Source organism: Enterococcus pseudoavium NBRC 100491, assembly GCF_001544295.1.
GTDB classification, from domain to species: Bacteria; Bacillota; Bacilli; order Lactobacillales; family Enterococcaceae; genus Enterococcus_A; species Enterococcus_A pseudoavium.
Window position 1 is genome coordinate 57,672 of the sequence record NZ_BCQF01000006.1, and the last position, 53,570, is coordinate 111,241.

Annotated in this window: 48 protein-coding genes, 1 tRNA gene and 1 riboswitch (1 of these 50 only partly in view); of the genes, 7 read left to right on the top strand and 42 right to left on the bottom strand. The window is 39.4% G+C overall.

What is annotated here, in order from left to right:
- The 4 genes from EP1_RS04500 to EP1_RS04515 all read right to left on the bottom strand — a co-directional run.
- Positions 1-1,277 carry the 5' end (the start) of a DUF4430 domain-containing protein gene (locus EP1_RS04500; protein ID WP_067624144.1) on the bottom strand. 3,682 nt of this gene lie to the left of the window's left edge, so only the first 1,277 of its 4,959 coding nucleotides appear in the window; the start codon lies at positions 1,275-1,277; its stop codon lies off the left edge, out of view.
- A 95-nt stretch (positions 1,278-1,372) separates the two neighbouring features.
- A riboswitch (cobalamin riboswitch) is annotated at positions 1,373-1,551 on the bottom strand.
- On the bottom strand, positions 1,550-1,897 hold the full coding sequence (eutS, locus tag EP1_RS04505) for an ethanolamine utilization microcompartment protein EutS (RefSeq protein WP_067624146.1): 348 nt from the start codon (positions 1,895-1,897) through the stop codon (positions 1,550-1,552). It overlaps the preceding riboswitch by 2 nt.
- 4 nt (positions 1,898-1,901) lie before the next feature.
- Positions 1,902-2,336, bottom strand: coding sequence for a EutP/PduV family microcompartment system protein (locus EP1_RS04510; protein WP_067624150.1), 435 nt, complete (start codon positions 2,334-2,336; stop codon positions 1,902-1,904).
- A 276-nt stretch (positions 2,337-2,612) separates the two neighbouring features.
- Complete coding sequence (locus EP1_RS04515; protein ID WP_067624154.1) at positions 2,613-3,104, bottom strand: pyridoxamine 5'-phosphate oxidase family protein; 492 nt, start codon at positions 3,102-3,104, stop codon at positions 2,613-2,615.
- A 211-nt stretch (positions 3,105-3,315) separates the two neighbouring features.
- On the opposite strand from EP1_RS04515, the gene EP1_RS04520 reads away from it, so the two are divergent.
- On the top strand, positions 3,316-4,047 hold the full coding sequence (locus tag EP1_RS04520; RefSeq protein ID WP_083507489.1) for an HAD family hydrolase: 732 nt from the start codon (positions 3,316-3,318) through the stop codon (positions 4,045-4,047).
- A 44-nt stretch (positions 4,048-4,091) separates the two neighbouring features.
- On the opposite strand, the gene EP1_RS04525 is transcribed toward EP1_RS04520, so the two are convergent.
- Genes EP1_RS04525 through EP1_RS04540 form a run of 4 tightly spaced genes read right to left on the bottom strand, consistent with a single transcriptional unit; the run spans position 4,092 to position 6,776 of the window.
- Positions 4,092-4,778 carry a beta/alpha barrel domain-containing protein gene (locus EP1_RS04525; protein ID WP_067624160.1) on the bottom strand — a complete coding sequence of 229 codons (687 nt, stop codon included), beginning with the start codon at positions 4,776-4,778 and terminating at the stop codon, positions 4,092-4,094.
- A 40-nt stretch (positions 4,779-4,818) separates the two neighbouring features.
- Positions 4,819-5,433, bottom strand: a complete 615-nt coding sequence (locus EP1_RS04530; protein WP_067624164.1) for a glycoside hydrolase family 73 protein — start codon at positions 5,431-5,433, stop codon at positions 4,819-4,821.
- Positions 5,434-5,442: 9 nt separating this feature from the next.
- On the bottom strand, positions 5,443-6,225 hold the full coding sequence (locus EP1_RS04535; protein WP_067624166.1) for a M15 family metallopeptidase: 783 nt from the start codon (positions 6,223-6,225) through the stop codon (positions 5,443-5,445).
- A gap of 17 nt (positions 6,226-6,242) precedes the next feature.
- Positions 6,243-6,776, bottom strand: coding sequence for a hypothetical protein (locus EP1_RS04540; RefSeq protein ID WP_067624168.1), 534 nt, complete (start codon positions 6,774-6,776; stop codon positions 6,243-6,245).
- Between the two features lie 168 nt (positions 6,777-6,944).
- On the opposite strand from EP1_RS04540, the gene EP1_RS04545 reads away from it, so the two are divergent.
- Together EP1_RS04545 and EP1_RS04550 are read left to right on the top strand one after the other, a co-directional pair.
- A complete protein-coding gene (locus EP1_RS04545) occupies positions 6,945-7,904 on the top strand; it encodes a Gfo/Idh/MocA family protein (RefSeq protein WP_067624171.1) in 960 nt (319 codons plus the stop codon).
- Between the two features lie 96 nt (positions 7,905-8,000).
- Entirely contained in the window at positions 8,001-8,594 is a 594-nt protein-coding gene (locus tag EP1_RS04550) for an FUSC family protein (RefSeq protein WP_067624174.1), read from the top strand.
- 32 nt (positions 8,595-8,626) lie between these two features.
- Here EP1_RS04550 and EP1_RS04555 read toward each other — a convergent pair whose 3' ends face one another.
- The 12 genes from EP1_RS04555 to glgB all read right to left on the bottom strand — a co-directional run bounded on the left by EP1_RS04555 (position 8,627) and on the right by glgB (position 22,935).
- Entirely contained in the window at positions 8,627-9,328 is a 702-nt protein-coding gene (locus tag EP1_RS04555; protein WP_067624177.1) for an ABC transporter ATP-binding protein, read from the bottom strand.
- 205 nt (positions 9,329-9,533) lie between these two features.
- Positions 9,534-10,679 carry an N-acetylglucosamine-6-phosphate deacetylase gene (gene nagA / locus EP1_RS04560; protein WP_067624180.1) on the bottom strand — a complete coding sequence of 382 codons (1,146 nt, stop codon included), beginning with the start codon at positions 10,677-10,679 and terminating at the stop codon, positions 9,534-9,536.
- Between the two features lie 78 nt (positions 10,680-10,757).
- Complete coding sequence (locus EP1_RS04565; RefSeq protein ID WP_067624183.1) at positions 10,758-11,582, bottom strand: helix-turn-helix domain-containing protein; 825 nt, start codon at positions 11,580-11,582, stop codon at positions 10,758-10,760.
- A gap of 241 nt (positions 11,583-11,823) precedes the next feature.
- A tRNA-Leu gene (locus EP1_RS04570) sits at positions 11,824-11,905 on the bottom strand.
- A 45-nt stretch (positions 11,906-11,950) separates the two neighbouring features.
- Positions 11,951-12,136, bottom strand: coding sequence for a protein YkzS (ykzS, locus tag EP1_RS04575; protein ID WP_067624186.1), 186 nt, complete (start codon positions 12,134-12,136; stop codon positions 11,951-11,953).
- A 58-nt stretch (positions 12,137-12,194) separates the two neighbouring features.
- Positions 12,195-12,794 carry a hypothetical protein gene (locus EP1_RS04580; protein ID WP_067624189.1) on the bottom strand — a complete coding sequence of 200 codons (600 nt, stop codon included), beginning with the start codon at positions 12,792-12,794 and terminating at the stop codon, positions 12,195-12,197.
- Positions 12,795-12,890: 96 nt separating this feature from the next.
- Positions 12,891-14,723 carry a glycoside hydrolase family 13 protein gene (locus tag EP1_RS04585; RefSeq protein ID WP_067624192.1) on the bottom strand — a complete coding sequence of 611 codons (1,833 nt, stop codon included), beginning with the start codon at positions 14,721-14,723 and terminating at the stop codon, positions 12,891-12,893.
- A complete protein-coding gene (locus EP1_RS04590) occupies positions 14,704-17,142 on the bottom strand; it encodes a glycogen/starch/alpha-glucan phosphorylase (RefSeq protein ID WP_083507490.1) in 2,439 nt (812 codons plus the stop codon). Before EP1_RS04590 ends, EP1_RS04585 begins: the two co-directional genes overlap by 20 nt.
- A 142-nt stretch (positions 17,143-17,284) precedes the next feature.
- The gene (gene glgA, locus EP1_RS04595) at positions 17,285-18,712 is read right to left on the bottom strand and encodes a glycogen synthase GlgA (protein WP_067624198.1); all 1,428 of its coding nucleotides are present in this window, start codon (positions 18,710-18,712) and stop codon (positions 17,285-17,287) included.
- 2 nt (positions 18,713-18,714) lie between these two features.
- Positions 18,715-19,863, bottom strand: coding sequence for a glucose-1-phosphate adenylyltransferase subunit GlgD (gene glgD, locus EP1_RS04600; RefSeq protein ID WP_067624200.1), 1,149 nt, complete (start codon positions 19,861-19,863; stop codon positions 18,715-18,717).
- Complete coding sequence (locus EP1_RS04605; RefSeq protein ID WP_067624269.1) at positions 19,850-20,995, bottom strand: glucose-1-phosphate adenylyltransferase; 1,146 nt, start codon at positions 20,993-20,995, stop codon at positions 19,850-19,852. Before EP1_RS04605 ends, glgD begins: the two co-directional genes overlap by 14 nt.
- A gap of 38 nt (positions 20,996-21,033) precedes the next feature.
- Entirely contained in the window at positions 21,034-22,935 is a 1,902-nt protein-coding gene (glgB, locus tag EP1_RS04610; protein WP_157065574.1) for a 1,4-alpha-glucan branching protein GlgB, read from the bottom strand.
- A gap of 422 nt (positions 22,936-23,357) precedes the next feature.
- Here glgB and EP1_RS04615 point away from each other — a divergent pair, with 422 nt between their 5' ends.
- Positions 23,358-23,903, top strand: coding sequence for a DUF2179 domain-containing protein (locus tag EP1_RS04615; protein ID WP_067624202.1), 546 nt, complete (start codon positions 23,358-23,360; stop codon positions 23,901-23,903).
- Positions 23,904-23,913: 10 nt separating this feature from the next.
- Here EP1_RS04615 and EP1_RS04620 read toward each other — a convergent pair whose 3' ends face one another.
- The 8 genes from EP1_RS04620 to EP1_RS04655 form a co-directional block, all read right to left on the bottom strand.
- The gene (locus EP1_RS04620; RefSeq protein WP_067624204.1) at positions 23,914-24,777 is read right to left on the bottom strand and encodes an alpha/beta hydrolase; all 864 of its coding nucleotides are present in this window, start codon (positions 24,775-24,777) and stop codon (positions 23,914-23,916) included.
- Between the two features lie 4 nt (positions 24,778-24,781).
- A complete protein-coding gene (locus EP1_RS04625; RefSeq protein ID WP_067624206.1) occupies positions 24,782-25,579 on the bottom strand; it encodes a DUF1803 domain-containing protein in 798 nt (265 codons plus the stop codon).
- 133 nt (positions 25,580-25,712) lie between these two features.
- Positions 25,713-26,642 (bottom strand): manganese-dependent inorganic pyrophosphatase, encoded by a 930-nt coding sequence (locus EP1_RS04630; protein ID WP_067624207.1) that lies wholly within the window; start codon positions 26,640-26,642, stop codon positions 25,713-25,715.
- Between the two features lie 248 nt (positions 26,643-26,890).
- The gene (gene pflA, locus EP1_RS04635) at positions 26,891-27,676 is read right to left on the bottom strand and encodes a pyruvate formate-lyase-activating protein (protein ID WP_067624213.1); all 786 of its coding nucleotides are present in this window, start codon (positions 27,674-27,676) and stop codon (positions 26,891-26,893) included.
- A 164-nt stretch (positions 27,677-27,840) separates the two neighbouring features.
- Entirely contained in the window at positions 27,841-30,132 is a 2,292-nt protein-coding gene (gene pflB / locus EP1_RS04640) for a formate C-acetyltransferase (protein WP_067624215.1), read from the bottom strand.
- Between the two features lie 286 nt (positions 30,133-30,418).
- Positions 30,419-32,866 (bottom strand): DNA topoisomerase IV subunit A, encoded by a 2,448-nt coding sequence (gene parC, locus EP1_RS04645; protein ID WP_067624217.1) that lies wholly within the window; start codon positions 32,864-32,866, stop codon positions 30,419-30,421.
- A gap of 14 nt (positions 32,867-32,880) precedes the next feature.
- Entirely contained in the window at positions 32,881-34,914 is a 2,034-nt protein-coding gene (gene parE / locus EP1_RS04650) for a DNA topoisomerase IV subunit B (RefSeq protein WP_067624219.1), read from the bottom strand.
- 272 nt (positions 34,915-35,186) lie between these two features.
- On the bottom strand, positions 35,187-35,609 hold the full coding sequence (locus tag EP1_RS04655) for a CoA-binding protein (RefSeq protein ID WP_067624224.1): 423 nt from the start codon (positions 35,607-35,609) through the stop codon (positions 35,187-35,189).
- A 123-nt stretch (positions 35,610-35,732) separates the two neighbouring features.
- Here EP1_RS04655 and plsY point away from each other — a divergent pair, with 123 nt between their 5' ends.
- Positions 35,733-36,365: a glycerol-3-phosphate 1-O-acyltransferase PlsY gene (gene plsY / locus EP1_RS04660; protein WP_067624226.1), complete on the top strand. Its 633-nt coding sequence runs from the start codon at positions 35,733-35,735 to the stop codon at positions 36,363-36,365.
- The gene (locus EP1_RS04665; RefSeq protein WP_067624230.1) at positions 36,362-36,976 is read left to right on the top strand and encodes an NUDIX hydrolase N-terminal domain-containing protein; all 615 of its coding nucleotides are present in this window, start codon (positions 36,362-36,364) and stop codon (positions 36,974-36,976) included. The genes plsY and EP1_RS04665 overlap by 4 nt, the downstream gene beginning before the upstream one ends.
- A gap of 40 nt (positions 36,977-37,016) precedes the next feature.
- Here the strand turns inward: EP1_RS04665 and EP1_RS04670 are convergent, their stop codons facing one another.
- The 14 genes from EP1_RS04670 to EP1_RS04740 form a co-directional block, all read right to left on the bottom strand.
- On the bottom strand, positions 37,017-37,886 hold the full coding sequence (locus EP1_RS04670) for an aldose 1-epimerase family protein (protein WP_067624237.1): 870 nt from the start codon (positions 37,884-37,886) through the stop codon (positions 37,017-37,019).
- Positions 37,887-38,000: 114 nt separating this feature from the next.
- The gene (codY, locus tag EP1_RS04675; RefSeq protein WP_067624241.1) at positions 38,001-38,789 is read right to left on the bottom strand and encodes a GTP-sensing pleiotropic transcriptional regulator CodY; all 789 of its coding nucleotides are present in this window, start codon (positions 38,787-38,789) and stop codon (positions 38,001-38,003) included.
- A gap of 18 nt (positions 38,790-38,807) precedes the next feature.
- Positions 38,808-40,199: an ATP-dependent protease ATPase subunit HslU gene (gene hslU / locus EP1_RS04680; protein ID WP_067624243.1), complete on the bottom strand. Its 1,392-nt coding sequence runs from the start codon at positions 40,197-40,199 to the stop codon at positions 38,808-38,810.
- A gap of 85 nt (positions 40,200-40,284) precedes the next feature.
- Positions 40,285-40,830: an ATP-dependent protease subunit HslV gene (hslV, locus tag EP1_RS04685; protein WP_067624246.1), complete on the bottom strand. Its 546-nt coding sequence runs from the start codon at positions 40,828-40,830 to the stop codon at positions 40,285-40,287.
- Between the two features lie 50 nt (positions 40,831-40,880).
- Positions 40,881-41,780 (bottom strand): tyrosine recombinase XerC, encoded by a 900-nt coding sequence (xerC, locus tag EP1_RS04690; RefSeq protein WP_083507491.1) that lies wholly within the window; start codon positions 41,778-41,780, stop codon positions 40,881-40,883.
- A 201-nt stretch (positions 41,781-41,981) separates the two neighbouring features.
- Complete coding sequence (gene trmFO, locus EP1_RS04695) at positions 41,982-43,280, bottom strand: FADH(2)-oxidizing methylenetetrahydrofolate--tRNA-(uracil(54)-C(5))-methyltransferase TrmFO (RefSeq protein WP_067624249.1); 1,299 nt, start codon at positions 43,278-43,280, stop codon at positions 41,982-41,984.
- A gap of 23 nt (positions 43,281-43,303) precedes the next feature.
- Positions 43,304-45,382 carry a type I DNA topoisomerase gene (gene topA, locus EP1_RS04700; RefSeq protein WP_067624251.1) on the bottom strand — a complete coding sequence of 693 codons (2,079 nt, stop codon included), beginning with the start codon at positions 45,380-45,382 and terminating at the stop codon, positions 43,304-43,306.
- A 100-nt stretch (positions 45,383-45,482) separates the two neighbouring features.
- The gene (gene dprA / locus EP1_RS04705; protein WP_067624253.1) at positions 45,483-46,337 is read right to left on the bottom strand and encodes a DNA-processing protein DprA; all 855 of its coding nucleotides are present in this window, start codon (positions 46,335-46,337) and stop codon (positions 45,483-45,485) included.
- A 59-nt stretch (positions 46,338-46,396) separates the two neighbouring features.
- Complete coding sequence (gene rnhB, locus EP1_RS04710; RefSeq protein WP_067624256.1) at positions 46,397-47,161, bottom strand: ribonuclease HII; 765 nt, start codon at positions 47,159-47,161, stop codon at positions 46,397-46,399.
- Positions 47,161-48,009 (bottom strand): ribosome biogenesis GTPase YlqF, encoded by an 849-nt coding sequence (gene ylqF / locus EP1_RS04715; protein WP_067624259.1) that lies wholly within the window; start codon positions 48,007-48,009, stop codon positions 47,161-47,163. Before ylqF ends, rnhB begins: the two co-directional genes overlap by 1 nt.
- Positions 48,010-48,104: 95 nt before the next feature.
- Positions 48,105-49,628, bottom strand: coding sequence for a site-specific integrase (locus tag EP1_RS04720; protein ID WP_067624262.1), 1,524 nt, complete (start codon positions 49,626-49,628; stop codon positions 48,105-48,107).
- A 729-nt stretch (positions 49,629-50,357) separates the two neighbouring features.
- Positions 50,358-50,603: a helix-turn-helix domain-containing protein gene (locus tag EP1_RS04730; RefSeq protein WP_010826047.1), complete on the bottom strand. Its 246-nt coding sequence runs from the start codon at positions 50,601-50,603 to the stop codon at positions 50,358-50,360.
- Complete coding sequence (locus EP1_RS04735; protein WP_010826048.1) at positions 50,596-51,018, bottom strand: RNA polymerase sigma factor; 423 nt, start codon at positions 51,016-51,018, stop codon at positions 50,596-50,598. The genes EP1_RS04730 and EP1_RS04735 overlap by 8 nt, the downstream gene beginning before the upstream one ends.
- Positions 51,019-51,230: 212 nt before the next feature.
- Complete coding sequence (locus EP1_RS04740) at positions 51,231-51,812, bottom strand: hypothetical protein (RefSeq protein WP_010826049.1); 582 nt, start codon at positions 51,810-51,812, stop codon at positions 51,231-51,233.
- Positions 51,813-51,935: 123 nt separating this feature from the next.
- On the opposite strand from EP1_RS04740, the gene EP1_RS04745 reads away from it, so the two are divergent.
- The gene (locus EP1_RS04745) at positions 51,936-53,123 is read left to right on the top strand and encodes an IS256-like element IS16 family transposase (protein ID WP_067624265.1); all 1,188 of its coding nucleotides are present in this window, start codon (positions 51,936-51,938) and stop codon (positions 53,121-53,123) included.
- Positions 53,124-53,570: the final 447 nt, after the last annotated feature.

Sequence of the window (53,570 nt, forward strand, 5' to 3'; positions counted from 1 at the left end):
GCTTGGCGCAAAGGTGGAACTTTCCCCATACTTATAAACCCTAATTTATCTGGATCGGGTAAACTGGCTAACTGTTCTTCAAAACTGGCTACTTGGGTGAGTTCCTCAATCAGAGAGACTACTTCTTGCAATTTGTTTTGTAATTCTGCAGATACCTTTTGCTGTTCAGCAACCGATAAAGCTTCAAATGCTGATTTTGCTGCTAAAACAGACTCTTTGTCTGTTAATTCTAGTTGTTCCTTATTTGGTAGTTTGCTGATTTGCTCACTGACTTTTGTTACTGCATCAGAAACAGCGCTAGGATTATTTACTGCATTTAGCGCTTGGTCGATTTCAGACTGTGAAGCTGTCAGATTAGCTAATTCTTCCATCGCATTTTGATAAGCTGCTTGGTAATTACTCCCTTGGGCTTGCCAAGCGTTCTTGTCTTGATTAATTTCGGCGATTTTTTTGGTTAAAGCCGTTTTATCAGCCACTTCTAGTGCAGAGCCACCAGTCGAATTTCCTAGATCAGCTCCTAAACCAGCAACTGTATATTGAATTCGGAAAACATCCCCATCTGCTGGTATTTTATCACTCATACCCACACCTGGAAAAACATTATTTACAGAATACATCCAGCCAGCTGTTTGTGAATAATCAAATTCGGCTAAATTATCATCTGAATTATTTTTCAGTGATAAATTATTCTCTGAGGCAATTTTTTTCACTGCTGCCGGAATTGCTGGTTGACCATTGTCTCCATGATCGATTCCGGATAAATAAAATTGTTTATCTAGTGATCCAGTATGCTGATAAGTCATCCCTGCTGATTTAAATGCCTCGTCTAAAAGCGTGGCATAATTGATTTCCGTATTAACCTGTAACTGAACAGGTTCAACGATATATCCTTCCCCTAACGTAAACCGTTCAACGGAAAGTGTAATCGTCTTTTCCTCTGCTACTTTTTCTGAACTAGCCTGTGTTGTAGCATTTTCCGTTAGTAAAGCTTGAATTTTTTTGGCACCTTGCTGCAATACACTACTATTTTTTACTTGAGCCTTTTCCTCATCCGATAATTGATTATAACTTTGAATCAATTGATCTACTTTTGATTGATCGGCGATTGTCAATGTCTCTAACTTAATCTCCGCAATTTGATCATTTAGATTTACGACTTTCTCAGAAGGAGCACTGACCTGAATCGTACTACTTTCGGCCAAGACCGTTACCTCAGTTGTGAGTACAGTCGGGCTCAGTATCATCAATGCTGCCAACAATTTCATTACTTTTTTCATTTTCTTACCTCCAAAATCTTTATAGAAAAAAAGACACTCAAAAAGAGTGTCTGCTATCCCCAACTATTATGAGAACTGAACGTCACACCCTGATATTGTTCAGAATCAATGAATAAGGTATCCTGACTCCGCTTCATTCTCTATCTGCTCTTCCCAAGTCAAAAACTTAGTGAGTCAACTCAGATATCGTCCACGTTACAGTAGATAGGGGCTGTTGAAGAATTGCACTTCATTCCCTTTCTCCATTGATTAGTATTCAATTATGTTTGATTTTAGGTGCGAGTAATACCACAGATTACCGTGAAATTGAGGACCTTTTCCAATCCTCTAAGTGCCGCGTTCAAACCTTCTTCGACTGAGCCAACATCTCCAGTAATCACAACGGAACCAGAAAAGCGATCAATAAAACCTATTTCAACATTGCCGCTTTTGGTTGCAATATCCACAGCAATGATCGCCGCCTCACTGGGCGTGATCGTCATGATCCCCAAAGCATCGCCTTGATTGTCCTGCAAGCCTAATTTAGTGTACAGGTTGTGATCAGGACTAGCAATGACATGCGCCATCGTGACTTGTTTTCCTGGAACATATTCTTGAATCATCCGTTTTGTTTCTTCCATCGTTCTACTCCCCTTCTAAAAAACTTCGTAATTCTTCTAATCCAGCCTGATTGACAGACGAAGCATAAAAGATTTTTTCTGCTCCAGCTGCTTCTAATTGCTGACGGATCTGTTCGATTTGCTCATCATTTTGTGCCAAATCCGTCTTACTAACAATCCCTACGACTTGTTTCGGAAACATTGATGCAAACCCTGGTGAAAAAACTTGTTCAAGTTCTGTAACACTTTGAACGATACAAACCACCTCAGCATCTGCCGCTGAGACAGAAAGCGCACTATAATACTGACGATGCAAAATAAATTCTCCAGGTGTATCAATCATATCTGGATAATAAGAAACCGCTTGAGTTTTGTTATAACTCAATGCTTCTCCCTTCAACGCTTGACATAAAGTTGTTTTTCCACATCCTACGGCGCCCATCAAGATAATTTTTCTCATCTATTCCCCTCCAAGCTAACGAAACAAGGATCGCCTCTTCTTAACTTTTCAAATCATAGCATTTTTTTGCAAAAATATTACCTACTCCAACGAAGTCACCTAAATCCTATTAAAATTTCACCGGAAACCATGATGATTCAATCAGCTAAACAATATTGCTCTTCTTTAATATCCGGAATAGTAGCACTATTAAGTTAAAAAAGTACAATTCTGCTTTAAATAGTTTATAAAAAAAGAAGTGTGACAAAAAATCTTGTCACACTTCTTTGAGCTAATTTACGACTTATCCGGATGAATATTCTCTTTCATAGTGTATGAATCCACAACAATCTTAATGATTCCCGTCCGCTTCAGCATCTGCTCAGGAATCTCATCAAAAGCTCGCCCTGTTGCCGCATGTTCCATCAATAAATGTAGCGCCTGCCGCTTTTCGGCTAAATCTTCAACGACTTCAGCTCGTCCAAAGCCAATCAAGCTCCGATAAGCATAAGAATAAGAGGCCGCATTCTTATTTCCTAGAATCAATTGGTGATTGCCATCCATTTCTACCGCAACTTTAGGATCGTTTTGAATCATCGTTAGTTTCTTTCCTTCATTGGCTCCATGGATGAACAGGGTTAGTCGTTCTTCTAACCACTCATAGCCAAAGTTCACTGGAACAACGTAAGGATATTCTTCCCCATTTATCGCGATTCGCAAAACTTGTGACGCTTCGACGAATTCTTTGATTGTAATCAGATCCGTTACTTGTCTTTTTTTTCTACGCATATTTTTTCCACCTACTAAATATTTTACTCTAATCATAATAGATTAGAATTTAAAAAGAAATCTTTTTTTTAGTCAAATAAACTGAAAATTGATAGACTGCGGTCTCGCTTTTTTAGTAGGAAAAACCTTTTTATATCAAGACATTTCCTCTTTTTTTACTACTCTATTTGTACTAAACTATCTTTTGTAATTAACTGAAAACTTGCTGAAAATGAAAGGCGTGTCAATTTTGATTGAAACTGTAGTTTTTGATATTGATGATACTATTTACGATCAACAAGAACCATTTCGTAAAGCGGTCCAAAAGTTATTTCCACTAGTCAGTGAAGAGGATATGTTGCCTCTTTATACCCGGTTCCGAGTGCACAGTGATGCCAACTTTAATAAAGTCATCACTCAAGAATGGACGTTAGAATACATGCGTACTCACCGGATCAGTCAGTCTCTAATCGATTTAGATTATCCTGCGATTACTTCCGACCAAGCTTTAATTTTCCAAGAGGTTTATGAGGCTGAACTTGATGCCATCACAATGCATCAAGAAGTCGAAAAAACGTTAGACTATCTAAAAGCCAAAAAAGTTCCAGTCAGTATTATAACGAACGGTCCCACTGACCATCAGTACAAAAAAATCTTACAGTTGGGGCTATTAAATTGGGTTGATGAAGATAACATCATTATCTCGCAAGCTACCGGTTATGAAAAACCCGATATCGAGATCTTCGACTTGGGTAAAAAACAATTTTCCTTGAATCCTGAAAATTCTTTATATGTCGGTGATAACTTCAATAATGATGTCGTTGGTTCAAAGCGCGCAGGATGGCAAGCTCTTTGGTTGAACCACCGGAATCGGCAACTTCCTGAAGGTACAACTAAAATTCAAGATATCGAACTGACTTCTTTCGATCAATTATTACCAACTTTCCAACATATTTTTGCCTAACAAAAAAGAGAGTGTGACAAAAAAATTTGTCACACTCTCTTTTCTTATTGATGATCCTCATCATATTCTTTTTTTCGATATTTTTCCATTTTTTTACTGAACAGCGCTCCATTTGATGGCGGGGTATAAGTAATCGCGTTCGCTCCTGCATCAATTGTTGCTTCAATTGTCTCGTCATCTGGACCACCAGTAGCAATAATCGGCAATTCTGGATAACGTTCCCGGAAGTATTTGACCGTTTCCACGGTGTCTTTTCCCGCACTGATGTTAATGATCGCAACACCGGCGGCCAACTTTTCTTCGATTTTAGAATATTTTGATGTAACGGTCGCAATGACCGGTATATCCACGACATCATAAACTGCTTGGATCGTTTCTACGGGAGTGGGACCATTTACCACAACCGCCAAACTGCCTTGAGCTTCCGCAAACATTCCCATATAAGCTGAACGCTTTCCGTTCGTTAATCCTCCAGCTACCCCAGAGAACACCGGAATATCTGCCGCTTCAATGATACTTTTAGTAATCGCTGGATGTGGCGTGAAAGGATAGACTGCAATTACTGCATCGGCATCAGTATTTCGAATAATCGCAATATCGGTAGTAAAGATTATCGAACGAAATTTTTTTCCAAAAATAACGATACCTGAAGCTTTTTTGATTACTTTAGGAACCCGCACGATATCTTGTCGCAGTTCTGTCATAATTTCGGGTATATTGTTTTCTACCATTTAATCATCTCCCTTAATAAAATCATCTAAGTTAATTTTACTATGAGTGATCGTATTGCTCCAGATTATACGTTTCAATCACAGCGATAATCTTATTCGCATAATCAGGATCGGTAGCATATCCCGCCGTTTGCAGTGCTTGAGCTGCTTGACGATAATCAGTTGCAGTCAAGACCCCCACATACAACTGTGGGTTCCAATTGGTCCCATTTACAAACAACATAGTGTGATCGTCCAAGGATTCTTCCCAAGAACCATAAACCTTGAAATCACCTTTGATGGTCACCCACTGTTCGTTGATATATTCTTTCGTTTCAAGACTGATTTTTGCTTGGCCTCCGGATGCTTTGATGCCGAAAAGATTTTTGTATTGACTAGCTAACTGGGATTGTCCCCAATTTGATTCTAGGATTGCCTGACCTAAAATAATACTCGGTAAGACACCATAACCCTGCTGCAATTCTTTTGCGTGAGGAGCCAGCTGATCAATAAAGGCCTGATGAGACAGTGTCTCAGTAGTCTCCTCTTTTTCAACTCCAAAATCCGATAGTGTATGTAAAGAAAAAACGAAAGCGACCCCAATCACTAAGATCCCAGCAAAAATAAGCGGGATCGAAGTTTGAGACTTCCGTTTTTTATAAGTTTTCTTAGGCATGGTGCCTCCTTACTTAGCTGACAATTGTTTCAAGAATTCTTCGAGCGTTAATTCATGTTTGGTAATATACTCGGCATTCGCTTTGCCAACGTACCGAATATGCCATGGTTCGTAAGTAATTCCGGTAATGTCTTGGCGATCTTTAGGATAGCGAATGATAAAACCGTATTTTGGGGCGTTTTCAGCGATCCATTGAGCACCCGGCTGATCACCGTAGGCAGCGTCTAATACTTGAGTTGAGTACGAATTGTACCAATCCTGATCCACGATATCAACAGCCAGTCCCGTGTGATGCTCACTATAACCTGGCTCAGTGATTGTTTCTTTAGTCTTAGCGATTGCCTCTTCTTCCGTCATTCCATTTCCATTCATCAATCCGCTGACGTTCGTATCGAATACCTCATTTTGTGATTCAACGGAACGAAAAGCTGAAATGATTACTAACGGAAAACCCGCTTTTGTAGCAGCTTCCGAAAAGGCTTCATAGTCTTGGGCGATTCGGCTATCAACCTGATGACTATTATCAGACAAGGTCGTTAATTGGCTCTCAGTAACTTCTTTTTCTATCTCATTTTTAGGTCCGACTAAGACAAGATTCCAATCACTTGTCTTAGCATCAGGTAAAGCCTTTTGGACCGCAGTTTGTTTTTTAGTAGCCGCCTTTTTTTCAAAGGAATAAGTCGTCGCAGTCGTCTTTTTAGCCCCTGATTCCACAGGAGAGCTATAAAAAAGCGAATACGCCGTCATTCCGAACATAATAATCACCGAAAGTAGTCCGACTGTTCTTTTCAATTTAAAAAATCCTCTCATTAATCGTCTAATGACGTATAGGTTTCCGTTAAGTTCTCATTGACCCAATCCAACAATGCCGTCTTTTTGTGGGTACTAGCAATTTGATTTTGAATGTGGGCTGGTAAGCGAAAACTTAGTATATCACTATATCCCCAGTTATCATAATCGATTGTTACCCGCAAGTCGATAAAATCTGTATTTTCTTCTTCGTTTTTATTTTTAAAAGGAATCATTTCGACTTTAGCTAAGCCGTTAGCAATCCATTTTTGGGCAACGATCGTCTTCATCTCACGATATTCGGCCACCGCTGTTGGACGTTTTTCCGGAAACAAAAAGGTTTGGCGAATAACTTTTTGACTCAACATCCATTCGTAATCACTAAACAGATTTTTAATTTTTTGATTGACTTCTGGTGATAGATTGTTTTGACCGGCTTTCCATTGCTGCCATTGAACCTCATTGACGCCTAAATAATCTTGGTAAAAATCTTGTTCTGTATGAAATTGTTCAAAAATTGCACTCATTACTAAATCTAAATAAATTTTATTCACGAAAAATCCCTCCTATACTATTCTACTGATTTTTAAGAAAAAAAACACCTCTTTAGCAAATGGATTGAAATATTTTAATATTTACTGCTATACTTTTAAAAAAAGGTCGCACTTTTTTTGTTCTTTTTACACACTTTCAGAAATTGCGTGACAATTAGGAGGAGCATTATGACCAACCTACAATGGGGTATCATTGGTCTGGGCGAGATCGCCCATGATTTTGCAGCAACCTTTAACCAAACAAGCAGTAGTCTAACTGCTTGTGCTTCGCGAACACTAGCAAAAGCAGAAAAATTTGCAAAACAATATGATTTACCAAAGGCATACGGTAGCTATGAAGAACTGCTTGCCGATGAGGCGATTTCCATCATTTACATTGCCGTCCCAAATCGTCAGCACCATCAGCATATTATTAAAGCGTTAAATGCCGGCAAACACGTTTTGTGTGAAAAAGCCATTACGATGAATTTAGCGGAGTTGCAAGAAGCCATCGAATTAGCGGAAGAAAAACATTTGATCCTGGCGGAGGCCATGACCATTTTCAATATGCCTCTCTACCAAGAACTTCACTCCTTAATTGATAGTGGACGGCTTGGAAAGCTAAAAATGATTCTGGCACCCTTTGGCAGTTACAAAGATCCAGACCCGACCAACCGCTTTTTCAATCCTGAATTAGCTGGCGGTGCTTTATTGGATATTGGAACCTACGCGGTGTCTTTCGCCCGTTGGTTTTTGACCGAACAACCGGAAGTAGTAGCTTCAACGATGATCCCCTTCTCTACTGGAGTCGATGAGCAATCTGTCACGATTTTACAAAATGCGAACAATGAGTTAGCGACGGTCAGCCTGTCATTCCAAGCAAAAATGCCCAAAAAAGGCATCGTGGCTTTTGAAAATGGTTATCTGACGATCAATGACTATCCCCGTGCCGATGTCGCTGAATTGTTCTTTAACGACGGAACGAAAGAAGTCATTGAATCCGGCTTTACCGCCAATGCTATGAACTACGAGATTGAAAATATGGTACAAATGATTAAAGGTGAACGGCCGAACCACTCGCTTTTCTTTACCAAGGAAGTCATTGCGCTCCTAGACCAGATGCAACAAAAATGGCAACTTCAAAAATAAAAATTTTTTCAAAAGGCATCCCTCAAGCGATGCCTTTTGTTTTTTTGTCAAAATTCCGCTAAACTATTAGATAGAAAGAAAAGGAAGTGGGAGAAAATGCAAATTGGTCGATTTCGTTTAGGGATGCGAACAATGAAAACCGCACTGGCGGTCCTGCTGTGTATTCTATTATTCCATGTGACCGATCGTGGTTCGCCATTGATTGCTGCTCTAGCTGCTGTTTTTTCACTAAGACAAGATTTGAATACGAGTATCTCCTTCGGTCGCTCCAGAGTCTTGGGCAACTCCCTCGGTGGTTTACTAGCTTTGATTTTCTACTATATCCAAGCTTTTTTTGAAAATGATTTTTTAGTCGAATTATTCATTTTGCCTCTGTTTGTCATCTTGGTCATCGTTCTATCAGATGGTCTCAATAATAACTCCGGGATCATTTCAGCAATAGCCACCATGCTTTTGATCGCCTTGAGTATTCCCCAAGGTGAATCGTTTATCTATGCTCTCAATCGGGTATTAGATACATTTATTGGTACGATCATTGGTATTTCTTTAAATGGTGTCATTTCGCCCCAAACCGATGAAAAGGAAAAACAAATTAAAGAGGATCTTGTTGAGCTACGAAAAAAAGAAGCGGACCTGAATAAAATGCTCTACGAGGTCCGAAAACAAATTAAGGATCAGTCTCATAAATAAATGAGATCGATCCTTAATTTATTTAGAGCATTTTACCATTCAATATCTTCAATTGATTGTGGATCACTATTTAATTCCTCACTACGAACTTGAGCATCATTAATTCGAATCACCCGATCAGCCATCGGAGCCAACGCCGAATTATGAGTGATGATGACAACGGTCGTTCCATTTTCACGGGCCGTTTCCTGTAAGATCTGTAGAATTTGCTTGCCGGTTTCAAAATCTAAAGCGCCGGTTGGTTCATCACATAATAGCAATTTAGGGCGCTTGGCCAAAGCCCGGGCAATCGTGACCCGTTGCTGTTCTCCACCAGATAATTGTGCTGGAAAATTGTCCATCCGTTCACCTAAACCAACAGAACGCAACACTTCTTCTGGATCTAAGGCATCTGTTACAATCTGAGATGCCAACTCGACATTTTCTTTAGCAGTTAAATTAGGAACCAAATTATAAAATTGGAAAACAAAACCGACATCATTTCGGCGATAAGTCGTCAGTTGCTTATCGGTGAAAGTTGCAATATCGGTGCCATCAACCACGACTTTTCCTTCATCGCAACTATCCATTCCGCCCAAAATATTCAATACCGTTGATTTTCCAGCACCACTTGGTCCGAGAATCACTGCGATTTCACCTTTTTCAATGGAAAAATTAATTTTTTCGTTGGCCTTAATAATGGTTTCACCCATCTTATAATGTTTACTTTCATCAATCACATCAATATAGGACATCTCAGACTCCTCCATAGCATTCATCTAAAGCAAAAAAAGTTTTTGTTCTCTTAGTTTAACACAGAGTAAAAATCGCTAACAGTAACTATCTCCCTCATGATCAAAAAGATGAACCGATTTCCAATTAAATGTTGCTCTGTTTGATAAACTAAAAATTTGAAAAAAAAGACTCGATCAAAAAGCTGATCGAGTCGGTTGAAGTTTTTTAAGCGTGATAACGTTCCACACCATCAAGATAAGTTGCTACAAGATCCATCGTTGGTTCTAATACGATGAAGTCAGCGGCACGACCTTCAGCGATCATCCCACATTTGTCATCGATTTTGCAGCTGACAGCTGGAACATAGGTTGCCATCATGATGGCTTCTTCAGGAGTTGCGATATCCCATTCAACCACGTTTTTAATAGCTTCTTTCAATTTCAAAATACTTCCGGCTAAGTTGCCAGATTCAAGACGAGCAGTTCCTTCCTTAACAACTACTGGGAACTCCCCTAGGTTGTAATTGCCATCCGGCATCCCGCCAGCCATCATACAGTCAGTAATCAAGGCCACATGATCATGTCCAGCTTTTTCCATCAAGATTTCTGCAGCTTGTGGGTGCACGTGGTGACCATCACAAATCAATTCAGAAAAGACATGTTGCAATGATAACAATGCGCCGACCATCCCAGGTTCGCGATGATTCAAACCACGCATTCCATTGTAAGCATGAACAAAGACACTAGCGCCCGCTTCTACTGCTTCTTGTGCTTCTTCCAATGTCGCATTTGAATGCCCCAATGAAACAACGACGCCTTCATCCGTCACAGTATTAACAAATTCTTTGACGCCTTTACGTTCAGGAGCTAACGCGATCTTTTTGATCAAACCGCCAGAAGCTTCTTGCCATTCATGGAACGTATCCAAGTCAGGATCCCCAAAGTAACTAGGATTTTGAGCGCCTTTGTGTTCTTCTGTGAAGAAGGGGCCTTCAAAGTAAATCCCTTGAATTTTCGCACCATCAACCTCTTGGTAAACTTTTCCAATTGTTTCAGCGACATCTTTCAACCGTTCTTTTGAAGAAGTCAAAGTAGTCGGCAAGAAACTTGTCACGCCACAAGATAAAAGACCTTCTGACATTACTTTAATGCCTTCAGCATCATTATCCATCACGTCATGATTCATATAACCGTGAATGTGTGTATCAACTAAACCAGGAGCAATCCATTTGCCAGATTGATCGATGATCTCTGCATCGACTGGTTTTTCTTTCGTATATGTTCCAAAAATGCCGTTCGTGACATCTAAATAGCCTGCACCTTTAACACCAGAGTTCAAAAAGAATTTATCAGCATAAATAAATGTTTTCATTGTAAGCTCTCCCTCTTTTTCTTAGTACTTTAAAGTTACTCCTGAATTCAAAATAAGTCAAGAATGGTGTAGACCAGTTTACAAATCTTTGATTTTTTCTAAGGCTCGCAGCATCTTACGATAATTGATGATCGGATGTATCTCATCCCGTGCTTCTAAGAAACGAATCTTTAATTCTATCAGCTCCCGTAATTTATAATAACTACACTGCTGACGATTCCAATTGATTCCCATATCAACAACTTTTTCCGCTAAATCCAAGCGTTCTTGTTTTGCCAAAAAAGTTCCATAATTAACGAATAAATTACTTAGTTCGCTGCGCTCTGAATAGTCTGCCATCATCGTTTGAAATAATTCAAAGCTCTGATTGAAGTAGCCTTGTGCTTCATTGATTCGGCCCAAAATAGAAGACATTTTACCGGCAAAACTCAACAGTAAAATACGACTATCAAAATAGCCATCACATTTTTTTGATACGCCAATCGCTAATCCTTGCTGGACTTCTGCCAGCGCTTTTTCCGGATCTCGATCGATAAAGTATGCACAAACACCTTTAAAAAAGTATGCTTGTTGCCGATCTTTATCCAAATGAGTGATTTGACGTTCTTCTAAATATTCCATCGTTGTACGAATTTCTAAATACTTACCAATCCGCAAATACATATACATCTTATTAAAGTATTTTCGCAGAAACAACTCTTCCGGTAAAAAATCAATCATTAATTGATCAATCGTTATCCCTAGACGATGACACAGCTGTTGGATCACAATGATATTAGGAATCTCTTCATTATTTTCAATTCGACTCAAAACACTCTGGGAACAAATCCCTTGAGACAAATCCTTTTGTGTCATGCCATGTTCTTTTCGGAACTCTTTTAAGACTTGACCAATTGCTTCCATGACTACTTCCTCCAAAATATGCAAATTCACATTTTACTGACTCAATTTTAGCCGATGACAGAACGTCAAGCAACTCTTGTGACCAAAATAGAAAAAAGAATTGCATGAGAAAATCTAAAATAGGTAATTATTAGTATCGGTACTCGTTTTTCATAAAAAAGCGGGGTGACTAGAATTCAGTCACTCCCGTTTTGCAAAACAGTCAAAAAGCTTACAGCTTATTCTCTTCTGATAACTCAAATGCGGTGAATGGGATTCGAACCCACACGAGCCAAGCTCATACGCCCCTCAAGCGTACGTGTCTGCCATTCCACCACCACCGCAAAACCTTTTTAATCATAGCTAGCTACTCAAAAAAAGTCAATAGTCTAAACAATCGTCGTATCGTACACGTAGGTGATATCTCCTTTTAAGCCAGCGATTCCACGGAAAAACTTCTTATCTTCTTGTTTGATCCAGGCCTCACGGAATAAAAAGAACTCAGTCCGAGAAACTTCGATTTTTTCAATTTCTCCAGCCCGTAATTGACGAATTTTCTCTTCAAATGGATTCATTTCTCTTCTCCCCCATCATCGCAAAACAACAGAAGGATGCCCCATGGCACCTTCTGTGTTAGTCATGAAAATATTTACTGTCCTCAATTTTTGAATTTTCTTCTTGCATAATCCCTCTTAAGGAACGATCCAAGCGTTGCCGCGAGTTTTTTCTTTTGGCAACAGATTGCGCTGCTTCTTGCTCTGTCGCAAATAGAATATAGGACTGACGCGGCTTTTCCATTCGCTGTAGCAACTCTCTTGCTGGAATTGCATCTACCGGTTGATCGGGAATTAAAGAAGAAGGAACGTATTTCGGTGCGAAAGGTGTTGCACTTCGTCTATTTTTGGTAGTAAAGGTTGACTTGGAAACTTCCTTAGACTTTCGTTCTTCAAATAAATTGGCTTTTTTAGCCTCTTTTCGCTCACCATTGTAAGACGGTAAATTAGCCTTATGCTGATTTAATTCTCTTCGTGGTTCTTCAGCTAAATTAACCCGTCGTGTCCGCTTGATTTTAGGTAAGGGACGTTCAAAAATATCTTTAGCTTCTAGGCGATAATTCGTAATCAAGTCGTCATCTCCCCCAAACAAAACGCGCTGGCTTGTCTGAGTGATTTTTACTCCTGATTCATCGTCAAAAGCTGGAAAACGACTTTTCTTTCTGCTGTAGGTTTGCATATACTCATCCTCATCGTTCTGATATAGCATAGTTTAGCATAAATGCTAAAAAAATGCTGTGATAATTCTAGCAATTGAAAAACAAACAGCTTCCATTTAATTTACTTCGGATACGAATAAACTTCCTTTTGGTGCCAACACTTCACCTTCCATGATTCGCTCCAAAACGTCATATTCTCCTTGATAAGCACGAGGACTTGACAATTCACCGACATGTAGCGTCTGATTCTGGTCGGATAAATTAATCGCGTAGACAACATACGAATCCTTCAAGTAACGAATAATCCCAAAAACCTGTTGCGACTGAGAATAAAATGGGAAGAATTCTCCTTGTTTTAATACATGATAAGTTTTCCTACGTTCGACCCACTTTTGACAATTTTTAAATAAGCGCGGATCAATGGATTGCCAAGGGAAGAATTTGCGATTATCCGGATCCTTACCGCCTGTTAAACCTGCTTCATCCCCATAATAAATGCAAGGAATTCCCGGCATCATAAACATCAGGCCCCATGCTTGATCCAACGCTTCAACGGAATCATCCAACATCGTTAAAATCCGCTCCGTATCATGCGTTCCGATATTGTTCAATTGATTATAATAAAAGTCTGGCGGATAATTTTCTTGATAGCGAATCATCTCTTGACAGATGTCTTGCAGTGAGCGCGACTGTTTTAAGATATCTAAAATTTGCTGACGCAAGGGATAATTCATAACACCTTGTAAATGATCACCAAAAACATATTTTCGGCGAGTATCGTACGCGATCTTATTCGAGGCGTCTTCCCAAACTTCACCGATCAAGATTTTTTCCTGATAGGCTAATAGATTTTTACGAATGCCGGCAATAAAATCATCGGTTAATTCATCGGCCACATCTAACCGCCAACCATCTACTCCCATCGAAGTCCATTTTGATAAAACACTGTCCAAATCGCCGTAAATAAATTCTTGATAGCTCGGATTTTCCTTTCTGACTTCCGGTAAATCAGCCACTCCCCACCAAGCTTTATAATCATCAGGATAGTGATTGAAAGTGAACCAGTCATAATAGGGGCTTTCTGGATCCCGTGCAGCACCGCTCTTTTCACCGTAAAGACCCGCTCTATTAAAGTAGCGACTGTCTTTGCCAACATGGGAGAAGACCCCGTCTAAAACAACGGCAATTCCAGCAGTATGCAAAGCAGCGATTAGACTGCGAAAGTCCTCTTCAGTCCCTAACACACTGTCAACTTTAAAATAATCATTGGTATCATAGCGATGATTAGAGGTTGCCTCAAAAATCGGATTCAGATAAAGTGCGGTGATCCCTAATTCCTGCAAATAGGGAATCTTCGCTTGAATCCCTTTAAAATTCCCCCCAAAAAAATCCCAACGCTCAATTTCATTCTGATGATTTTTAATATAGAGTGGTTGGTCCTCTTCTGTTGCATAAATAAAAGAGTTTTTCTTAGGATGATTAATGATACGATCAGGATTACCATTGGCAAAACGGTCGGGAAATATTTGGTAGAATATTGCCTCACGGTACCACTTAGGTGCAATCTCTGGTTTTTGGTAACAAGTTAATTGATAAGGGATAACGTCCCGCTCTGAACCATAGATCTGACCTTCGCCCCCTTGACCACTGAAGCCATAGTACTGGATCGTTTCATATTCATCCGATTCTCGAATGATTTTAAAATAATAAAAATACAGACCCCAACCTTGTTCCAGCTTTACTTGAAAGTGGAGGCGATCCTCAGAAGCAGGTTCCATTAAAAAGTTTTTTTGACCGCTCGAACTACCTTCTTTGCGAACGATCAAATAGACTTTAGCAGTTTCCTGATCTGGAACAGAGAGCCAGATATTTACCATTGTCCCTTCTTGAACAGCCCCAAACGGTTGCTTGTAACGCTCCAGCCATGGATTAAAGTAGATATGAGTCATGTTGGGTCACTCCTCGATCATCTTCATGAGCAAAAACGGGCTCAATTTGCCAAATGTCATCTGCATAGCGTTGAACCGTATTGTCGGAAGAAAAACGCCCTGCATTGGCAATATTGCGCAAACTAATTTGACGCCAGCGCCGCGTATCCTGATAAGCCCGATTGATAGACTCCTGCGCTAAACAATAAGCTTCAAAATCACGTAAGACAAAAAATTCATCATTATATTTGATCAGTGAATCAAATATCTCGTAGCCTTCCGGAACAATATTAGGAATCGTGCCATCGATTAAGGCCTTCACGACTTTGTGGATGACTCCATTACTTTTGTAGATCTCCGTAGAAGAATAATTTTTGTTTTCATAATATTGATAAACTTCTGACTCGGTCAAACCAAAGATCGCAATATTCTCATCTCCAACAGCATCACGAATCTCAACATTCGCACCATCTAAGGTAGCAATCGTGACAGCCCCATTCAGCATTAATTTCATGTTAGACGTTCCCGAAGCTTCTTTTGAAGCTAAAGAAATTTGTTCACTGACATCCGCTGCTGGAATGATTCGCTCAGCCAAGCTGACGTTGTAATTTTCTAAGAAAACTACTTTTAATTTATCTTTGATTGTCGTATCTTGGTTGATTAAACTGGCCGTCTCATTAATTACCTTAATAATCGATTTGGCATAATGATAGCTCGGTGCTGCTTTTGCCCCGAAAATGAATACGCGTGGTTCAATTGGTAATTCAGGGTTTTCCTTCAAATCTAAATAAAGCTTGATAATGTGCAATAGATTCAGCAGTTGCCGTTTATAAGCGTGTAATCGTTTGATCTGAACATCAAAAATCGCGTGAGGACTAACCTCAATCCCACAATGCTCTTGAATATACGCCGCTAGACGTTCCTTATTCGCTAATTTAGCTTGCGCTAAAGCATTAAGTACCTGATCGTCTTCTTCATAATTCAATAGACGTCTTAAATCACTTGGCTGTTTTCGCCATGAGGTTCCGATTGTCTGATCTAAGACTTTGCTCATCTGTGGATTGGCTATTTGGGTCCAACGACGCATCGCGATCCCATTCGTTTTATTATTGAAACGAGCTGGATAAAGTAAGTAGAAATCATGTAAGACAACCGATTTTAATAGGTCAGAATGTAATTTAGCCACTCCGTTAGTCGAATGAGACCCAATAATCGCCAGATGGGCCATATGCACCTGATCACCAATGATAATTCTAGTTCGCTGGACTAAATCAAAATCATGAACGCCCGTCATTTCTTCCACAAAGCGACGGTCAATTTCTTCAATAATTTGATAAATTCTAGGACAGACGCTCTTCATCATAGAAATCGACCATTTTTCTAGCGCTTCGGCCATAATCGTATGATTCGTATAGCTCATTACTTCCTGAGTTAAATTCCAAGCCCGTTCCCAGCCGATTTTTTCTTCATCAACTAAAAGACGCATAAATTCAGCAACACACATTGCCGGATGCGTATCGTTAATATGGATGGCAATCGATTGATTGATCTTATCGATTGGTTTATCCAACTGTTTATAGTAACGCAGAATACTTTGCACTCCGGCTGAAACAAAGAAATACTCCTGAGATAAACGTAATTTTCTACCTGCTTCGCTAGAATCATCGGGATATAAAACCGAGGTCAAGTCTTCTACTGCGCGCCGATCCTCAATACTCCGATAACGATCTTCTTCCTCTGGCGGGATTTCTACTGACCATAAACGCATCGTATTTACGATGTCGTTTTGATAACCAACCATCCCCGTATCGTATGGGACCGCGCGTAACAGCATACCACCCGAGTAGTGAGGCATAAGATTGCCAGATTCGTCAGGGCTCATATAAACATCACCACCGATGCGGACATCCACTGCTTTGCTTTCTTTACGAACTTCCCAGAGATTCCCTTTTTGTAACCATTCATCGGGTAGTTCTACCTGATAATTATCTACGAAACGCTGTTTGAAAAGACCATATTCATAACGAATCCCATTACCATTTCCAGGTAAGCCCCTCGAAGCGATTGAGTCCATAAAACAAGAAGCTAAACGTCCTAAGCCACCATTTCCTAAGGCCATGTCTGGCTCTACTTCTGCTAAATCTTCTAAATCAATTCCCAACTCAGCCAGTCCTTCTGTCACCATCTCTAGCCAGCCCATATTAAGTAAATTACTTTTTAACAGCTTTCCTGGTAAAAACTCGATTGAGAAATAATAGGCCTGTTTTTGTTCTGCTTCGCGATAATCTTTCCACGTTTGCTGCCAATTTTGCGAGTATGTCGAAGTCATCAATGAACCCAGTGTTTGATAAAGTTCGTTTGGTGAAGCATCTGCGACGCCCATTGCAAATTTCTCAGCCAAGCGACGACTGAAACATTGTTTAAATTCTGTCTTGTTCATTTTTCCATCTCCAACCTGCATTTTATATATATACGAATAATAGCTACCATCACTTTACTATAAATGATCTATTTAAAACAAATTTATGCTGAAAAAAGCCAAAATCCATAGCCTGAGGCCTTAGATTCTGGCTTTTCGAATCCTACATTTGTTTATATAGCGCTAAATATTGCTGACTTGATCCGTCCCAACTAAAATCACGAGACATGGCTTCCAACATCAATTTTTTCCAAATGTCTGGATGTGCTTGATAAAGCTCAATCGCTTGTTTCAAAGTGTTCATTAAATAAAATGGTTCAAAAATATTAAAGCCAAATCCTGTTCCCTCATTTGTTACTGGATTATACGGTTCAACTGTATCTTTCAATCCACCAACTTCGTGAACAACCGGTAGTGTCCCGTAACGCATCGAAATCATTTGCGATAATCCGCAAGGTTCAAAGGCGGAAGGCATCAAAAACATATCCACTCCTGCATAAACTTTTTGAGCCAAATTCACATCAAAAGCAATTTGAATACTTGTTTTATTAGGATATTTTTCGCCAAAATAGCGGAACTGATTTTCAAAATTCGGATCACCGGTTCCAATCAAAACCAATTGTACGTCAAATTGCATTAGATTTTCCATCTCTTCTAGTAAAAGATGAAAGCCTTTTTGATAAGTCAAACGACTAACAATCCCCATCACTGGTACCTCTGGTCGAACGGGGAGACCCAAGATTTTTTGCAATTGAACTTTGTTCTCGATTTTTTGATCCAAGTGTTTTTGATCGTAATTTGCAAAGATGGCTGGATCTTTCGCCGGATTAAAGCTGTCATAATCAATCCCATTCAAAATCCCTTGTAGTTTGCCACTCTCCATCCGTAAAATCACGTCTAAACCAGCCCCAAATTCAGGTGTTTTGATTTCTTCCGCATAGGATGGGCTGACCGTTGTCACCCTATCTGCATAAAGAATTCCTGATTTCATGAAATTCACGCAATCTTTAAAACGGATAGTCCCGTCAACGTAACGTTCACTCCCCATTCCGAAAAGATCATAAAGAATCTCACGATCATATTGACCTTGGAATTCAATATTGTGGATTGTCAGCACGGTACGAATATGACTAAATTTTTGAATCCAATTATATTTTTCCTTTAATAAGAATGGGATGAAAGAGGTATGATAATCATTCAGATGCATTACATCGGGAATAAAATCAATCTTTTCCATCAATTCAATGACTGCTTGTTGAAAAAAGGCAAAACGTTCGCCATCATCATAATAACCGTATAACTCAGGACGATTGAAGTAGTAACGATTGTCTAAGAAATAATAATCAATCCCATTTAACTGAAGACGTTTCACACCGCAGTATTGCTTGCGCCAGCCAACATAGACATCATAAGAAAAAAGATCCTCAAGTTGTTCCTGATAGTGTTTTGCCATCTTAGTGAAAAAAGGCAATACAACTTTAATATCGGTTCCTTTGGCCTTCAACGCTTTAGGCAGCGCGCCAGCTACATCGCCCAAACCACCTGTTTTAAAAAAGGGGGCGCACTCTGCTGCTACAAATAATGTTTTCAAACTTATTCGCCTCCGTAGATATCGCTTAAGACGTGTGTGTTCTTTTTAATTACAATCGGTTTATTCGCCGAGCCAATGATTTTGACACCTGCCTCAACTACAACGTTCTTATCTAAAATGGCATTTTTAATTAGCGCATTTTCATGAATGCTGCAGCTGGCCATCACGATTGAATCTTCTATTTGAGCCCCATTTTCCACTACGACACTGCGGGAGAATAATGATCCATGGACTTTCCCGTAAACCATACAGCCTGTCGCAAATTGACTATCTGTCACTTCTGAGGTAGGGGCATAATAAGTCGCCACTTCATTTTTTAATTTAGTGTAGACTTTTTGTTTTGAATACAATAATGAAGCGAATTTTTTTGGATCCAGCATATCCATATTAGCCTTGTAATAAGAATTGATATCAAAGATATTGCTGACAAGCCCAGTGTATTCATAAGCCGACGTCTTAACTTTATCCATCGCCAAGATTAGGAAATCTAACAACGCAACAGGGCCCCCGTGATTTTGGCCTTCTTGTAAGGCACTGATCAGCCAATCCGTGCGACAAACAAACAGCTTCATACTCATATTCAATAATTCTTCATCTGACTTGTCTGCTAAGAAATTATGATGGTCGGTTACTGTACCATGTTCATCCACATCCAAAATTTCATCTTGCCGATAGATTTGCTCTTTCGGCATTTTTTTATAAACAACCGTCAAAGTACTATCATTTTGCTGATGAATTTTTAAGACAGCTTCTAGATCAATGTTATACAACATCCGATTTCCCATAAAGACAGTATATTCGGATTTAGACTTATTTAAGTAATCGATCACTGATTCAAAATACGGACGACCTTCTGCTTTCTTTTTCAAGAAGTCTTGATAAAAATGAATAAAGAAGCGACTATCGACGCTATCTAAATGCCATTCACGGCCACCACCGATATGGTCAAATACCGATTTGGTAGTTCCTTGATTGAACACTATATAAACTGATTTAATATTAGCATTGATCGCATTCGACAAATTGAAATCGATCAAGCGATATTTACAGTCGAAAGGCAATGTTGCCAACGGCCGTTTTTCAGTTAAAGGTAATAATTCTGGACACTCATGAACATTGCCTAAAATGGCACACATTTTATTCGCTCTCACTTGTCAACACTCCAATCACTTCTGAATATCCTACAACCGCTATTTCTTCAGTTCCATCAACCACAGCGTCATCCCCGATAATCGCATTTTCACCAATGATCGCTTTTGTGATCTGTACATTTTTACCAATTGTTGCACCCGGCATGATCACACTGTCGACCACTTTGGCTCCTTCTTTCACTTGAACATCATTTGATAAAATGCTGTGTTCCACTTCTCCAGCTACGTAACAGCCATCAACAACTAACGAGTTTTTTACGTCTGCACTTTCTGTTAAGAAATGTGGTGGCGAAATCGTATTTTTAGCTAAGACACGCCAATTTTTATCGCGAATATTTAAATTATGGGCCGGATCAATAAATTCCATACTAGCTTCCCATAATGAATCGATCGTACCTACATCCTTCCAATAGCCATCAAAACGGTAGGCAAAAACATTTTCGCCGCTTTCAAGATAAGCCGGAATCACATGTTTACCGAAATCCAACATCTGATCGTCCTTTTTATAACTATTTAACAGAACGCTGCGTAGGCGACTCCAGTTAAAGATATAAATTCCCATCGAAGCCAGGTTGCTTTTAGGTTCTTCTGGCTTTTCTTCAAATTCAATGATCCGGTCATTTTCATCGGTATTCATGATCCCAAAGCGAGAAGCCTCTTCCATCGGCACTTCAATTACTGCAACAGTCAAGGAAGCATTGTTGGCTTTATGATCTTCCAACATCGCTTCGTAATCCATTTTATAAATATGATCTCCTGATAAAACTAAAACATATTGAGGATCTTCTTGATCAATATAATCCATATTTTGATAAATTGCGTGAGCGGTTCCTTCAAACCACTTGCTGCCGTCATTACTTGAATATGGTTGCAAGATTGTTACACCAGAATTAAGTCCATCAAATCCCCAGCTTGAACCATTTCCGATATGATTATTCAATGCTAAAGGCTGATATTGGGTTACGACCCCAACTTTATTAATTCCAGAATTGATGCAATTACTTAAAGTAAAATCAATAATCCGATAACGACCGCCAAAAGGGACAGCAGGTTTTGCAATTTTCTGTGTTAATTTTCCAAGACGAGAACCTTTCCCGCCAGCTAAAATCATTGCTAAAATCTCTGTTTTCATTTTATTTGATGAAGGGCTTGCCTTCATCGACCTCCCCTCTATTTCTTACGTGTGTTAATTGACTCTGGTTTCAAAATAATGGCACCTAAAGCCGGGACAGTCGTCTTAATCAACTGGCCGTACTCTTTAAATTCGATTGACTCACTTTGGCGAGTTTCATTGTGTTTTGTCCAAGTCCCACCAAACTCTTGCATTTCAGTATTCCAAATTTCTTCATAGGTTCCTGGATAAGGCACGCCCACGTGAAAATCTTGTCGCTCAACGGGAGTCATATTTAGAACAACGATTAAAAAATCTTTCTTTCGTTTCCCTTTGCGCATAAAAGTCAAAACTGATTCAGTTGTGTTGTCTGCATCAATGATTTCGATTGTATCGTATGAATCTTCCAACTCCCACAAAGCCGTTTGTTCCTTATAGAATTTGTTCAATTCGGCGGTAAAGTGCTGCATTGAAAGATTTAGCGGATCATTTAAATCAGCCCATTCTAAACCTTCGTCAAATTTCCACTCTAAAAATTGGCCCCATTCGCTACCCATAAACAATAATTTTTTCCCAGGGTGAGCCATGAAATACGTATATAGATTCCTTAGCTGCGCAAACTGTTTATAGCGATCGCCCCACATTTTGTGCATCAAGCTCTTCTTGCCATGGACAACTTCGTCATGCGACAATGGCAGAATAAAATTCTCTTGCATCATATACATGAAAGAAAAAGTGATCAAATTGAAGTTATCTTTGCGATAAATTGGATCCATTTCATAAAAACGTAAAACATCATTCATCCAGCCCATATTCCATTTATAGTCAAAACCTAACGAACCGCTTTCGATCATCCCCGTTACCGGTGTCTCGGAAGAACTTTCCTCAGCAATCATTAAAACATTCGGATGAGCCAACTTGATAACAGCATTTAGTTTTTGTAAGAAATAGTAGCCTTCAAGATTACGATTTCCACCCTCATGATTCGGCGTCCAAGGCCCCTCATCGTAATCGCGATAAATCATATTGGAGACAGCATCCACCCGGATTCCATCAATATGAAACATCTCAATCCAATACATGGCGCTAGAAATCAAAAAGCTTTGGACTTGGGGCTTACCTAAATCAAAATTGATTGATCCCCACCGATTATTTTTAGCTCGATCCGGATCGGTATATTCGAATTGTGGTGTGCCGTCATAATAAGGAAGCGTGTCATCATTGATACAAAAATGACCTGGAACCCAATCGACAAAAACGCCGATATTATTTAAGTGGCATGCTTCTACAAAGTCTTGAAATTCTGCCGGCGTTCCATAATAAGAACTCATCGCAAAATAGCCAATTAATTGATAGCCCCATGAGCGACCCAGGGGATGTTCCATCAATGGCATAAATTCAACATGAGTGTAGTTCATTTCAACCAGATAGGGAACAAGCTCCGTTTTTAATTCAGCAAAACTATAGGGCGTTCCATCTGCATGATGCTTCCATGAACTTGCGTGCATCTCATAAATGTTTAAGGGACGTTTAAAGTGATTGATCCGTTTATTTCGTCCTCGCCACAAGCCATCCTTCCATTTTTTTTCAGGGAAACTGTATAGTTCAGCGGCGTCTCCTGGTCTTTTTTCAAAACGTACAGCAAAAGGATCAATTTTCAAAATTTCACGTCCATCTGCTTGTCGAACTTTGAACTTATAAAGATCTCCTTCACTGGCAATCTCCGTATAAACTTGCCAGATTCCACTTGCTTCATCTTTTTCCATTGGCAGATCCTGCCAATCGTTAAAATCACCAACTAGAAAAACTGCACGTGCATTTGGTGCCCATACTCGAAAAACATAGCCTTCTTGCTCTTTATGTGCTCCTAATAAATGCTGTGCATAAAAATTTTCCCCAGACAAAAATGCTTGTTTAGCCTCGCCGACTTGTTGTACTCCGTCTTGCATATTATTTTTCATGAGAGCTCCTTTTCTAGCAAACGACATCATGTTCTTAGATTGCATTTCGCTGTGCGAAATCTAATAATAAGAACATTCCTTGTTCTATTATAATAACACAAATACCTAATAAATAACACAATACAATTAGTTTAGATCGGTTCCAATGTGATTAAACACCTCTATATATTATTATATTATAATAAGAATTAAAATAGAAGAGCAAATTTTCAATTCTTTTAAATAAGTTCCTTTTTGGTCAAAAATAACATAAATTATTTCGAACTTTTATTTTTATAACGGATATCCCTTCCTCTTCTGGAGCTTTCTTCTCTTATATTTGCCTTTTGATAAAATTATCGTTAGTCTAAGGTATGCGATCTGAATTTTTAAGTCTTATTTTAATGTTCCGGAAAAATCACACGTTTCAGGAGGTTATAAAAATGGTCGATATAAAAATGCTGGCAATGATTTTTTTTATCAATTTTGCTTACGTCACACTAAATACTCTGCGTTTCATGCTGACGATGAAAGGTTACCGGATTTTAGCACCATTGATGAGCATGGTTGAGATTACAATTTATATCTTGGGACTGTCCTTGGTTTTAGACCGCTTGGATAATCCCCTCAATTTATTAACTTATGCCTTGGGATACGCAATTGGAATCAGCGTCGGGATTAAAATCGAAGATAAACTGGCTTTAGGCTACATTATGGTGACTGTGATCCTTCCAACAAATACCGATCAAGAAGCTAGTTTACCTCGCATTTTACGACAACAAGGTTACGGCGTCACCCAATCTTATGGCGAGGGACGTGAAGGTGCACGGATGGTTTTAGAAATTCTTTCGCCACGAAAAACCGAACGGACCCTTTATAAATTAATTAAAGATGTTGAAGAGCGAGCCTTTATTATTTCTTATGAACCAAAATATATTTCTGGCGGTTTTTGGACTAAAAAGGTGCGTAAACGGCAAAAAACGACTTGAAGTTTTAGCTTCAAGTCGTTTTTTGCCAGATAAAGCGTACTAACTCCGCTTCCAATTGGTCACTTTTAGTTATCGCAGAATGTCCCCCGCTATTGCCCTTAACAGTTACTTCACGATAGCTCTTCGCATGCTTTTGAAACAACAGACGTAACGCAAAAGCACTATGAATTGAAACTACCCCGTCACTTTCCGTTCCATCCTCTAGGTCACCCGCAACATCTAGCACTCGAAGGTTCTCGGGAAGTTTGTTCATCGCCCGGTCAAAGTATTGATAGATAGGTGTCTCGCCGCTAGGTCCATTTTCCGTTAATTCATAAGCAAAAATGTCCTCAGTATCCTCCGCAATCTCCAAGTCATTAAATGGTGCCGCAATCGTCACAAAACGTTCGGTCAATGGCGTCTTATCCCCGGCGTACTCCAATAAATAGCGTAGTGCTGACACACCACCCATCGAGTGACTGACCAAATTGACCCGAGAAATCTTTTGCTGATAAAGGTAACGCATTACTTTATCAATCCACTGACTTTGCGTAATTTCATCCGTGACATCTTTAGCAAACAGAACCATGATTGTCGGATTGTCATGATTGTTCTCTAATTTACCTTCAACCGACAACTGACCATCTGCTTGTACAACAATCGTCAGTTCTCGCTTAGCGATATCCGCTCTTTCTAAGCGGCGCAACAACGGCCCGAAAGAAAAAGAATTCCCTTCGTACCCGTGAATAAAGACTGTTGGAACATTTGAATAATGGATATCTTTTTCTTTTGTTAGCGTTCCAGGACTGAAATAGCGAATTCTTGCATAATAAATCCCTCCAAACACCAATAAAAAACTAACTATCAAAATGATCCCTTTGATTATTCGTTGCATTCTTTTATGCCTTCTTTTTTATCAAATAAGAAAAGCTCTCTCGTCCAGCTAATAATTTTTCAGCTAACTGGTGGCTGAAAAAGAATGGATTGGCTTCCTGTGGTAATTCGACATCTAAGGAGAAATTATCTGGATAAACCGGAATAGTCAGCTGCCAGGTAGGTGTGTCTACAATTACCTCACTCATCAATAAACTTTCTACGAAGATCGATGAGCGCCGTGGTGCTTGACCTTCTATCACTCTTTCTAAGATTAAATCTAACTGATTAGCAAAAAAATCAGGGTTCACATCCCCCACAAGACCAGCTAGTTTTGGCGAAAGTTTTGGCTGACTAATTTGCTTAAAATAATTAGGCAAGGTCTCCGCCAATTTTTCGCCGCGATTAATCGTCACTAGCCGAAAATCATCCATCTCCAAATAATTTCGTGTCGGTAAAGTTCCCTCAAAAGCGACGGTTTCTGTTAATTCATCACTCCAGTGTTTCTCTGCTAGAAAGACTAATAATTCTTCTTTCGAATATCTCCCTTGGTTCACCTGCAGAAACTCAGTGAGCAATTCAGTAGTCGGATACTCCACTATCGGCTTCAAAGAAAACTGGTAACGGCGATCTTGTCGAGAAATCACTCGATGATCGATCAATAAATCCAATTCCTTATCTAAGTGTTGCTGCTGTGGAAACGCCTGCCGAACTTCTCTTAAGATGACTGGTTCTTGTAGCTCCTGAAAATAGCTTAACAACGCTTCAATCTCCGGCCGCTCCAGGGCTTGCTGGAGTTTTTTATCCTTTGTATAGATTTGCATAATATCCTTCTTTCACTTCAGAAAAGTATCTATCTCTGCCGAGCTACTTCCTCTGGCATTATAATCCTATTTAAAAAAATCTACAAAAAAGTGGACTTTTAGTTCTTTTAAAAGTCCACTTGTTAAATTCGAATTACTGTTCGAAGGCTTCAGTTAATTGCGGTACAATTTGTTTTTTACGTGATACCACACCTGGTAAAAAGGCCCGGTCATTCTCTAGTTTTACGTTAAAGGCTGTAGTAACCTTTTCTCTCGGTTCTCCAGCGACTAATAACTCTGAATCAGAATCCAAAACATTAGTTACCAATAATAAGAATAAGTCGTAGCCATTTTTAACATTTTCTGCAAGCATCGCATCCCGCAAAGCATCTTGACGAGCAAACACTTCTGCTAAATCAACAGTGTTGACTTGAGCAATTCGAACTGTTTTATCGGCCATTGGAAATGACTTAGCATCTAAATCTAATAATTCTGCTTCAGTCTTCGTTCCTAAGTTTGTACCAGCTTTTAATAAATCTAAACCATAGCTGTTTAATTCAATACCGGCGATTTCAGCTAACTCATTGGCTGCTTCAATATCCTCTTGTGTACAAGTAGGTGACTTGAATAATAGCGTATCAGAAATGATCGCTGATACCATCATCCCAGCGATTTTGGCCGGAACTGCGATATTTTTTTCTTTGTAAAGTTTTAACACGATCGTTGAAGTACAGCCCACTGGTTCAGCGCGATAATATAGTGGATTCGCTGTTTGGAAATTCGCAATCCGATGATGGTCAACAACCGCTAGAATATTCAATTCTTCAATATCCGCCACACTTTGTTGGAATTCATTGTGGTCTACCAACATCACATCGCTCGTTTCAGCAGCAATTTTTTCTACCACCCGTGGAGCAGTCAAACCAAAATGGTCCAACGCAAATTGCGTTTCTTCATTCACAGCTCCCAATGCTACTGCTTCTGCATCTACTCCTAATTCTTTTTGCAAATTAGCAAATGCAATCGCTGCACCAATCGCATCAGTATCTGGATTTTGATGTCCAAAAATTAAAACTTTTCCCATAGTTGAATCGCTCCTTTAAATAAGTTCTTCTTTATCATATCAAAAAAAAGGAAAAGAGCAATAATATGCAGACTTTTTTCAGTGATAAATCAAGGATTTCCGTAAATTGCTGAAAATTGAAGAGTGATTTTGCTACCAGCTCCAAATCAAAAAGGTCTAGGAAACTAACCTTCCTAGACCTTTTTCAACAAAAAATATTGATAACACTTCTGCAGAATTTTTTTCTGCTGAGTGAATTGCCATAATTACTAATTTTTACGTTTCAGATAACCTTTATAGTCTTCCGTATGCAATAATTTTTTGGCATTTTCGACACGATCATCCGTTGGTGGTTCAATTCCTTCCAGCGGATAAGCTAAATCCATTTCTTCCCATTTGTATTTACCCATTGTATGGTAAGGCAGGATCTCAACTTTATCGACATTATTCAAACCTTTGATAAATTTATCTAATCGAATTAAAAATTCGTCATAGTCACTTCTAAATGGTACTAACACATGACGGATCCAAACAGGTTTATTGATCTCTGAAAGGTATTTCGCCATTTCCAAAATATTACTGTTACTTTGACCAGTCAACTCACGGTGTTTTTCATCATCGATTTGTTTGATATCAAACAAAACCAGATCGGTATATTTCATCAATTCTTCAAATTTCGAGAAAAAAGGTTCTTTATAGGTAAAGGGATTTCCACAGCTGTCTAAAGTTGTGTTAATGCCCATTGCTTTTGCTTTTTTAAATAGATCGATCAAAAAATCAATCTGTAATAACGGTTCGCCACCACTAACTGTCAAACCGCCTTTTTTGCCCCAATAGCTTTTATAATTTAACGCTTCTTTTAAAACATCATCGGCCGTTCGTTTTTGGGCTTTTGGATCATTGATTTTCCAAGTATCTGGATTATGACAGAATTGACAACGCATCCGACAGCCTTGCATAAAGACAATGAAACGCACGCCGGGTCCGTCAACAGATCCGAAGCTTTCAATTGAATGGACATTTCCGAGAATAGGTTGTTCAGTCACTGTAGACATAAACAGTCCCCCTAGCTAAATTAGTATGGATCATTTTCCAAAAAGTTACTTTTGTCATTTTTCGTACAAAAAGAACTTCTTTTTGCCTCTTTTATTTCAAAAAAGTAAGGCGAATAGAACTCCGTCCATCCGCCCATACTTCCTTATTCAACTACCTTCAGCTCTTACATTTTTGCGTGGAATGTCCGGCTGATTACGTCTTCTTGTTGTTCACGACTCAAATCGATGAATTTAACAGCATAACCAGAAACACGAATAGTGAAGTTAGCATATTCTTCTTTTTCTGGGTGTTCCATTGCATCGATTAATTTTTCTTTACCAAAGACGTTGACGTTCAAATGGTGTGCCCCTTGATTGAAGTAACCATCTAACACGTTCGTTAGGTTTTCGATTCGTTCTTCTTCATCATGACCTAATGCATCTGGATTAATACTTTGTGTATTTGAAATACCGTCCAAAGCATATTCGTAAGGCAATTTAGTCAATGAGTTTAATGAAGCCAACAAACCGTTTTGTTCTGCACCGTAAGATGGGTTCGCACCTGGTGATAATGGAGCACCAGCAGGACGACCATCAGGCAATGTACCTGTTGCTTTACCATAAACAACGTTCGAAGTAATCGTTAAGATTGAAGTTGTTGGTTCAGAATTACGGTACGTATGATAATGTTCAAGTTTTTCCATAAATGTCTTCAATAACCATACAGCGATATCATCGGCACGGGCATCGTCGTTACCATATTTAGGGAACTCGCCTTCAGTCTTGAAGTCAGTAACAATACCATCTTCATCGCGGACTGGGTAAACTTTAGCATACTTGATTGCTGCTAATGAATCTACTACGTGAGAGAATCCAGCAATACCAGTTGCAAACGTACGTTTTAAGTTTGTGTCCATCAATGCTAATTCAGCAGCTTCATAATAATATTTATCATGCATGTAATGGATTGCATTTAATGTATTTACATACATTCCAGCTAACCATTCTAACATATCATCATATTTTTCCATGACTGAATCAAAGTCTAAAGCATCGTCTGATTCGATTGGACGGTAATCTGGTCCAACTTGAACTTTAGATTTTTCATCGACCCCACCATTGATTGCATATAACAAAGCTTTCGCAAGGTTCGCACGAGCACCGAAGAATTGCATTTCTTTACCAGTTTGTGTAGCTGATACACAACAACAGATCGCATAGTCATCTAACCAAACTGGACGCATAACATCGTCATTTTCGTATTGAATTGATGAAGTATCGATTGAGATCTTAGCTGCGTAATCTTTGAATCCTTCTGGTAAACGAGAAGAATACAATACAGTCAAGTTTGGTTCTGGAGATGGTCCCATGTTTTCCAATGTGTGTAGGAAGCGGAAATCATTTTTAGTTACTAATGTCCGTCCATCCATTCCCATACCAGCGATTGATAAAGTTGCCCAAACAGGGTCGCCAGAGAATAATTCATTGTATGAAGGAATACGTGCAAATTTAACCATCCGAAGTTTCATTACTAAGTGGTCGATTAATTCTTGTGCACCCTCTTCAGTTAAAGTACCATTTTCGATATCACGTTGGATATAGATATCTAAGAATGTTGACACACGTCCGATTGACATTGCTGCACCGTTTTGTTCTTTAATCGCAGCTAAGTATCCGAAGTAAGTCCATTGAACCGCTTCTTTTGCATTTTCAGCTGGACGAGAAATATCGTAGCCATAAGCTGCTGCCATTTCTTTGATCCGTTTCAATGCATTGTATTGATCAGTGATTTCTTCACGCAAACGTAAATCTTCTTCCGTGAATTGTCCGTGTCCACAATTTTCATGATCTTTGAATTTTTGTTCCATCAAATAATCAATTCCGTATAATGCTACACGACGGTAGTCACCAACGATCCGTCCACGTCCGTAAGTATCTGGTAAACCAGTAATAATCTTGTTACGGCGAGCTGCACGAATTTCTGGCGTATATACATCAAAGACACCTTGGTTATGTGTTTTGTGATATTTACCAAAAATTTCAGTATATTTAGGATTTGGTGTGTAACCATAGCTTTCCAATGCTTCTTCCGCCATACGAATACCACCGTAAGGCATGAATGCACGTTTCAAAGGTTTGTCCGTTTGAATCCCTACAATTGTTTCTTGATCTTTCATGTCTTCATCGATATAGCCAGGACCGTAAGCGTTGGCTGCAGAAACAATATCTGCTTCCATATCTAAAACGCCACCGTTTTCACGTTCTTGTTTTTGAAGATCTTGTAATTTACCCCAAAGTTTGTTTGTTGATTCTGTTGGCTCTGCTAAGAAGTCAGCCGCACCTTCATAAGGTGTGTAGTTTGTTTGGATGAAATCGCGAGTGTTGATTTCGCCTTTCCACAAGCTACCTTTAAAGCCTTTCCAAGCAGACTTTTCAGTATCATTCATTTTGTTCAGTTCATTTGTTGCAGTTCCCATTTCAAAAGGACCTCCTTAGAATATAAAAACTTTATTGCTACAGCTTTACGATCACAGTATAACACATAAATTCTTTTATGCAAGCCTTTCCTTGTGAAAGAATGATTAGAAATAAATGACCTTTTGAAATCGTTCGCAACTCGTTGATATCAGCGAGTTTATCCATTCTATTAATTTTATAAGAATTGCTAAAAAAAGGCTCATTTATGGTGTTTTGTGATAAATAAAACGGGCGTCTGTATTAAAACAGACGCCCGACTGTAACATAATTATATAGTACAGATAATTAATCTTCCGTTAATTTTTGTGGTTGATACACAGAGAATACTTCTCCATCTTTTTTCTCATCGATGGCAAAAGTCCCATTAGAAATTCGATCACTGATTGCAACATCGGAAATGATCAATTCTTTTTCAATTCCCTTAGTAGTCGTTATCATCAGTTCTCCTTCTGTCTCTGTTGTCATAAATGCTAGGCGATGAGGATGTTTTTTCAATTCACGGAAAATCATCAAGCCCCGTTTCGCCCGACCTAATTGTGGCAATTCCTGCGCAAGCATCCGTTTTGCCGCACCACGCTGACTAATCAATAGCATTGGTGAGTCACCTTCTGTTGGAATTAATGCACCCGCTACTACGTAATCTTCGTCTTTTAAGTTAATTGCTTTAACACCGGCTGCTTTTGCTCCAACTACTGGAACCTCTTCCAACGGATAACGCAGTCCAAAAGCGCGATGAGAGGCAATAAATACGTCAACATTATGAACAGAATCCGTTAAAAACACGGAAACAAGTTGATCAGTGGTATTTTTCATTTTCATCGCCGTTGTCGAACGGCTACGATAAGTCCGCCAAGGTGAAAATTCAGTCATCCGTGTTTGCTTAATCATGCCGTTTTTACTCATAAAGATAAAGAGCTTATTCGCGTCGATCTCTTTATAAGGAAAAGCAGCAATAATTTCTTCCGTCATGGATAAATTCGTGATGGTTTGAGAAATATGTTCCCCGACGTCTTTCCATTTTAGTTCAGGGATTTCATGCACCGGACGATAGATCATATTGCCATGATTTGTCAAGATTAGCAAATGATCTAAAGTATTCAGTTTCTCGATAAAAATAATCGAATCGCCATCTTTCATCCCATGCTCATTCGGTCTAGAGGCATTATACGACCTTAAGCTGCTGCGTTTTAGATAGCCTTCTTTCGTCAAAGTGACAATAACATCTTCTTGGGTAATCAAGACCTCAGTTTCAATCTTAATTTCGCTGATTTCATCTTCGATTTTGGTTAAGCGATCATTCCCGTAGCTTTTTCTAATTTGGCGCAGTTCTTGTTTCATAACTTTGTGCAATTCTTTTTCGCTATCCAAAATCAAACGCAATTCTTTGATTTCAGCTGCCAATTCACTGGCCTCTTTTTCTAATTGCGTAATATCCGTATTGGTTAACCGATACAACTGTAAAGTTACAATCGCTTCAGCTTGTTCTTCACTAAAGTCAAAGCGAACAACTAAATTGTTTTTAGCATCCTTTTTATCTTTACTGCTACGAATCGTTGCAATAACTTCATCCAAGATTGATAAAGCTTTCTTTAAACCTTCAACAATGTGCTGACGTTTCTGGGCCTTATTTAGTTCGTACTGGCTGCGTTTTGTAATGACTGCTTTACGGTGAGTAATGTAGCTTTCTAAAATATGTTTTAAGCCAACTTGTTGTGGCGTCATATTATCGATGGCAACCATATTAAAGTTATAATTAATTTGTAAATCGGTATTTTTGAACAAGTAATTCAAAATTCCTTCAGCATTAGCATCTTTTTTTAATTCAACTACTACTTGCAGTCCTGTACGGTCAGATTCATCACGTACTTCCGCAATCCCATCGATTTTTTTATTTAAGCGAATCTCATCCATCTTTTTGACTAAAACCGCTTTGTTAACTTCATAGGGAATTTCATGAATCACGATCTGCTGTTTGCCGCCTTTTAGCGGTTCAATCGATGTTTTTGAACGCAAAATGACTTTACCTTTGCCAGTTTCATACGCTTTTTTGATTTCGGCTTTCCCTTGTAAAATGCCACCGGTAGGAAAATCCGGTCCGGGGATGTATTCCATGATTTTTTCTAACGGAGCAGTGGGATGATCGATTAAATAAATCGTTCCGTCGATTACTTCCGCCAAATTATGGGTTGGTATTTCAGTTGCGTAACCTGCAGAAATCCCCGTGGAACCGTTAACTAATAAATTGGGATAAGCCGCCGGCAAAACGGTTGGTTCCTTTTCGGTATCATCGAAGTTCCAAACCAAATCAACCGTGTCTTTTTCGATGTCTTTTAACATTTCACCACTCAGTTGCGACAAACGGGCTTCGGTGTAACGCATCGCAGCTGGCGGATCGCCGTCCATTGAGCCATTGTTTCCGTGCATCTCAATTAAAACTTGGCGCAACTTCCAATCTTGACTCATTCGAACCATTGCTTCATAAATTGAGCTGTCACCATGGGGATGATAATTCCCCATGATATTTCCGACTGATTTGGCCGACTTACGAAAACCTTTATCATAAGTATTGCCATCTTTATTCATCGCGTACAAAATGCGGCGTTGCACGGGTTTCAAGCCATCACGGATGTCCGGCAAAGCCCGTTCTTGAATAATATATTTTGAATAGCGGCCAAAACGGTCCCCCATCACTTCTTCTAATGTTAACTCTTGAATTGAATGTTTTGCTTCCATCTTGCGACCACCTCCTACTCATCAAACAAACTAATTGATTCTATCTCATCAGTTGTTCCCTTTGTTTCATCTTGTTCTGAAACTGGAATCGTTGGTTCTTCTTTGTTGTCCAATAAACTGCCGTCCTCTTCCAACGTGAATTGCACATTGTTTTCGATCCACTTACGACGGGGTTCAACTTTATCACCCATCAATGTCGTCACTCGCCGTTCGGCTTGAGCCGCATCATCGATTCGGACACGAACCAGCGTCCGATATTCTGGATCCATCGTTGTTTCCCACAATTGCTCGGCATTCATTTCCCCAAGCCCTTTATAGCGTTGCAACATATAGCCTTTACCGACTTTTTTGATGACATCTTGTAGTTCATCATCGGTCCAGGCATATTCAATCACTTGTTTACGACCGCTTCCTTTAGAAACTTTATATAAAGGTGGTAAAGCAATGTAAATTTTTCCGGCCTCAATCAATGGTTTCATGTAACGATAGAAGAAAGTCAATAACAGCACTTGGATGTGGGCTCCATCTGTATCGGCATCGGTCATGATGATTACTTTATCGTAATTACAATCAGCAATCGAAAATTCTGGTCCTACACCGGCACCAATCGTATAGATCATAGTGTTGATTTCTTCATTTTTTAAGATGTCCTGCATTTTAGCTTTTTCTGTATTGATAACTTTTCCTCGTAAAGGCAAGATTGCTTGGAACTTCCGATCGCGGCCTTGTTTAGCTGAACCACCGGCCGAATCTCCTTCGACTAGAAATAATTCATTTTTAGCCGCATTACGAGATTGCGCAGGCGTCAACTTACCTGAAAGCAAGGATTCACCTTTTTTACGTTTCTTGCCATTGCGGCTTTCTTCGCGCGCTTTCCGAGCGGCTTCACGGGCTTCACGGGCTTTGATTGCTTTACGAACCAGCATTTGACTATTTTCGCTGTTTTCCTGTAAATAAAAACCCATTTGTTCGCCGATCACGTTATCTACAGCTCCGCGAGCAGCTGGCGTCCCTAATTTTTCTTTGGTTTGCCCTTCAAATTGCAATATATTTTCTGGAATTCGAACAGAAAGAACTGCCGATAACCCTTCTCGAAAATCAGAGCCTTCCAAATTTCTATCCTTTTCTTTCAATAAGCCCGATTTACGTGCATACTCATTGAACGCTTTCGTCATAGATGTTTTCATCCCAGCTTCATGCGTCCCACCATCTTTAGTTCGAACATTATTTACAAAAGACAGCAAATTCTCAGAATAGCCATCGTTGTATTGATATGAAAATTCCACTTCGATACCATCACGCTCACCAGAAAAATAGACTACTGGTGTCAGAGTATCTTTGTCTTCATTTAAGTATTCAACAAATTCTTTAATGCCCTCTTCGAAATGAAATACTTCTTCGACTTTTTCTTCACCGCGTAGATCAGTCAATCTGATTTTAACGCCTCGTAATAAGAACGCTGATTCTCTTAAACGTTCAGATAAGATTTCATATGAAAATTTTAGCGTTGAAAAAATTTGGGCATCCGGTAAGAAATGGACAGTTGTCCCGTTAGGCTTACGGGTCTTGCCAATTTTTTTCAGCGTTCCCTGAGGTTTCCCACCGTCTTTAAATTCTTCGCGGTATTCAACACCGTCACGGACGATCGTGACATTCAGCCACTCAGATAAAGCATTCACTACACTGGCACCTACGCCGTGTAACCCGCCAGAGGTTTTATAGCCACCTTGCCCAAATTTCCCGCCGGCATGGAGAATCGTAAAGATCACTTCGACCGTTGGAATGCCTGATGCGTGTATTCCGACTGGCATTCCGCGACCTTTATCACTAACTTCGACACTATTGTCTGGATGAAGAATCACTTCAATCTCATTTCCATAGCCAGATAAGGCCTCATCGACCGCATTATCAACAATTTCATAAACTAAATGGTGCAGACCACGACTATCTGTCGAGCCGATATACATCCCTGGCCGTTTTCTAACCGCTTCTAATCCTTCCAAAACCTGAATTGAAGCGTCATTGTATTCATTGTTTTTCTTAGCCAATCCTACAACTCCCTATTTCTCGTGATTATTTTTTTATAAGAATAAATTGATTGTTCGTACTAGCTACTCCCGCCTCTAGCTCAGAGGATGTCCAATGATCGCGCTGACTTTCTTTTCATTTCAGTCAGGTTGTCTGTAGCCGCTGGTATAACGGGGTAGTATGCTAATCCCAAGTACATCATTTGTATGATACGCTAAAAAAGCTCAAAAAAAAAGCCTCTCATGATTATGAAAAGGCATTTTAACTATTTTTCTTAAGAAAACTTACGAGATTACGGACGTTTATTCAATTCAATTTTCACACAACGATCCATCACGATGTCGTTCCGCCCTTGCTCTTGTAGCATCTTTGCGGCTTCTTCACTGCTTAGTCCTAACTGTGCCCAAAAGACTTTGGCATCCGTTTGCAAGAAATCTTTTGCAACCTCTGGTAAAAATTCACTGCGTCTGAAAATATCCACGATATCGATTGTTTCTGGGACGGCAGTCAAATCTGCAAAAACTGGAATATCATTTACGGTTTGGCCGGCTAACTTTGGATTCACGCCATAGACCTTGTAGCCCTGTACTTTTAAAAGATCGGCAATTTGAAAACTGGTCTTTAGCGGATTGTCACTGAGACCCACTACCGCGATTACTTTAGCTTCGTTTAAGTATTGAAAAATCTTTGTTTGACTAGGATTTTGAAAACTCATTTGCTTTCCCTCCAGTAATTTCCTTTTCTTATTCACGACCATCAGTATAGCACGAGAATCCGATTTGTTCACTCATTTGAAATCTGCTAAAATAGCCTTACTAACAGAGAAATGAGGATTCATATGAAAACTGCTATACTTTTAGTTTTAGCATACCTTTTAGGTTCGATCCCTTCTGGTATTTGGATCGGAAAACTTTTTTTTAAGAAAGACATTCGTGAGTTCGGCAGTGGAAACTCTGGGACTACCAATACCTTTCGTGTATTAGGCAAAACAGCTGGTTTGATTGTTTTTGCAATGGATTTATTGAAAGGAACGTTAGCTACCTGCCTGCCACAGCTTTTCCATCTAGATATCAACCCGTTATGGTTTGGCTTAATCGCAGTCATCGGTCATACCTTACCGATCTTTGCCGGTTTCAAAGGCGGTAAGGCGGTTGCCACCAGCGCTGGTATGTTGTTAGGCTTCGCACCGCTGTTCTTTTTTTATTCATTGGTCTTCTTTTTGATTGTCCTTTATCTGACCAGTATGGTTAGCGCAGCGAGTATCACTTCTGCCATCTTTGTGACAATCTCATCTATTATTCTGCCCCATATTTGGCCTCAGATTCTGCCAAACCAGAATTGGCTACTGACGCTGATTTGTTTCGTCTTAACTTGCTATATTATTTATCGTCATAAAGATAATATCCAGCGGATCAAAGACGGCACTGAAAATCGGGTTTCTTTTGGTCTAAATAAGAAGGAGCAAGAATGACGGAAAAACTTTTAGATTGGGCAATCGAATTGCAGGCCTTGGCACAAGCCGGTTTAGCCTACAGCAAAGATCCTTTTGATCAAGAACGTTTTGAACGCATTCGAACGATTGCCGTAGAAATGTTGGCAGTTCAATCGCCATTGCCTATCAAAAAGCTACGTCAATTATTCGCTGAAGAAAGGGGATATCCCACTCCTAAACTGGATACCCGAGCAGCTATTTTTAAAGAGGATAAAATTTTATTAGTTCAAGAAAAAAATGAATGTTGGTCACTGCCGGGGGGTTGGGTTGATTTTGACCAATCTATCAAAGAAAATACGGTTAAAGAAACCTTAGAAGAAACCGGTTTAACTGTAGAACCGTTAAAAATCATCGCTGTACAAGATCGCAACAAACATAATCTGCCACGCTACGCCTATAGTGTCTGCAAAATCTTTGTGGAATGTCACTTGCTCCACGGAAGCTTTATTGAAAATCTTGAAACCCTTCAGATCAACTGGTTCAACCTGAATAATTTGCCAGCCTTAGCTGAGGAAAAAAATACAAAGGAACAAATTCAATTATGTTTTAGTGCTCATATTGATGCCAACTGGCGCGTGCCTTTCGATTAAAAAAGCACAAATTCGTTCAATGCGAATTTGTGCTTTTATTTTAACTAACCGTAATAGAGAACTCTGTTTTGAAATTCTCTTTTGCAGCTAAGCGGTTCATGCCTTCCTTGTCCTCTAAACGTCCGGTACTATCCACTGTGTCAGCAAACCCCCACCAAGGTTCAATACAAACAAATGGTGCTTCAGTTGGATATGGTGACCATAAGCCTACATAAGGAATATTATTATATGCCAATCTCACACTATGGGGGGATTCTTCACTGCCTAAAGTATAAGCATTTAAGCCCCGTGTTTCATAGATTAACGCATCTTCTTTAAACAAATCATGACTCAGTTGGATATTCGTATTGGTCTGTCCAATCGTTTTTTGAGCCAAGTTGGTATAAGGACCCTCCAAAGGAATCTTCACTCGCGATTTCTGTGGAGAGAAAGCAATAAAGTAATCTTCAAACGACAAATCATCCGTCAATGGAATGTTAAAGGCCGGATGTCCCCCTAGAGCGAAAATCATTTCTTCTGTACCAGTATTTTCTACATTAAAACGAATCCGCAGACCTTCGCCCCAAATCTCATAGTTAATCGTCAAAGCAAAATCAAAAGGATAGACTGCTTTCGTTGCATCATCGCTCTCAAGTAAAAACGTCACGGTATCTTTAGCTTGTTCCACCACAGTAAATTCCTTATCACGAGCAAAGCCGTGCTGCCCCATCGAATAGGTTTTACCTTGATACGTATATTGATTATCTTTTAAGCGCCCTACAAATGGGAATAAGAATGGCGCGTGGCGTCCCCAGTATTTTGGATCCGCCTGCCAAATATATTCAATTCCGTTCGCTTGTAAGCTAGCTAGTTCTGCCCCTTTTTCATTAATCGTCGCCTGCAAAAAATCATTGCTGATGGTCACTGACATAAGTATCCCTCTCCTCACTCTTACTGATGAAATTACTTATCGGATTTTGTTAATCATTTCTAAATAGCCTGCCTGATACTCATTGATTATTCTTTCAAAATCACTTTGATGAGCCTATTTATGACGAACTAATTCTTCCTTAAACAACGGATTCAAAACTTTCAAATACGTTCCCTTCATGCCTAGCGAACGTGACTCAATAATCCCAGCCGATTCAAGTTTTCGCAAGGCATTGACAATTACCGAACGTGTAATTCCGATTTTATCCGCAATATTTGATGCCGTCAATCGACCTTCGTCTCCTTCCAACGCATCAAAAATTGCTTTGACAGCCTTTAACTCACTATAGGAAAGTGTAGAAATCGCCATTTGAACAGCGGTTTGACTACGGATTTTTTCTTCGACATTCAGAAATTGCTGATACAAAATTTCCATTCCGATCACTGTTGCACCATATTCCGCCAAAACTAAATCATCATCATTAAAAGCTTCTTCGGTCCGTGCTAACACGATCGTCCCTAAACGTTCTCCCGAACCGAAAATAGGAATGATCGTTGTCAATCCCTGCGGATATAACTCGGCCCGTTCAGTCGGAAAAGCCGTCAGATTATTGGCAACTGGGATATTGGCTTCCGTTTTAAAAACTTCCTTCATGTCCGCGACATAGCTATCGGGAAATTGACGATCGACTAAAAATGAACGGACCCGATCGGTATTAATATCAATTTTTTCATTTAATCCCAACAATTTTCCCTCGGCTCCAATAATATAGGTTAATGAACCCAAGATATCCCCTAAAATACGCGCCATATTGTTGTACGGTAATTCTGCAGCCGGCTCAAAGGCATTCTTTTGCTGCATTAATTTGTTAATTTGGCGTGTTTTTTCTAATAAAGTTTCCACACTTTTTCCCCCTTTTTTTTAAAGAATATAACGGCTTAAATCTTTGTTTTGAGCAATCGAAGCTAATTTTTCATCAACATAGGCTTCCGTAATCTTGATTTCACCCATTTGCATGTCAGGCGCTTCAAACAAAAGATCTTCTAATAATTTCTCCAAGATCGTGTGTAGACGGCGAGCACCGATATTGTCCGTTTCCCGATTTACATCAAAAGCGATTTGGGCAATCCGCTCGATTGCTTCTTGTGTAAAGATAATCTTGACATTTTCAGTTCCAACTAACGCAACGTATTGTTTAATCAATGCATTATTCGGTTCTGTCAAGATCCGAGTAAAGTCTTCTGCTGAAAGATCACTCAATTCAACTCGGATTGGGAAACGCCCTTGTAATTCTGGAATTAAGTCACTAGGTTTTGAAAGGCTGAAAGCACCACTAGCGATGAACAGAATGTGATCTGTTTGGATCGCACCGTATTTGGTGTTGACTTGAGAACCTTCGACAATTGGTAGAATGTCTCGTTGTACCCCTTCACGCGAAACTTCCCCTGAATTTTGCTGTGATTTAGAGGTAATCTTATCGATTTCATCAATAAAAATGATTCCAGAACTTTCTGCTAATTTAATTGCTGCCGTTGAAATATCGCCTTCATTGACCAACTTTGCTTGTTCTTCTTTGACTAATAGCTCTTGCGCCTCTTTGACCGTTACCGTCCGTTGTACTTTTTTCTCAGGCGTTAAAGCACCTAGGGTATCTGACAAATCGATCCCCATTTGTTCCAAACCATTGTTCATTGGCATTGCTTTTTTAGGTTCGGTAATTTCAATCGTCACTTCACGTTGATCCAAAAGTCCTTTTTCCAATTGATCAAGGACGGTCTGACGATTGACTTTAATATCTTCAGTCACTTCTTCTTTTTGTTCAGTTTGCGCTTGGTTGAAGATATTCATCATTTGTTCATAAGGATTTCCGCTTTGCTTTTGTTCTTTTTTGATTCCTGGAACTAAAATCTTCACTAAACGTTTGTTGGCGCGTTTTAAGGCTTGTGAATAGACCTTAGAATATTGTTCTTTTTCTACGATTGTAATCGCATTTTCAACCAAATCACGGACCATTGATTCTACATCACGACCAACATAGCCGACTTCGGTAAACTTAGTCGCTTCGACTTTTACAAAAGGCGCCTTAACAATTCGGGCTAGACGACGAGCAATCTCTGTTTTACCAACTCCTGTTGGTCCAATCATTAGAATATTTTTAGGCGTCACATCCTGCTGCATGGATTCTTCTAATTGCATCCGACGGTAGCGATTGCGTAAAGCAATGGCAACTGACCGTTTTGCTTCAGTTTGACCAATGATATATTCGTCTAATTCACTGACGATTTCCTTAGGTGTTTTATTCACTTCAGTCATAATAAATTCTCCTTTGTATTAAACTTCAAAAATGTTTTACACTACGAATTTTAAGGGCCGTAGCTCCATTAAAAAAGGGCCTCGATTATATTTCTTCTACGATAATGTTATGATTCGTGAAGACACAAATATCCGCCGCGATATTCAAAGCACTTTCGGCGATTTCTTTTGCGCTCATCTCTGGATTGTGCTTTTTCATTGCTCGTGAAGCGGCCAAAGCATAGTTACCACCCGAGCCGATCGCCAAAATACCATCATCTGGGGCAATGACTTCACCATTTCCGGAAACTAATAACATTTCTTGGTCATTCATAACAATCAATAACGCTTCCAAATTTTTCATCGCTTGTTGTGTCCGCCATTCCTGAGCCAACTCAACAGCCGCGCGCTGGAGATTTCCATTGTATTCGTTCAGTTTACCTTCAAATTTTTCTTCCAAGGTAAAGGCATCCGCCACACTCCCAGCAAAACCGACAACGACTTGACCGTTATAGATACGACGAACTTTTCGTGCGGTTCCCTTCATGATGACTTGTTCTCCCATCGTAACTTGACCGTCACCAGCCATGGCTAACTGACCATCTTTTTCGATTGCACAGATTGTTGTTGAATGAAATTGTGATTCAGACATTTTAATCTCTCCTTACACTGATTAATAGGTTTAGGTTTAGTTTTAGATTTTTAAGCTCTTGGATGAAACGAGCGATAACTTTTTTGTAAACTTTCTTTTGTCACATGAGTATAGATTTGGGTAGTCGACAGATTGGCATGTCCTAGCAGTTCTTGCACAGTTCGTAAGTCCGCACCATTATTCAACAAATGGGTCGCAAAGGTGTGGCGCAGCATATGGGGGCGAATGTCACTTTTCAGACTGCTTTTCTTGATGATCTGATTTAAGACGTATTCGATACCTGTAGGCGTGATCTGATCTCCACGATGATTGATAAAAAGATACTCGTGTTCTTTGCCAAAATGAAGCATCAACTGTTTACGTCCCTCATGGACATATTCTTGAATCGCGTCAGCCGCATACGAACCCAAAGGCACATAACGATCCTTATTACCTTTTCCGTGAATCAGCATCACACTATTGTCGAAATCAATTACTGATAATTTAAGATTTGCACATTCACTAACTCGCAATCCTGATCCGTACAGCACTTCCAATAATGCGCGATTGCGCTGGTCTAAAGGCTTTGTACCATTGACACTGTCAAAGAGCACCTCAATTTCTTTTTCATAAAAAAAGCGTGGCAATTTTGCTTGCTTTTTCTTGAGGTGAACATAAGAAAAAGGATTTTCTTTGATCTTTCCATGCTTCAAAAGATACTGATAAAAAGAGCGCAAACTAGCAATCTTGCGACTAATCGTATTGCGACTATATCTTTTATCATTTAGAAAAGCTAAATACACTCGAACATCTAAATGATCTACTGCCAATAAGGTCGCTTCACCTGAGTCTTTTAAGAATTGACAAAAGTCATTTAAATCACGTTGATAAGCCTCTTTCGTTTTCTCAGAATACCCGCGTTCAGTGATCAAATAGCTCATAAACTCTTGGATTTCCGCTGCATTTTCCAAACTTTTTCTCACCTCGCAAACATATCACAAATGTAGCATAAGAGCTTTTTAATTACAATTGAATTGTCAGAATTTATTGATTTTTCACGAATATACTAACAATTATTTACAGATATTTCATAATTACTGACAAAACAAACAAGAATAGACTTTATTTTGTCCAATTAAAAAATCCGCTGCTTAAAAGCAACGGATTTTTTTCTAAAGTTTCATTTCAGCTAGCGCATTCAACGCTCGCTCGGCCAAGGTTTCATAGCGTAGTTTTTTATCACGAATACGTTCCGGTAGACTTGGGAATAAACCAAAATTAGCATTCATCGGTTGGAAATGTTTGCCTTCTGCATGAGTAATGTAATAAGCCATTGAACCAATCGCTGTCTCACGTGGAAATTCAATCAACTCTTCTTCTTTAGCTAATCGTGCAGCGTTTAAGCCCGCCACTAATCCGCTACCGGCACTTTCAACATAACCCTCGACCCCGGTCATTTGTCCAGCAAAGAATAAATCAGCACGTTTTTTGCTTTGATAGGTTGGTTCTAAAAGTTCCGGTGAATTCATGAAACTGTTGCGATGCATCACACCGTAGCGTAAAAACTCCGCCTGTTCTAATCCTGGGATCATTTGAAAGACGCGCTTTTGTTCGCCCCATTTTAAATGAGTTTGGAAACCAACGATGTTATACATAGAAGCGGCTGCATTATCTTGACGCAACTGAATCACGGCATACGGACGTTTACCCGTTTTAGGATCTTCTAACCCAACTGGTTTCATTGGTCCGAACAACATTGTTTTAATCCCACGTTTTGCCATAACTTCAATTGGCATACAGCCTTCAAAGAATTTTTCCTTTTCAAATTCTTTTTGTGGCGTGACTTCAGCTTCAATCAAGGCTTCATAAAAGCGCATGAATTCTTCTTCCGTCATAGGACAATTTAAATAGGCTGCTTCACCTTTATCATAGCGTGACTTCAAATAAACTTTCTCGCGATCGATCGTTGCCCCATCGATGATTGGGGCAGCTGCATCGTAAAAATAAAAACCATGAGAGCCATTATGAGCAGCGATTTCTTCTGCCAATGCCTCTGAAGTCAAAGGACCTGTCGCAACGATTGTGATCCCTTCAGGAATTTTAGTGACTTCTTCTGTGATCACGGTCACCATCGGATGTTCTTTCACTTTTTTCGTGATCAAAGCAGCAAAATTATCGCGATCCACTGCTAAAGCTCCACCAGCCGGCACAGCCGTTTCATCCGCTGAGGCAATAACGACCGAATTCAGGCGACGCATTTCTTCTTTCAAAACACCGACTGCATTTGTCAGTCCGTTTCCCCGTAACGAATTACTGCAGACCAATTCCGCAAAATTTGCGGTGTGATGTGCCGGAGTTGATTTCACCGGCCGCATTTCATATAGATTCACAGGGACACCTGCCTCCGCTAACTGCCAAGCAGCTTCACTTCCGGCCAGTCCGGCCCCGATAACATTGACTGTTTTTACCATTGGGTTCCTCACTTATGGAAAATTTATTTTTGAACGGCTTCTTCATAATCGCCATTGATACAAACGACTTGTTTACCACCTTTGACTTTTTTCTCAACTAAATAGCCTTCACATTTCGGACAGCTTCGACCGACTGGTTTGTCCCAAGAAGTAAAGTCGCAATCTGGGTAACGAGAACAACCGTAGAATAAACGATTTTTCTTAGATTTACGCTCAACAACTTGACCTTTATGACAGACCGGACATTCAACACCGATTTCTTTGATGATCGGTTTCGTATTACGGCAATCTGGAAAGTTACTGCAGGCATAAAACTTCCCGTAACGACCTAATTTGATTACCATCGGATGTCCACAGACATCACAATCAAAGCCCGCAGGTTCATCTTTAATTTGGATCTTTTCGATGCCTTCTTCTGCTTTTTCCAGTTCAACGGCAAATGGTTTATAGAAGCGATCCACAACTTTGGTCCATTCTTCTTTGCCTTCTTCAACCTTATCTAAATCATTTTCCATCTCAGCTGTAAAATTAACGTCAACAATCTGCGGGAAGAAATCGACAATTAACGTATTAACGATCTCACCTAATTCTGTTGGTTCAAAGCGTTTTTGAGTTAACTTGACATAATAACGGCGTTGGATCGTATCCAGCGTCGGCGCATAAGTTGATGGTCGGCCTACTCCGTTTTCTTCCAAGGTTTTGATTAAGGTTGCTTCACTGTAGCGCGCAGGTGGTTGGGTGAAATGCTGTTTTGGTTCGATATCCACAGCTTGTACTACATCGCCCTTTTCAAGTTCTGGTAAAATATTTTCTTTATCTTCTTTACCGTCATCACGGCCTTCAATATAGACTTGCATAAACCCTTTAAACTTGATCTTCGAACCATTAGCAATAAAAATCACACCATTTTGTTCTAGTGTCACTTTCATTGTATCTAGCACTGCTGCGGTCATTTGACTGGCAACAAAACGTGACCAGATCAACGTATATAATTTCAATTGATCTTTATCTAAATATTGTTTCATCTCTTCCGGTGTCCGCTGTACACTCGTTGGCCGAATTGCTTCATGGGCATCTTGTGAGCCTTGGGGATTTTTCACCTTACGGGCATGGTGTTGCGAATATTCCTTGCCATAGGTTTTTTCAATAAATTCCGAAGCTTCCGTCTTCGCCGTATCTGAGATCCGCGTCGAATCCGTCCGCATGTAAGTAATCAGACCGACCGTTCCCTGCTTACCAAGGGCGATCCCTTCATACAACTGTTGGGCCACCATCATGGTTTTTCTCGTCCGAAAATTCAATTTGCGGGCTGATTCTTGTTGCATATTACTCGTGGTAAAAGGCAACGCTGGATTCCGTTTGCGTTCCTTTTTCTCAACTTTGGTCACTTCGTAATCCTTGCCGTCGATTCTTGAAGTCACTTCCTTGACTGCTTCAGCGTTTGGTAATTTTTTCTTTTTACCGTCCACACCCCAGAAATTAGCTTTGAATTTTTTTGTTTTCTTCTTGAAATTACCATCAATGCTCCAGTATTCTTCTGGCACAAAATCACGAATCGCCTGTTCGCGATCGATGATCATTTTTAAGGCAATTGATTGAACCCGACCGGCACTCAAACCTTTTTTAATTTTTTTCCACAAAATCGGCGAGATCGAATAACCCACCAAACGATCTAATGCACGCCGAGCTTGTTGGGCATCAACTAAAGATAGATCGATTGAACGTGGTTCTTTAAAAGCTGCTTTGACTGCGTCTTTGGTAATTTCATTAAAGACCACCCGATTCTTATCTTTCAAATCTAAGCCTAATAAATAAGCTAAATGCCAAGCAATTGCTTCCCCTTCTCTATCCGGGTCACTTGCAAGATAAACTTTTTGTGCTTTTTTTGCTGCTTGTTTTAGACTTTTGATGACATCGCCTTTACCGCGAATGGAGATGTAATGGGGTTCATAATTATTTTCAACATCGATCCCCATTTTACTTTTAGGTAAATCACGGACATGACCAACACTTGCTACCACTTTATAATTTCTTCCTAAATATTTTTCAATGGTCTTGGCTTTTGCTGGTGATTCCACGATAACTAGGTATTTATAGGCCAAAAATTTTGCCTCCTTATTTTTTTCTACTATTATATATCGGCAACTACTGACAAATCGTAGCCTATAATACGCTATTCAAATTTTGTTTGTCAAGTCTAGTCTAATGAATTTTGTTCAACAAATCATAAGGATCAAAGATATCTTTTGTTTTTTCAACGCAAATCGCCCCATCTTGAATCAGCTGATGACAGCCACTTGAGCGCCCATCTAAAATCGATCCTGGAACTACAAAAACCTCTTTGCCATAATCCAATGCCTGTTGCGCTGTGATCAACGAACCGCTGCGTTTTTTCGCTTCAATGACTAATACACCGCTACTTAATCCTGCAATAATTCGATTACGCATCGGAAAATGAAATTTTGCTGGGGGCGTACCATTAGGGTATTCACTCAAAACTAACTGATGTCTGCTCATCTCGATCTGCAAATTGCCGCTTACTTTAGGATAACAAATATCCAAGCCCGTTCCAACCACCCCAATCGTCTTTCCTTGATTACTGATGGCAAATTGGTGAGCAAAGCTATCGATTCCTTTGGCTAAACCACTGACAATGATAAAACCACGCTTGGTTAGTGTTGGCATCAATTCTTGCAAGACTAGATAGCCGTATTGAGTAGCATCTCGTGCGCCCACTACGGCTAATAATTCACCCTTTAGCAAAGCTAGGTCTCCTTTGTAAAAAAGGACTAATGGTGGCGTGGGTACATGTCGTAAGGCTTCTGGATACAGTGGATCTTCGATTGTGAGGTATTGATGGCTCGCCTCAATTTCTTGGAGGCGTTCTTCGGTCCATTCGTTCCAATCATTTGGTTTGGTGGTCTGGGCCAATAATCTGATTTCCAAGCTGTCGAACTGCCACCATTGATGCCGTTTAGCAAATTGATAAATCCGATCTTTGCCAAATGCTCCGATTCCATGAGTCAAACTTAACCGTAACAAAAATTTATTTTTCAAAAAAACCCCTCTTTTCAGTTCTTTATCAAAAAGATACCGAAAAAAGGAGAATCTTATTTTTATTTATTTTTAATTGGTGCAAACGTTTTACGATGGATTGGTAAGATTCCGTAATTTTCTAGCGCTGCCAAATGCTCCTTGGTACCGTAACCAGCATTTTTTGCAAAACCATAAGCCGGATATTGCGTTCCATAATCTGCCATCCATTCATCTCGATATACTTTTGCAACAATACTGGCAGCCGCAATCGAAACCGAACGAGCATCGCCTTTAATAATTTTTTCTTGTGGTAAGCCATTCTCTAAAACCATCGCATCGATCAACAAACAATCCGGGGCGATTTCCAACTGATCAATGGCTCGTTGCATTGCAACTTTGGTCGCTTGATAAATATTCAATTGATCGATTTCTTCAGCCGTTGCTTCACCAATTCCGATGGCTCGAGCATTGCGTTTAATTTCTGCAACTAATTCTTCACGCTTTTGCGCCGAAAGCTGTTTAGAATCATTCAGTCCTAGAATTTCATGTTCTTCATTTAAAATAACCGCAGCTGCTACGACTGGCCCCGCTAAAGGCCCCCGACCGACCTCGTCAATCCCACAAATCGCTTGAAATCCTTGCGCTTTCTTTTCCTCTTCAAAAACCGACATCGCATGATATTTTTCAACCAAGGCTCTCTGTTTGTCCTGTTGTCTTTGCCATTGCGCCAACGCCTGTTGGACACCTTTTCGTGCATCACTTCGAAATTCTGCAAGACGCGGGTCATCTGCTGAAGAGATTTCATTCAAGATCGCTTTGATGGCACTGATGGATAATTTTTCCATTAATCACTCAGCTCCTCAAAACGATCTAAAGTATAACGACCGAGCTTGCCTTGACGCAATTCAAGAATCAGCATTTCACTGGCACGTTCATAATCATCTTTAAATCCGCGTTTTTCTGAAATTAACATTAATAATTCAGGTAATTCCATAAACAACTCATCATCCGTCAATTTATAACGAGCTTTTAACTGTTCAGGATAAAAACGGCAGAAGACTTCCAATTCATAGAGCGCCAAATCATCTAGATGTAACAGATCATCTTTGATCGCTCCTGTTAAAGCTAATTTTTTGCCGACTGCCGGATCTTCAAATTTAGGCCATAAAATCCCTGGTGTATCCAACAGCTCTAATTGAGAACCAAATCGCAGCCATTGTTGGCCTTTCGTTACCCCAGGACGATTCCCGGTACTAGCGACTTTTTTCCCTGCTAAATGGTTAAGTAGCGTGGATTTCCCAACATTGGGAATTCCTAACACCATCGCTCGGATCGCACGCGGCTTCAACCCTCTTTCTTTATCACGAGCAATTTTTTCTGCCAAGACTTTTTTACTGGCTGGGAGAATTTGCTTGACACTTTTATCCTCCTTCGCAGTCAACGCTAAGACTTGATGTCCTTGCTCTCGAAAATAATTGATCCATAAACTGGTCTGGGCGGGATCAGCTAAATCAGCTTTATTTAATAAAACCAAACGCGGCTTTTGCTGAACAATTTGATCCAACATAGGATTACGTGAAGACAGCGGTAATCGAGCATCAATCAATTCAAAAACAATATCGACGAATTTTAATTTTTCAGAAACTTCCCGTCTAGCTTTCGCCATGTGTCCGGGAAACCATTGTATGGTCATATTATGAAGTCCACTCCTTTCATACCAAGGTTTTAAAGGCCTTGATTTATAGAAATTTAGGTAAAATACTATGCATGGGACAAACATGGGACAGTTTAAAGATCGCCCTTCAACACTAGATTGTCTCCATACGTTATCTTGTAACCTAGTGTCTTTCGCATTTTACCATAAATTGTTTCAATATCAAATGCTTGCCATTCTTCACTCAAATCACTACTTATCTTCTGAATAATGTTATTCTTTAAATGTCTAGTTTGGTATTCTGGGGGAATCCCCAAAGCTTTTTTAAAATCTTCAAGAGTAAACTCGATTACATTTTTATCTGTATTTTCTCTCAAAATCTTATTGAGCTTACTTGAATATTCACTACAGAAAACCTCTGGATAAAAATCGAGTGGATTATCTTTATCTAACCAATGATCAAGAGCATTTACAATTCGTGTTGTACCTTTATTCGAAGTTTGAGCATAAACGTTCATTGTAGTTCTCAAATCTGTATGTCCCGCATGAGATTGGATTGATTTTGGATCAACTCCATCACTATCTTTTAAGTAAGTAATATTAATAAACCTAAAAGAGTGAGGAGTAATATTTTTAACCCACTTAAAACCATATTTACTTTCGCAGTTTTCTCTTAAACCATCTTGAATTCTATGAATAAACGTTCGATATGATTTGGAAGTAACTGGCGCACCGTTTAACGTTCTGAATATTGATTCGGTTTGTACATATGATTTCCACGGTTTTATTTGATATTTCTTATCTAGCTGTTTGCTTTTTTTCATAGCAGCAAGTAAGCTCTGCAAAGCTACCTGGGACAATCCGACTACCCGTTCAGATTCTTCTGTTTTAGGTGGACCATACTCAAATTTCCCCTTACCAGTTTGAATTAGATTTTTCGTTACTGTTATTCTACGATTTTCAAAATCTACATCATCTGCTGTTAAAGCTCCTGCCTCTCCAATTCGAAGTCCAGTATTCACTAAGAATAAAGTGAGATGGTAATAAACTGGATTCACCGATTTCTTAACCTCTGTTAGGAAAGCATTTAGCTCATGTGGTTCGAGATATTTTAGTTTTCTTCTTATTTTAGGTTCCATTTTCTTTTCTCGAGGTAAATTCAACTCGACAACAGACATGGGAGAATAAACTAAAATACGATGTTTTACTGCATATCGAAAGATTTTATTTAGAGTACTCTTAATATGAATCATCGTAGAATAGGAACTATCGTATTTTTTTTGATAATCAGTTAACAATTTTTCGAGTAATAATGGTGTGATACTTTCAACTAAAATATCACCATCAATTAAATCCTTTACCCTTTGAATCACTAACTTTTCTCGTTCTAACGTTCTTTCGTTAACACCAACTTGCCAATGTTCAAACCATTTTTCAACAAGTTGAGAGAAACGTAATATTCCATCTGGTCGGACATATTCATATTCCTCTAAAATTCGATCTATCTTGTCTTCTAATTCACGTTCAGCATTTCTTTGAGCTTTCCGAGTGCTACCAGAATAAGTCAGGGTAATTTTTGTTCTCTTTCCAGTTAAAGGATTAGTATATCGGCTAATGCATTGATAATTTCCACTTGGCAATTTTACATGTGATGCCATATCAAATCACTCCTATAGGTTGGTGTGATATTGATTACAAAAACATGCAATAGTTCTCCTCCAGTTACTATTTTATCACACCAACTTTCTTTTAACAGCGACTTACCGGTAATTGGTTCTTTGCTTATATTTCAAAAATTCGTGAAATCCATTAATGTTTATCCAAACCAATTTTGGAGTTGGGTTAATGACGTATTTTCTAAAATCCTTGCTTCTTCTCATCTCCATCAACCAATGACTCAGCGTATTGATATTCAGATGTTCATATCTTTTCATTAACCCTTTTTTGTTAGTCCACTCTGTCTCTAAATCTTCATCTTTAGTAAGTTTCATCAGAAAGTTCAATTCCTTTCTATTTAAATGGTACATACTATACACAACTAAATTACCTTCCTATTTCTTTTTTAGGCAACCAGAATCAATTCGAAAGGACTCCAATCTATCAGCTGCTCTGCTAAAGCACATAGGAATTTCACCTCCCCCCAGTAATGGCGGGCCAATTTGGTTACGGAAGTATCATTATCTAGTTTTCATCTTTACATTTCACTATTTCTGTCGCTCCGATCATTCGCTCCTCCTGGCGTAATAAAATGTAAGATTAAAAAACTAACGTACTGATAGATTTTATATTCAAATTTCAATGAACATGGCTTTTCAGCCTATGATAATCTTCTAGAAATGAATCTAAAAAACTTCCATAGAATGAAAATTGGAAAGAGGAAGGCACTACTAGCGACTGACATCAAAGGTCAGGATCTTTTCAATCAGCTTGGTTTCCAAGTTTCTACGCAAAAACTCATCAACATAAACGGGCGATATAGAACCAACTTCATAGTTATTTCGCAATGAAAGTCTGATAATATACTTCTGATAGTGTTGAAGAACCTTCGTGATTGCCACCGGCTCCCCAGAAACTGCCGAAACAATTGTCTCTACTTCTAATGAAGAAACCGCCTTGTTAGTGTCATTATTCATAGCTTTTTTCCTCCAAATACTTCCTTAACTCTTCTTCGGCTTTCCTTCGTTGGTACCACACACCACCAACACTCATTCCAATTACTTCCCCTATTTCACGATCGTTGAATCCCGCAAAATAATAAAGTAAGATAATTTTTCGTTTGGGTTCGCTGAGTTGATGAATTGCTTCTGCAACATCGAGATTTTCGACTAATAGTTCCATGCCTAGAGCTAGAAAAACCTCACTATTCTCTATAGAAGTATTTTTGGCTTGAAAAGATGTTAAAGCTGATTCTGGTAATTCAGTTAATGAGACTTGCCGTTCTCGAAGTCTGGCGTATTGCTTTTTGATATTCCGTGCTTCATTTCGAATGACTGTTTTACAAAAGCTATCAAAAATTTGTACAATGCGGAAATCCAATGAATCTTCCATATTCTTTCCTCCTCATGTTCAAACGAAGATTTTTTAACTCATTGCTTTCCCCTTTCCACTACTAATACAATTTGGACAGGTAGATTTTTCGAAGAATCGGAATTTTTTTCAAAAAAATAGCGCACAGACAAATTTGTCTATACGCTTCATAAAAAAATTCATAATGAACATTAGTTTAGTTAGCAACAATAAATAGATTTTTTAAAAATTATCTAGTTATTGTTTTGTAGAACGTGTTCGAGTATTGCCGCTGCTTTTCCTTCAAACACGCATTCTTGGTAATTATCCGTTAGATTATCTTGATTCAATAGAATCGTAACAATCGAATCATTGTCACTGATTTCCTCGTCTTCTTCCTTGAAGGCCGCAACCTGCTCCTCGGACAAACCTAAGTCGCCAAACTTCGTCCCCGACCACGTGCCATCATCGCTTTTCCCATAGGCCGCTTCCAGCTTCGTCAAAGTCTCCGCAGCTTCCTCCTCTGTCGGCATATAGCGCAACGTCACGCCAATCAAGCCAAAGCCCGGCTCAAAGACCAAGTCCGGAGCAGCCATCCCCACTTCCGTCTCCATGGCACTGGTAAAAGAGAATACCTGATATTTTTCGGGAGTGACATCCAGCGCCGCCTCTTCCGCATCCAAGTCTAAGGCCTCCATAGCCTCATCTTCTCCCATCCCCCAACTAACATCTTCAAAAGGTGGCGTCCAGTCATAGGTCACATCCTCGGGATCCTCCTGGGTAGAGCAGCCACCTAAGAAACACACTGCCAACAAGCCTAACAAAAGTTTTTTCACATTCACTCCTCCAGTGATTACGTCCATATAATTGTGTAAAAGTGAAGCATCAAAAAAGCCATTGATCTCAGTTAGGAGTACAATGTTTTTTGCAGAAAACATACTCGAATAGGACTGATATCAATGACTCAAGTACATTTTACTTTTGAAAGCGAAGAAATTCAAGCAATTATAAACGAAAGCGGTGCGAATGATACCGCAAAAACACTTATGACTATCATGTTTAATCAGCTGATGGAAGAACAACGAAATCAATATATTCAGGCAAATGCCTATGAACGTTCAGAAGAACGGCAATCACAAAGAAATGGTTACTACGATCGTTCGTTTACAACTCGAATTGGTATGTTAGAACTTCATGTTCCACGAACCAGAGACGGTAAGTTTAGTCCTACTATCTTTGAAAGATATCAGCGAAGCGAAAAAGCTTTGATCGCTGCCATGATTGAAATGGTCATTTCTGGTGTCTCCACTCGCAAAGTAACTAAAACAGTTGAACTGCTAACGGATGGTGCGACTGTTTCTAAATCATTCGTTTCAAATCTGATGAAACAGTTGGATCCATTTGTTTTTGAGTGGAGAAACCGGAGCCTAGAAGGCTCGGAATATCCATTTTTCATGTGTGATGCCCTGTATATGAAAGTAAGGGAAAATCATCGTATTGTCTCAAAAGGTGTATATATTGGTATCGGCATTGATTCTGATGGACGACGTACGATTCTTGGTTTTGATGTTCAAGACGGCGAATCGGAAGATAATTGGGATACCGTTTTTCAATCGTTCGTTCAACGAGGTTTGTTCGGTGTAAAACTGGTCATTTCTGATGCACACAAAGGGTTAGTTAAGGCTGTTCGCAAGAACTTTTTAGGTGCGAGCTGGCAAAGATGCCAAGCCCACTTTTTGAGAAATATTTTTGATAAGCTGCCAAAGAAAGTTTCTTCTGATGTAAAAGACGAGTTGAAGAGTATCTTTAAAGCCTCTGAACTTGAATTGACACGTGAAAGAAAAGAGCACTTCTTGGAAAAATATGGTTGTGATTCAAAATTAAGTGCTGCTTGCGACATTTTAGAAAACGGCTTTGAAGATGCTATTCAAATTTTGTCTTTTCCTGAAAATATCCGCCGAAGGATTCGTACAACCAATGTGTTGGAACGGTTGAACGAAGAGATTCGCCGGAGAGAACGAGTGATTCGGATTTTTCCAAATATCAATTCCATCACTCGGATAATTGGAACACTTTTGATGGAAAAAGACACTGAGTGGCTGGCTTCTCCACGAAAATATTTAGAATTTAATTCGAATAACATTTAGCACCATGAACCTGTGCGAGTCTCTTCTTTCTGAGGAGAGACATCAAGAGTCGTTGCGCTACTGCTCCTGACCTCTCTCCTCAGAAAGAAAGGCATGGCAGTTAGGTTCACAACGCAAAACATTGTGCTTTTGATGAGGTTGAACTTTTACACAAGATTGTGGACTTGACTTAAAAAAAATAAGTCAATCAACATTAAAAATCTACAAGTTCAAAAAACCAGTGATTAGCAAATAATTTATCTGGTCCACTGTTCAATCATTTTGTAATTAATATTCTATATTCTAATCTTTTTGATTACTTTCTTCACATCTTCCAAATAATCATCTCCTACTTCTGGAAGTAACAAATTACCTTCTATAGCATTCATCATCACTGCCTCTTTTTCTTTCAGCCGATCATAGACTAATTGGTCAATGAAGCCGTTATGTGCGTTATTTCCATCTGTC

Excerpts from the sequence above, each read along its gene's own strand:
- eutS (WP_067624146.1), bottom strand. The coding sequence starts at position 1,897 with ATGGAAGAAACAAAACGGATGATTCAAGAATATGTTCCAGGAAAACAA.
- EP1_RS04510 (WP_067624150.1), bottom strand. The coding sequence starts at position 2,336 with ATGAGAAAAATTATCTTGATGGGCGCCGTAGGATGTGGAAAAACAACT.
- EP1_RS04515 (WP_067624154.1), bottom strand. The coding sequence starts at position 3,104 with ATGCGTAGAAAAAAAAGACAAGTAACGGATCTGATTACAATCAAAGAA.
- EP1_RS04520 (WP_083507489.1), top strand. The coding sequence starts at position 3,316 with ATGAAAGGCGTGTCAATTTTGATTGAAACTGTAGTTTTTGATATTGAT.
- EP1_RS04525 (WP_067624160.1), bottom strand. The coding sequence starts at position 4,778 with ATGGTAGAAAACAATATACCCGAAATTATGACAGAACTGCGACAAGAT.
- EP1_RS04530 (WP_067624164.1), bottom strand. The coding sequence starts at position 5,433 with ATGCCTAAGAAAACTTATAAAAAACGGAAGTCTCAAACTTCGATCCCG.
- EP1_RS04545 (WP_067624171.1), top strand. The coding sequence starts at position 6,945 with ATGACCAACCTACAATGGGGTATCATTGGTCTGGGCGAGATCGCCCAT.
- EP1_RS04550 (WP_067624174.1), top strand. The coding sequence starts at position 8,001 with ATGCAAATTGGTCGATTTCGTTTAGGGATGCGAACAATGAAAACCGCA.
- EP1_RS04555 (WP_067624177.1), bottom strand. The coding sequence starts at position 9,328 with ATGTCCTATATTGATGTGATTGATGAAAGTAAACATTATAAGATGGGT.
- nagA (WP_067624180.1), bottom strand. The coding sequence starts at position 10,679 with ATGAAAACATTTATTTATGCTGATAAATTCTTTTTGAACTCTGGTGTT.
- EP1_RS04565 (WP_067624183.1), bottom strand. The coding sequence starts at position 11,582 with ATGGAAGCAATTGGTCAAGTCTTAAAAGAGTTCCGAAAAGAACATGGC.
- ykzS (WP_067624186.1), bottom strand. The coding sequence starts at position 12,136 with ATGAATCCATTTGAAGAGAAAATTCGTCAATTACGGGCTGGAGAAATT.
- EP1_RS04580 (WP_067624189.1), bottom strand. The coding sequence starts at position 12,794 with ATGCAAACCTACAGCAGAAAGAAAAGTCGTTTTCCAGCTTTTGACGAT.
- EP1_RS04585 (WP_067624192.1), bottom strand. The coding sequence starts at position 14,723 with ATGACTCATATCTACTTTAATCCATGGCTGGAGCGTTACAAGCAACCG.
- EP1_RS04590 (WP_083507490.1), bottom strand. The coding sequence starts at position 17,142 with ATGAACAAGACAGAATTTAAACAATGTTTCAGTCGTCGCTTGGCTGAG.
- EP1_RS04605 (WP_067624269.1), bottom strand. The coding sequence starts at position 20,995 with ATGAAAACAGAGATTTTAGCAATGATTTTAGCTGGCGGGAAAGGTTCT.
- glgB (WP_157065574.1), bottom strand. The coding sequence starts at position 22,935 with ATGAAAAATAATATGCAAGACGGAGTACAACAAGTCGGCGAGGCTAAA.
- EP1_RS04615 (WP_067624202.1), top strand. The coding sequence starts at position 23,358 with ATGGTCGATATAAAAATGCTGGCAATGATTTTTTTTATCAATTTTGCT.
- EP1_RS04620 (WP_067624204.1), bottom strand. The coding sequence starts at position 24,777 with ATGCAACGAATAATCAAAGGGATCATTTTGATAGTTAGTTTTTTATTG.
- EP1_RS04625 (WP_067624206.1), bottom strand. The coding sequence starts at position 25,579 with ATGCAAATCTATACAAAGGATAAAAAACTCCAGCAAGCCCTGGAGCGG.
- EP1_RS04630 (WP_067624207.1), bottom strand. The coding sequence starts at position 26,642 with ATGGGAAAAGTTTTAATTTTTGGACATCAAAATCCAGATACTGATGCG.
- pflA (WP_067624213.1), bottom strand. The coding sequence starts at position 27,676 with ATGTCTACAGTGACTGAACAACCTATTCTCGGAAATGTCCATTCAATT.
- pflB (WP_067624215.1), bottom strand. The coding sequence starts at position 30,132 with ATGGGAACTGCAACAAATGAACTGAACAAAATGAATGATACTGAAAAG.
- parC (WP_067624217.1), bottom strand. The coding sequence starts at position 32,866 with ATGGAAGCAAAACATTCAATTCAAGAGTTAACATTAGAAGAAGTGATG.
- EP1_RS04655 (WP_067624224.1), bottom strand. The coding sequence starts at position 35,609 with ATGAGTTTTCAAAATCCTAGTCAAACAAAGATTTTTCAATACTTAAAC.
- plsY (WP_067624226.1), top strand. The coding sequence starts at position 35,733 with ATGAAAACTGCTATACTTTTAGTTTTAGCATACCTTTTAGGTTCGATC.
- EP1_RS04665 (WP_067624230.1), top strand. The coding sequence starts at position 36,362 with ATGACGGAAAAACTTTTAGATTGGGCAATCGAATTGCAGGCCTTGGCA.
- EP1_RS04670 (WP_067624237.1), bottom strand. The coding sequence starts at position 37,886 with ATGTCAGTGACCATCAGCAATGATTTTTTGCAGGCGACGATTAATGAA.
- hslU (WP_067624243.1), bottom strand. The coding sequence starts at position 40,199 with ATGACTGAAGTGAATAAAACACCTAAGGAAATCGTCAGTGAATTAGAC.
- hslV (WP_067624246.1), bottom strand. The coding sequence starts at position 40,830 with ATGTCTGAATCACAATTTCATTCAACAACAATCTGTGCAATCGAAAAA.
- trmFO (WP_067624249.1), bottom strand. The coding sequence starts at position 43,280 with ATGGTAAAAACAGTCAATGTTATCGGGGCCGGACTGGCCGGAAGTGAA.
- rnhB (WP_067624256.1), bottom strand. The coding sequence starts at position 47,161 with ATGGAAAAATTATCCATCAGTGCCATCAAAGCGATCTTGAATGAAATC.
- ylqF (WP_067624259.1), bottom strand. The coding sequence starts at position 48,009 with ATGACCATACAATGGTTTCCCGGACACATGGCGAAAGCTAGACGGGAA.
- EP1_RS04720 (WP_067624262.1), bottom strand. The coding sequence starts at position 49,628 with ATGGCATCACATGTAAAATTGCCAAGTGGAAATTATCAATGCATTAGC.
- EP1_RS04730 (WP_010826047.1), bottom strand. The coding sequence starts at position 50,603 with ATGAATAATGACACTAACAAGGCGGTTTCTTCATTAGAAGTAGAGACA.
- EP1_RS04735 (WP_010826048.1), bottom strand. The coding sequence starts at position 51,018 with ATGGAAGATTCATTGGATTTCCGCATTGTACAAATTTTTGATAGCTTT.
- EP1_RS04745 (WP_067624265.1), top strand. The coding sequence starts at position 51,936 with ATGACTCAAGTACATTTTACTTTTGAAAGCGAAGAAATTCAAGCAATT.